The organism is Streptomyces sp. NPDC051578, from assembly GCF_044454045.1.
Taxonomy (GTDB): domain Bacteria; phylum Actinomycetota; class Actinomycetes; order Streptomycetales; family Streptomycetaceae; genus Streptomyces.
In genome coordinates, this window is the sequence record NZ_JBITDH010000005.1 from 27969 (window position 1) to 84316 (window position 56348).

The 56348-nt window shown below is 72.9% G+C and carries 49 protein-coding genes and 1 tRNA gene (1 of these 50 only partly in view); 28 read left to right on the forward strand and 22 right to left on the reverse strand.

The annotated features are described in order from the left end of the window. Positions 1-387 precede the first annotated feature (387 nt). The gene (locus ACIA6C_RS21790) at positions 388-1236 is read right to left on the reverse strand and encodes an aldo/keto reductase (RefSeq protein WP_399278076.1); all 849 of its coding nucleotides are present in this window, start codon (positions 1234-1236) and stop codon (positions 388-390) included. A gap of 154 nt (positions 1237-1390) precedes the next feature. Next, positions 1391-3214 carry an AMP-dependent synthetase/ligase gene (locus ACIA6C_RS21795; RefSeq protein ID WP_399278682.1) on the reverse strand — a complete coding sequence of 608 codons (1824 nt, stop codon included), beginning with the start codon at positions 3212-3214 and terminating at the stop codon, positions 1391-1393. A gap of 332 nt (positions 3215-3546) precedes the next feature. Here ACIA6C_RS21795 and ACIA6C_RS21800 point away from each other — a divergent pair, with 332 nt between their 5' ends. From ACIA6C_RS21800 to ACIA6C_RS21810, 3 genes are all read left to right on the forward strand, one after another. Then, positions 3547-3984: a (2Fe-2S) ferredoxin domain-containing protein gene (locus ACIA6C_RS21800; protein ID WP_366082444.1), complete on the forward strand. Its 438-nt coding sequence runs from the start codon at positions 3547-3549 to the stop codon at positions 3982-3984. Positions 3985-4053: 69 nt separating this feature from the next. Then, the gene (locus ACIA6C_RS21805) at positions 4054-4638 is read left to right on the forward strand and encodes a TetR/AcrR family transcriptional regulator (RefSeq protein ID WP_399278078.1); all 585 of its coding nucleotides are present in this window, start codon (positions 4054-4056) and stop codon (positions 4636-4638) included. Positions 4639-4724: 86 nt separating this feature from the next. Further along, positions 4725-5705, forward strand: coding sequence for a zinc-binding dehydrogenase (locus tag ACIA6C_RS21810; protein ID WP_399278080.1), 981 nt, complete (start codon positions 4725-4727; stop codon positions 5703-5705). A 41-nt stretch (positions 5706-5746) separates the two neighbouring features. Here the strand turns inward: ACIA6C_RS21810 and fdhD are convergent, their stop codons facing one another. Next, positions 5747-6574 (reverse strand): formate dehydrogenase accessory sulfurtransferase FdhD, encoded by an 828-nt coding sequence (fdhD, locus tag ACIA6C_RS21815; RefSeq protein ID WP_399278082.1) that lies wholly within the window; start codon positions 6572-6574, stop codon positions 5747-5749. Between the two features lie 221 nt (positions 6575-6795). On the opposite strand from fdhD, the gene ACIA6C_RS21820 reads away from it, so the two are divergent. Together ACIA6C_RS21820 and ACIA6C_RS21825 are read left to right on the forward strand one after the other, a co-directional pair. Further along, positions 6796-7737, forward strand: coding sequence for a beta-ketoacyl-ACP synthase III (locus ACIA6C_RS21820; RefSeq protein ID WP_361132848.1), 942 nt, complete (start codon positions 6796-6798; stop codon positions 7735-7737). A 123-nt stretch (positions 7738-7860) separates the two neighbouring features. Continuing rightward, positions 7861-7948, forward strand: a tRNA-Leu gene (locus ACIA6C_RS21825). Between the two features lie 58 nt (positions 7949-8006). On the opposite strand, the gene ACIA6C_RS21830 is transcribed toward ACIA6C_RS21825, so the two are convergent. Beyond that, positions 8007-9524 (reverse strand): FAD-dependent oxidoreductase, encoded by a 1518-nt coding sequence (locus ACIA6C_RS21830; protein WP_399278084.1) that lies wholly within the window; start codon positions 9522-9524, stop codon positions 8007-8009. A 184-nt stretch (positions 9525-9708) separates the two neighbouring features. On the opposite strand from ACIA6C_RS21830, the gene ACIA6C_RS21835 reads away from it, so the two are divergent. Beyond that, positions 9709-11430 carry a protein kinase gene (locus ACIA6C_RS21835; RefSeq protein ID WP_399278086.1) on the forward strand — a complete coding sequence of 574 codons (1722 nt, stop codon included), beginning with the start codon at positions 9709-9711 and terminating at the stop codon, positions 11428-11430. Positions 11431-11439: 9 nt separating this feature from the next. Here the strand turns inward: ACIA6C_RS21835 and ACIA6C_RS21840 are convergent, their stop codons facing one another. Then, positions 11440-13287, reverse strand: a complete 1848-nt coding sequence (locus tag ACIA6C_RS21840) for an IclR family transcriptional regulator C-terminal domain-containing protein (protein ID WP_399278088.1) — start codon at positions 13285-13287, stop codon at positions 11440-11442. Then, positions 13284-13736 carry an RNA polymerase sigma factor gene (locus ACIA6C_RS21845; protein WP_229873781.1) on the reverse strand — a complete coding sequence of 151 codons (453 nt, stop codon included), beginning with the start codon at positions 13734-13736 and terminating at the stop codon, positions 13284-13286. Before ACIA6C_RS21845 ends, ACIA6C_RS21840 begins: the two co-directional genes overlap by 4 nt. A gap of 702 nt (positions 13737-14438) precedes the next feature. Here ACIA6C_RS21845 and metG point away from each other — a divergent pair. From metG to ACIA6C_RS21860, 3 genes are all read left to right on the forward strand, one after another. Beyond that, a complete protein-coding gene (gene metG / locus ACIA6C_RS21850; protein ID WP_399278090.1) occupies positions 14439-16154 on the forward strand; it encodes a methionine--tRNA ligase in 1716 nt (571 codons plus the stop codon). 160 nt (positions 16155-16314) lie between these two features. Further along, positions 16315-16872, forward strand: coding sequence for a hypothetical protein (locus ACIA6C_RS21855; RefSeq protein ID WP_399278092.1), 558 nt, complete (start codon positions 16315-16317; stop codon positions 16870-16872). Positions 16873-16910: 38 nt separating this feature from the next. Beyond that, positions 16911-17687: a hypothetical protein gene (locus ACIA6C_RS21860; protein ID WP_399278094.1), complete on the forward strand. Its 777-nt coding sequence runs from the start codon at positions 16911-16913 to the stop codon at positions 17685-17687. A gap of 71 nt (positions 17688-17758) precedes the next feature. Here the strand turns inward: ACIA6C_RS21860 and ACIA6C_RS21865 are convergent, their stop codons facing one another. The 3 genes from ACIA6C_RS21865 to ACIA6C_RS21875 form a co-directional block, all read right to left on the reverse strand. Beyond that, positions 17759-18940 (reverse strand): MAB_1171c family putative transporter, encoded by a 1182-nt coding sequence (locus ACIA6C_RS21865; RefSeq protein ID WP_399278096.1) that lies wholly within the window; start codon positions 18938-18940, stop codon positions 17759-17761. Next, complete coding sequence (locus tag ACIA6C_RS21870; RefSeq protein WP_361132827.1) at positions 18937-19494, reverse strand: toxin-antitoxin system, toxin component; 558 nt, start codon at positions 19492-19494, stop codon at positions 18937-18939. The genes ACIA6C_RS21865 and ACIA6C_RS21870 overlap by 4 nt, the downstream gene beginning before the upstream one ends. 64 nt (positions 19495-19558) lie before the next feature. Beyond that, positions 19559-20227 carry a helix-turn-helix transcriptional regulator gene (locus tag ACIA6C_RS21875; protein ID WP_361132824.1) on the reverse strand — a complete coding sequence of 223 codons (669 nt, stop codon included), beginning with the start codon at positions 20225-20227 and terminating at the stop codon, positions 19559-19561. A 336-nt stretch (positions 20228-20563) separates the two neighbouring features. Here ACIA6C_RS21875 and ACIA6C_RS21880 point away from each other — a divergent pair, with 336 nt between their 5' ends. The 3 genes from ACIA6C_RS21880 to ACIA6C_RS21890 all read left to right on the forward strand — a co-directional run bounded on the left by ACIA6C_RS21880 (position 20564) and on the right by ACIA6C_RS21890 (position 25143). Further along, on the forward strand, positions 20564-21436 hold the full coding sequence (locus ACIA6C_RS21880) for a helix-turn-helix domain-containing protein (RefSeq protein ID WP_399278098.1): 873 nt from the start codon (positions 20564-20566) through the stop codon (positions 21434-21436). Positions 21437-21663: 227 nt separating this feature from the next. Next, the gene (locus ACIA6C_RS21885) at positions 21664-23013 is read left to right on the forward strand and encodes a 6-phospho-beta-glucosidase (protein ID WP_399278685.1); all 1350 of its coding nucleotides are present in this window, start codon (positions 21664-21666) and stop codon (positions 23011-23013) included. Positions 23014-23049: 36 nt separating this feature from the next. Beyond that, the gene (locus ACIA6C_RS21890; RefSeq protein WP_399278100.1) at positions 23050-25143 is read left to right on the forward strand and encodes an MDR family MFS transporter; all 2094 of its coding nucleotides are present in this window, start codon (positions 23050-23052) and stop codon (positions 25141-25143) included. On the opposite strand, the gene ACIA6C_RS21895 is transcribed toward ACIA6C_RS21890, so the two are convergent. Both ACIA6C_RS21895 and ACIA6C_RS21900 read right to left on the reverse strand, forming a co-directional pair. Then, positions 25140-25625 carry an NUDIX hydrolase gene (locus tag ACIA6C_RS21895; RefSeq protein ID WP_399278102.1) on the reverse strand — a complete coding sequence of 162 codons (486 nt, stop codon included), beginning with the start codon at positions 25623-25625 and terminating at the stop codon, positions 25140-25142. The genes ACIA6C_RS21890 and ACIA6C_RS21895 overlap by 4 nt on opposite strands. Further along, positions 25622-26248 carry a helix-turn-helix domain-containing protein gene (locus tag ACIA6C_RS21900; RefSeq protein ID WP_399278104.1) on the reverse strand — a complete coding sequence of 209 codons (627 nt, stop codon included), beginning with the start codon at positions 26246-26248 and terminating at the stop codon, positions 25622-25624. Before ACIA6C_RS21900 ends, ACIA6C_RS21895 begins: the two co-directional genes overlap by 4 nt. Before the next feature lie 66 nt (positions 26249-26314). On the opposite strand from ACIA6C_RS21900, the gene ACIA6C_RS21905 reads away from it, so the two are divergent. Together ACIA6C_RS21905 and ACIA6C_RS21910 are read left to right on the forward strand one after the other, a co-directional pair. Beyond that, positions 26315-27313 (forward strand): NAD(P)/FAD-dependent oxidoreductase, encoded by a 999-nt coding sequence (locus ACIA6C_RS21905; protein WP_399278106.1) that lies wholly within the window; start codon positions 26315-26317, stop codon positions 27311-27313. 237 nt (positions 27314-27550) lie between these two features. After that, positions 27551-28930 (forward strand): NAD(P)/FAD-dependent oxidoreductase, encoded by a 1380-nt coding sequence (locus tag ACIA6C_RS21910; RefSeq protein WP_399278108.1) that lies wholly within the window; start codon positions 27551-27553, stop codon positions 28928-28930. A 72-nt stretch (positions 28931-29002) separates the two neighbouring features. On the opposite strand, the gene ACIA6C_RS21915 is transcribed toward ACIA6C_RS21910, so the two are convergent. After that, complete coding sequence (locus tag ACIA6C_RS21915) at positions 29003-30103, reverse strand: ATP-dependent DNA ligase (RefSeq protein WP_399278111.1); 1101 nt, start codon at positions 30101-30103, stop codon at positions 29003-29005. Between the two features lie 102 nt (positions 30104-30205). Here ACIA6C_RS21915 and ligD point away from each other — a divergent pair, with 102 nt between their 5' ends. The 3 genes from ligD (at position 30206) to ACIA6C_RS21930 (ending at position 32942) form a co-directional block, all read left to right on the forward strand. Continuing rightward, on the forward strand, positions 30206-31228 hold the full coding sequence (gene ligD / locus ACIA6C_RS21920; protein ID WP_366082266.1) for a non-homologous end-joining DNA ligase: 1023 nt from the start codon (positions 30206-30208) through the stop codon (positions 31226-31228). Positions 31229-31254: 26 nt separating this feature from the next. Then, positions 31255-32625: a VOC family protein gene (locus ACIA6C_RS21925; RefSeq protein WP_399278113.1), complete on the forward strand. Its 1371-nt coding sequence runs from the start codon at positions 31255-31257 to the stop codon at positions 32623-32625. Positions 32626-32690: 65 nt separating this feature from the next. Continuing rightward, a complete protein-coding gene (locus ACIA6C_RS21930; RefSeq protein ID WP_366082270.1) occupies positions 32691-32942 on the forward strand; it encodes a WhiB family transcriptional regulator in 252 nt (83 codons plus the stop codon). 168 nt (positions 32943-33110) lie between these two features. Here ACIA6C_RS21930 and ACIA6C_RS21935 read toward each other — a convergent pair whose 3' ends face one another. The 4 genes from ACIA6C_RS21935 to ACIA6C_RS21950 all read right to left on the reverse strand — a co-directional run bounded on the left by ACIA6C_RS21935 (position 33111) and on the right by ACIA6C_RS21950 (position 37288). Further along, complete coding sequence (locus tag ACIA6C_RS21935; RefSeq protein WP_366082268.1) at positions 33111-34082, reverse strand: acyl-ACP desaturase; 972 nt, start codon at positions 34080-34082, stop codon at positions 33111-33113. Positions 34083-34398: 316 nt separating this feature from the next. Next, positions 34399-36051, reverse strand: coding sequence for an ABC-F family ATP-binding cassette domain-containing protein (locus ACIA6C_RS21940; RefSeq protein ID WP_399278116.1), 1653 nt, complete (start codon positions 36049-36051; stop codon positions 34399-34401). Between the two features lie 202 nt (positions 36052-36253). Then, positions 36254-36670 carry an SsgA family sporulation/cell division regulator gene (locus ACIA6C_RS21945; RefSeq protein WP_361132793.1) on the reverse strand — a complete coding sequence of 139 codons (417 nt, stop codon included), beginning with the start codon at positions 36668-36670 and terminating at the stop codon, positions 36254-36256. Positions 36671-36847: 177 nt separating this feature from the next. Beyond that, positions 36848-37288 carry a (4Fe-4S)-binding protein gene (locus ACIA6C_RS21950; protein WP_399278118.1) on the reverse strand — a complete coding sequence of 147 codons (441 nt, stop codon included), beginning with the start codon at positions 37286-37288 and terminating at the stop codon, positions 36848-36850. A gap of 239 nt (positions 37289-37527) precedes the next feature. On the opposite strand from ACIA6C_RS21950, the gene ACIA6C_RS21955 reads away from it, so the two are divergent. Beyond that, positions 37528-38619: a WD40/YVTN/BNR-like repeat-containing protein gene (locus ACIA6C_RS21955; RefSeq protein WP_399278120.1), complete on the forward strand. Its 1092-nt coding sequence runs from the start codon at positions 37528-37530 to the stop codon at positions 38617-38619. Between the two features lie 591 nt (positions 38620-39210). Here ACIA6C_RS21955 and ACIA6C_RS21960 read toward each other — a convergent pair. After that, complete coding sequence (locus ACIA6C_RS21960) at positions 39211-39513, reverse strand: YciI family protein (protein WP_399278688.1); 303 nt, start codon at positions 39511-39513, stop codon at positions 39211-39213. Positions 39514-39538: 25 nt separating this feature from the next. On the opposite strand from ACIA6C_RS21960, the gene ACIA6C_RS21965 reads away from it, so the two are divergent. Continuing rightward, positions 39539-40225: an endonuclease V gene (locus ACIA6C_RS21965; protein WP_399278122.1), complete on the forward strand. Its 687-nt coding sequence runs from the start codon at positions 39539-39541 to the stop codon at positions 40223-40225. A gap of 105 nt (positions 40226-40330) precedes the next feature. On the opposite strand, the gene ACIA6C_RS21970 is transcribed toward ACIA6C_RS21965, so the two are convergent. Further along, complete coding sequence (locus tag ACIA6C_RS21970) at positions 40331-41536, reverse strand: saccharopine dehydrogenase family protein (RefSeq protein WP_399278124.1); 1206 nt, start codon at positions 41534-41536, stop codon at positions 40331-40333. Between the two features lie 81 nt (positions 41537-41617). Between ACIA6C_RS21970 and ACIA6C_RS21975 the strand changes: the two genes are divergently transcribed. From ACIA6C_RS21975 to ACIA6C_RS22000, 6 genes are all read left to right on the forward strand, one after another. Then, positions 41618-42022, forward strand: coding sequence for an MmcQ/YjbR family DNA-binding protein (locus ACIA6C_RS21975; RefSeq protein ID WP_399278126.1), 405 nt, complete (start codon positions 41618-41620; stop codon positions 42020-42022). A gap of 218 nt (positions 42023-42240) precedes the next feature. After that, positions 42241-43371: a CaiB/BaiF CoA transferase family protein gene (locus ACIA6C_RS21980; RefSeq protein ID WP_399278128.1), complete on the forward strand. Its 1131-nt coding sequence runs from the start codon at positions 42241-42243 to the stop codon at positions 43369-43371. Further along, positions 43371-44396, forward strand: coding sequence for an LLM class F420-dependent oxidoreductase (locus ACIA6C_RS21985; RefSeq protein ID WP_399278130.1), 1026 nt, complete (start codon positions 43371-43373; stop codon positions 44394-44396). Before ACIA6C_RS21980 ends, ACIA6C_RS21985 begins: the two co-directional genes overlap by 1 nt. Before the next feature lie 8 nt (positions 44397-44404). Then, positions 44405-45547: an acyl-CoA dehydrogenase family protein gene (locus ACIA6C_RS21990; RefSeq protein WP_399278132.1), complete on the forward strand. Its 1143-nt coding sequence runs from the start codon at positions 44405-44407 to the stop codon at positions 45545-45547. 46 nt (positions 45548-45593) lie between these two features. Beyond that, positions 45594-46808 (forward strand): acetyl-CoA C-acetyltransferase, encoded by a 1215-nt coding sequence (locus tag ACIA6C_RS21995; RefSeq protein ID WP_399278134.1) that lies wholly within the window; start codon positions 45594-45596, stop codon positions 46806-46808. A 44-nt stretch (positions 46809-46852) separates the two neighbouring features. Next, the gene (locus ACIA6C_RS22000; RefSeq protein WP_399278136.1) at positions 46853-49024 is read left to right on the forward strand and encodes a 3-hydroxyacyl-CoA dehydrogenase NAD-binding domain-containing protein; all 2172 of its coding nucleotides are present in this window, start codon (positions 46853-46855) and stop codon (positions 49022-49024) included. 138 nt (positions 49025-49162) lie between these two features. On the opposite strand, the gene ACIA6C_RS22005 is transcribed toward ACIA6C_RS22000, so the two are convergent. Beyond that, positions 49163-49822 (reverse strand): 1,4-alpha-glucan branching protein, encoded by a 660-nt coding sequence (locus tag ACIA6C_RS22005; RefSeq protein WP_399278138.1) that lies wholly within the window; start codon positions 49820-49822, stop codon positions 49163-49165. 10 nt (positions 49823-49832) lie between these two features. Next, complete coding sequence (locus tag ACIA6C_RS22010) at positions 49833-50558, reverse strand: MerR family transcriptional regulator (protein WP_366082025.1); 726 nt, start codon at positions 50556-50558, stop codon at positions 49833-49835. Positions 50559-50643: 85 nt separating this feature from the next. Here ACIA6C_RS22010 and ACIA6C_RS22015 point away from each other — a divergent pair, with 85 nt between their 5' ends. Beyond that, positions 50644-52470: an AMP-dependent synthetase/ligase gene (locus ACIA6C_RS22015; RefSeq protein WP_399278141.1), complete on the forward strand. Its 1827-nt coding sequence runs from the start codon at positions 50644-50646 to the stop codon at positions 52468-52470. 45 nt (positions 52471-52515) lie between these two features. Here ACIA6C_RS22015 and sph read toward each other — a convergent pair whose 3' ends face one another. Continuing rightward, the gene (gene sph, locus ACIA6C_RS22020) at positions 52516-53505 is read right to left on the reverse strand and encodes a sphingomyelin phosphodiesterase (protein WP_399278143.1); all 990 of its coding nucleotides are present in this window, start codon (positions 53503-53505) and stop codon (positions 52516-52518) included. 128 nt (positions 53506-53633) lie between these two features. Here sph and ACIA6C_RS22025 point away from each other — a divergent pair, with 128 nt between their 5' ends. Next, positions 53634-54521: an oxygenase MpaB family protein gene (locus ACIA6C_RS22025; protein ID WP_399278146.1), complete on the forward strand. Its 888-nt coding sequence runs from the start codon at positions 53634-53636 to the stop codon at positions 54519-54521. Positions 54522-54559: 38 nt separating this feature from the next. Here the strand turns inward: ACIA6C_RS22025 and ACIA6C_RS22030 are convergent, their stop codons facing one another. Beyond that, positions 54560-56071: a M1 family metallopeptidase gene (locus ACIA6C_RS22030; protein WP_399278148.1), complete on the reverse strand. Its 1512-nt coding sequence runs from the start codon at positions 56069-56071 to the stop codon at positions 54560-54562. 262 nt (positions 56072-56333) lie between these two features. Between ACIA6C_RS22030 and ACIA6C_RS22035 the strand changes: the two genes are divergently transcribed. Further along, a protein-coding gene (locus tag ACIA6C_RS22035; protein WP_399278150.1) for a hypothetical protein crosses the window boundary here: on the forward strand, positions 56334-56348 show its 5' portion. Its footprint extends 849 nt past the window's final position; the window shows 15 of its 864 coding nt (coding positions 1-15); its start codon is at positions 56334-56336; the stop codon falls past the right edge of the window.

The following is a 56348-nucleotide window of genomic DNA, read 5'->3' on the forward strand; positions in this document are numbered from 1 at the left end:
GCGGTCCCCCCCCCGCCGCCCGCGGTGGCCCGCCACCACCCCGGGGGGCCCCCCCCCCCCCTGTCGCGGCGCCCCCCCGGGGGGGGGGGGGGGGGCCCCCCCGCCCGCCCCGCCGCGGCGGGCCTGCGCCCCTACGGGAACGTCCTGTTCGCGGGCCGTGGGCGGGGCCGCACCCCACGCCGCGCGCCCGCCGACCTGCCGGCCGGGCGCTACGCCTCCCGGATGAGCCCCCGCGGCGTCGCCGCGCGGAGCCCGCGGACCGCCCGGAGCGGCTGCCCGGCCAGGACACCCCGCGCCCGGAGCCGAGGTACCGCCTGCAGGAGTTCGTCAGCGGCTGCGGCACCGGCTGAGAGCGGCCCGTGAGCCGTCCGCCCGGGCCCGGGCCCCTCAGACGTCGAAGACGGCCGGGTCCGGGCCGATCCGGCGGGCCGAGGGGCCGGAGCCCAGCGCGTCCAGTACCGCCATGTCCTCGGCGTCGAGCTCGAAGCCGAAGACGTCAAGGTTCTCCCGGATCCGAGCCGGCGTGACGGACTTCGGGATCACGACGTGACCCGACTGGAGGTGCCAGCGCAGCACCACCTGCGCGGCGCTGCGCCCGTGCCTGGCCGCGACCGAGGCGACCGCCGGGAGGGTCAGCAGCTCCTTGCCCTGCCCCAGCGGCGACCACGCCTCCGTGGTGATGCCCAGCCGGGCGTGCAGGGCGCGCAGCCCGGTCTGCGGGAACAGCGGGTGCAGCTCGATCTGGTTCACCGCCGGGACCAGGGCGGACACCTCGCCGATCCGCTCCAGGTCTTCCGGGCGGAAGTTCGACACGCCGACCGCCTTCGCGCGGCCGCTCGCGGCGATCTCCTCGAAGGTCTCCCAGATGGCCAGGACGTCGTCGCGCATCGGCCGGGGCCAGTGGATCAGGTACAGGTCGACGTGGTCCAGTGCCAGCTTGGCCAGCGAGTCGTCGAACGCGCGCAGGACCTCGTCCCGGCCCCAGCGCTGCGACGGGCCGTTCCACAGCTTGGTGGTGACGAACAGCTCCTCGCGCGGCACACCGGACGCGGCGAGCGCCTTGCCGGTGCCCTTCTCGTTGCCGTAGATGGCGGCGGTGTCGACGCTGCGGTAGCCCGCCTCCAGCGCCGTGCCCACCGCCCGCTCCGCCTCGTCGTCCGGAACCTGCCAGACGCCGTAGCCGAGCTGGGGCATGAGGGTGCCGTTGTTGAGCTTGATGCCGGGGACCTGGTTCACGTCGGGTCGTTCCTCGCGATCGGGTGGGGTGGGGTGGGGCCGGTGTGCCTGCGGCGACGCGTCGGGCGACAACCGGCCATGTCTACGGCGTATTCCCGCCATCGGGGTGGTCTAACGGCTGGTCCGCGCGCTCCGGATCCGCGTGTGCGCGCCGTCAGCGTTCGTACAGGGCCGCGACCTCCGCCGCGTAGGCCTTCTCGATCGCCCTCCGCTTCAGCTTGAGCGAGGGAGTCAGCAGGCCGCCCTCCTCCGTGAACTGCCCGGCCAGCACCCGGAACGTGCGGATCGCCTCCGCCTGCGAGACCAGCGTGTTCGCGGCGACCACGGCCCTGCGCACCTCCGCCGTCAGCTCCTCGTCGTGCACCAGCTCGGCCGCCGCCCGCTGCGGCAGCCCGCGCATCGACAGCCAGTGCGCGACGCCCTCCACGTCCAGCGTCACCAGCGCCGCGATGTACGGGCGGTCGTTGCCCACCAGTACGCACTGCGACACCAGCGGATGCGACCGCACCCGTTCCTCCAGGGCCGTCGGCGAGACGCTCTTGCCGTTGGAGGTCACCAGGATCTCCTTCTTGCGCCCGGTGATGGTCAGATAGCCGTCGTCGTCCAGCCGGCCCAGGTCCCCGGTCGCCAGCCAGCCGCCGCGCAGCACCTCCTCCGTGCCGCGGGGGTCGTTCAGGTACCCGGAGAAGACGTGGCCGCCGTGCAGCCAGACCTCCCCGTCGTCGGCGATGTGCACCGTACAGCCGGGGATGGGCGGCCCCACCGTCCCGTACTTCGTCGCCCCCGGCGGGTTCGCGGTGGCCGCCGCGCTCGACTCCGTCAGGCCGTAGCCCTCGTACACGGTGATGCCCGCGCCGTCGAAGAACAGGCCGAGCCGGCGCGACATCGCCGATCCGCCCGACATCGCGTGCCGGACCCGGCCGCCCATGGCCTCGCGGACCTTGCCGTACACCAGCCTCTCGAAGAGCTGGTGCTCCATGCGCAGCCCGGCGGAGGGTCCCGGACCCGTACCGAAGGCCTTCTGCTCACGCGCCTCCGCGTACCGCACGGCGGTTTCCACCGCCCGGTCGAAGGGGCCGGTGCGCCCCTCGGCCTCCGCCTTGCGGCGGGCCGCGGCGAACACCTTCTCGAAGACGTAGGGGACCCCCAGCACGAACGTCGGCCGGAAGGCGGCGAGGTCGGGCAGCAGCTCGGCCGCCGCCAGCACCGGCTGGTGCCCGAGCTTGACCCGGGCGCGGACGGCCGCCACCTCGACCATCCGCCCGAAGACGTGCGCCAGCGGGAGGAAGAGCAGCGTGGACGGCTGTTCACCCGCCCCGGCCTGGAAGACCGACTCCCAGCGGGCCACCATCGTGTCGGCCTCGAACATGAAGTTGGCGTGGGTGAGGACACAGCCCTTGGGGCGGCCCGTGGTGCCGGAGGTGTAGATGACGGTGGCGACCGCGTCCGGCGTCACCGCCCGGCGGTGCCGGTGCACCACGTCGGGCGCCACCCCCGCCCCGTCCGCGACCAGCTCCGCCACGGCCCCGGCGTCGAGCTGCCACAGCCTGCGCAGGCCCGGGAGGTGCTCGATGACCGAACCGACGGTCATGGCCTGGTCCTCGTTCTCGACGACGCAGCCCGTGCAAACCGAGTCGTGCAGGATCCAGTGCACCTGTTCGGCGGAGGACGTGGGGTACACGGGTACGGGCTGGGCGCCGATGGCCCACAGGGCGAAGTCGAACAGGGTCCACTCGTAGCGGGTCCGCGACATCACCGCGACCCGGTCGCCGAAGCCGATGCCCTGGGCCAGCAGCCCCTTCGCGAGCGCCAGTACCTCCTCGGCCAGCTCGCCGGAGGTCACGTCGCCCCAGACCCCGTCCGTCTTGCGCCCGAGCACGACCCGGTCCGGGTCCTCGCGGGCATGCTGGAAGACGATGTCGGCGAGGCCGCCGGACGGCGTGCCTGCGACCACGGGTGGGACGGTGAACTCGCGCAACATCCCGCTCCTCTCCGTGCGGCGCCGCGACGCTATCCCACGCGACCGGCCGACCGGCACCCCCCGGGAAACCTCCACAAGATCCCCCCTGACCGTCCGGAGTACGTGTGACCTGCACGGAGGGCGGCCCGGGGCCTCGGCGCGCAGGCCGGTCCGGCGGTGCTGCCGTTGACGGTGTCGCACCAGATGCAGCTGATGGTCCGTGCGGTGCCGGCCCGCCGCCGGGCCCGGGACCCCGAGCCGTCGACGGCGCCGAACTGCCCGCCCGCCATGTGGCGGAGGTCTCCCGGAGGGGCCAACACCCCGCCGCGCAGGCCCGGTAACGTGCGTCGGTGACCTGGATACGCCCGCTCTCCGCCCACGCCGAACGCCCGTGCACCCTGGTGGTCTGCCGGGGCTGCTGCTGCGGAGACCCCCGCAAGAACCCCGGCACCGACCACGACGGCCAGCTGGCCCGGCTGCGGGAGGCCGCCGCCGCGTCCGGGGGGCGCCTGGCGGTCCGTACGAGCGAGTGCCTCGGCCCCTGCGCCCAGGCCAACGTGATCGTCGTCCAGCCCACCAGCGAGGCGCGGCGCCGGGGCGCCCGGGCGACGTGGTTCGGCTGGGCCCTCGACGACACCGCGACCGACGAGATCATCGCCTGGGCGCAGGCGGGCGGCCCGGGCGCCGGCCCCCTTCCCGCGACCTTGGAGCTGCACCGCATCGACCCGCCGGCCCCGGACCCGGCGCCGGCGCGCGGCAACGACCGCCGGGGGCGCAAGAGGAGATGACGCGGGCCTGCCCTTGCCGGTGCGGGGGAGGGCCTTGTTCTTGAATGCCCATTCATGTATTTTCCTGTCATGCCCCGCCCCCGCGAGTTCGAACCCGACGCCGTGCTGGACCAGGCCATGCTGCGATTTTGGTGGCAGGGCTACCGGGCCACCTCGATCGAGGACCTGGTGAAGGCGACCGGGGTGAAGCCCGGCAGTCTCTACAGCGCCTTTCCCGGCGGCAAGCGCACGCTGTTCCTGAGGTCGCTGGAGCGGTATTCCAAGCTGGTCGTCCCGCAGAAGCTGGGCGAGCTGGCAGCGCCCGGCGCCTCGCTGGGCGCGCTCCGCGGGTACTTCGACGGCCTGGTGAGCGACCTGCTCAGCCCGGAGGGCCGGCAGGGGTGCCTGCTGGTGAACACCGCGATCGAGAACGCGGCCGAGGACGACGAGGCCGCCGCCGTCGTGCGCGGCCATCTGGCCCGCCTGGAGCAGTGCATGGCCACGGCCCTGCGCAACGCCCGCGACACCGGGGAGGTCCGGGCCTCGGTGGACCCGGCCGGCAGTGCCAAGCTGCTGGTGGCGGCGTGTCAGGGCCTGATGGTCGTGGGGAAGGCGAATCCCGACGGGACGGTCCTGCGCGCCATCGTCGACAACGCCTTCGCCGTCCTCGCCTGACGGGCCCTCCCTCTGGGCCACCGCACGCGGTGGCTCTTTTTTCAGCCCTTGTAATTGAATAACCATTCAAGAATGGAGCCCGCCCCATGAAGGCCATCGTCATATCCGCCTACGGCCCTCCCGAGGTACTGCACGTCACCGAACTGCCCGACCCCGTGCCCGGGCGGGGAGAGGTGCTGATCCGGGTCAAGGCGTTCGGCCTCAACCACGCCGAGGCGTACATGCGCGCCGGCGCCTGGGGCGACGTCGCGGCCGTCCCCGGGATCGAGTGCGCGGGATCGGTCGAGGCCGACCCCTCGGGCCGCCTCGCCCCCGGGACCCCGGTCGTGGCGGTCCTCGGCGGCATGGGCCGCACCCGCAACGGCAGCTACGCCGAGCTGGTCACGGTGCCGGCCACCAACGTGACCGCAGTGGACTCGTCACTGGGATGGGCCGAGCTGGCGGCCGTACCCGAGGTCTACGCGACAGCGTGGAACGGGCTGTTCGGCAACCTCGGCCTGCGCCCGGGCGAGCGGGTACTGGTGCGCGGAGCGACGTCCTCCCTCGGCCAGGCCGCGGTCAACCTCGCCGTCGACCACGGCGCGAAGGTCCTCGCGACCACCCGCGACCGCGCACACGCGCCGCTCCTGGAAGGACTCGGCGCCGAAGAGGTCCTCATCGACGACGGTCGCCTTGCGGCCCAGGTCGACCGGAGCGGCCACACCGTCGACGCGGTGTTCGACCTCGTCGGCAACAACGCCCTGCGCGACTCCCTGGCCACGGTGCGCCCGCGCGGTCGGGTCTGCCAACTCGGCTTCCTCGGCGGTTTCGAACCCGTACACGACTTTGACCCGATCGCCGACCTCCCGTCCGGCGTGCAACTGAGCTTCTTCGGCAGCGCCTTCGTCCTGGGCGGCCCCGACTACCCGCTCGCCGACGTCCCTCTGGACGCGATCTACGCCAAGGTCGAAGCCGGAGTCCTGCCGGCAAGGCCGGTGCGGACCTTCCGCTTCGACGAGATCGTCGAAGCCCACCGGGTCATGGAAGCGGGCGGGGCGCTGGGCAAGATGACCGTGACCGTCGACTGAGACGCCCGCCCCCCGCTCGCCGGCGCGGTCGGGGCCGGGTCCTACAGCGTCACGCGCTCCTCGCCCGCGTAGATGTTCATGTCGTGCCCGCGCAGGAAGCCGACCAGGGTCAGCCCCGACTCCAGTGCGAGGTCCACCGCCAGGGAGGACGGGGCCGAGACGGCGGCCAGCACGGGTACCCCGGCCATCACCGCCTTCTGCGCCAGCTCGAAGGACGCCCGGCCCGACACCAGGAGCACCGCGCCGCCCAGCGGGAGACGGCCGGACTGCAACGCCCGGCCGATGATCTTGTCGACGGCGTTGTGCCGGCCCACGTCCTCCCGTACGTCCAGCAGCTCGCCCTCGGCCGAGAACAGCGCCGCCGCGTGCAGGCCGCCGGTACGGTCGAAGACCTTCTGCGCCGCACGCAGCCGGTCCGGCAGCTGCGCCAGGACCGCCGCGCTCACGCGCACCGCGTCCGCCGCGAGCCCGGGGAAGCGGGTCGCCGTACGGACGGCGTCCAGGCTGGCCTTGCCGCACAGACCGCAGGAGGAGGTGGTGTAGACGTTCCGCTCCAGGGAGATGTCGGGCAGCGGAACCCCGGGAGCGAGCCGCACGTTCACCACGTTGTAGGTGTTCGACCCGTCCTCCGTCGCCCCCTCGCAGTAGGTGACGGCCTGGAGGTCGGCGGCGTGCGCGAGCACGCCCTCGCTCACCAGGAAGCCGGCCGCGAGCGCGAAGTCGTCGCCCGGGGTGCGCATCGTGATGGCCAGCGGCTTGCCGTTCAGTCGGATCTCCAGCGGCTCCTCGGCCACGAGCGTGTCCGGCCGGGTCCCGGCGACGCCGCCGCGGATCCGGACGACGCGACGGCGTTCGGTGACCCGTCCCATGTGATCAGTCCGCCGTTCTGTCGCTCTGACGTGCGTACGGTCCGTCGCGCACCTGTCCGCCCCATTCTCGCGGATGCGCCGTTCCCGACGTCCCCGGCAGGAAGATCCTCTGAATTCTCCAAAGTAGGCCCCCATATTCCTGTCGGGTCACACGCACCCGTACCCGCCGGTAGCAGGCAAAGCTGGGTGAACCTGACACTCGTACGAGAGGGATCCCGCCCATGACCGGTTCACGCGTGGTGGCGCTAGGGCACTACCAGCCCGCGAGAGTGCTCACCAACGAGGACCTCGAGGCGATGGTCGACACCAACGACGCGTGGATCCGCTCGCGGGTCGGCATCAGGACCCGCCACATCGCAGGCCCCGACGAGCCGGTCGACGAGCTGGCCTTCCAGGCGGCGGGCAAGGCCCTCGCCCACGCAGGGCTGCTCCCGGACGACATCGACCTGGTCCTGGTGGCCACCTCCACCGCGATCGACCGCTCGCCCAACATGGCCGCCCGCGTCGCCGCCAAGCTGGGCATGAGCGCCGGACCCGCCGTTATGGACATCAACGTGGTCTGCTCGGGCTTCACCCACGCCCTGGCCACCGCCGACCACGCGATCCGGGCCGGCTCCGCGACCCGCGCCCTGGTCATCGGCGCCGACAAGATGACCGAGATCACCGACTGGACGGACCGCACCACCTGCGTGCTCACCGGCGACGGAGCGGGCGCGGCCGTCGTAGAGGCCTGCGCGGAGCCCGGAATCGGCCCCGTGCTCTGGGGCTCGGTGCCGGAGATGGGCCACGCGGTCCGGATCGAGGGCACGCCCCCGGTCTTCGCCCAAGAGGGCCAGGCCGTCTACCGCTGGACCACGAGCCAGCTCCCGCCGCTGGCCCGCAAGGTCTGCGAGAAGGCCGGGATCACCCCGGAGGAGCTGGCGGGCGTCGTCCTGCACCAGGCGAACCTGCGCATCATCGAGCCGCTCGCCACGAAGATCGGCGCCGTCAACGCGGTCGTCGCCCGGGACGTCGTCGACTCGGGCAACACCTCCGCCGCGAGCATCCCGATGGCCCTGTCGAAGCTGGTCGAGCGCGGCGAGATCCCCTCCGGTGCCCCCGTCCTGCTGTTCGGCTTCGGCGGCAACCTCTCGTACGCGGGACAGGTCATCCACTGCCCCTGACCGCCGGGCCGCGCCATGCCCGCAGGTCAGCGCCGCCCCCGCGCCGAATACCCGGTCGGAACCACCCCCGATCCCCTGCTATTGTTGTCCATGTCGCCGCGGGAAACCGGGGCCGACCACCTGGTCCGGGTGGCGGAATGGCAGACGCGCTAGCTTGAGGTGCTAGTGCCCTTTATCGGGCGTGGGGGTTCAAGTCCCCCCTCGGACACCAGCAGGAACCCCACCCTCCGGTGGGGTTCCTTCGCGTTTCCGGGTGTGATCCGGGCGGCTCAGCGGATGGCCGGAGCGGCGAACCAGTGGGCGGCCGCCCGGTCGAACGCTTCGGGGTCGGGGTGGTGGTCGCCGGCCCAGGCGACTATGCCGTCGGGGCGGACGAGGACGGCTCCCACTCCGAGGTCGTCCCCCGCCGGCCCGGCCGCGTACCGTATCCGGCTCGCCCAGCCCGTCGCCGCACCGTGCAGGCACCGGCCGGCGCTGAAATCGAGCAGCAGGCCGCGTCCGTCCTCCATCAGGTCGCCGAGGCGGGTGCCGTCCCCGAGGCGGAGGTCCGGGGCGTTCCGGCCGACGAGCGGGTGCTCGCCGCCGAGGTCGTAGCGGAGCGACGTTCCCGAGATCCTGTCCAGCACGTAGGTCGTTCCGTCGACGGTCGAGAGCAGGTCGCGCACCACCGCTTGGATCGCCTGGGCGTGCGGGTCCGGATTCATGATCGCCACCTGGGCGCGGGACCAGTCGAGCACCTTCGCGCCGATCGGGTGGCGCTCGCGGGTGTAGGTGTCGAGAAGCCCGTCGGGGGCCTGCCCGAGCACGGTGGCCGCGAGCTTCCAGCCGAGGTTCACGGCGTCGCCGATGCCGGTGTTGAGTCCCTGGCCGCCGAGGGGGGAGTGGATGTGGGCGGCGTCGCCCGCGAGCAGGACGCGGCCGCGCCGGTAGGTCGTCGTCTGCATCGCCCGGTCGGTGAAGGTCGAGGCGAGATGGACCTCGCCCAGCGTCACGTCGGTGCCCGACACCCGGCGCAGAACCGCCTGGAGGTGCTCGCGGGTCGGCTCCTGCGAGCGGTCGAACGCGCCGCCGTCGAAGTCCATCATGCCGAGGTTGCCCTCCGCGAGCTGGAGGTACATGCCCGTCGGCGTCAGGTTGAACCCGTAGTGCAGCTTCTCGGGATCGACGACGGTGGCGTGCATCCTGTAGCCGGTGAACCGCGGCTCGGTACCGACGAAGTCGAAACCGGCGAGCCTGCGCACCGTACTGCGTCCGCCGTCACAGCCGACGAGCCAGCGCGCCGGGTACTCGTCCGCGCCTGCTCGGGCGACCACGCCCTCGTCGTCCTGGGTGACGGCGCCGACCGTGACGCCGCGCCGGATTTCCACGCCGAGCTTGGAAGCCTGCTCGGACAGCAGCGCCTCGACGGCTTCGAGGCTCGTCAGCAGGCCCTCCGCCGCCGGGCCGGCAAGCCGGAACGGCAGGGCGGTGTCGTCGAACTTGGCCCCGTCCAGCATCATCCCGGCGAAGTGGCCGCCGCGACGCGGGGGTGACGGTGCCTCGCCGGGGTCCGCGCCGGCCCAGTCCGGGACGCCCGCGGCCGCCAACAGGCGGTCCAGCATGCCGCGTCGGTAGAACGCCTCGACCGAGGCGGCGCTCAGGCCCCGCAATCCGAGCGGCTCCGCCTTGAACGGGGAGCCGGGCTCCGGCTCCCGCTCCAGCACGAGGACGGAGCAGCCGGCCAGACCGAGCTCGCAGGCCAGGAACAGACCGACCGGGCCGCCGCCCACGATCACCACGTCATGCATGGGAAATCCCCCTCTTGAACCGCCTGCCGGATGGTCACCCGGCCGGTCCTCCAAAAGGTCCCAGACCGGACCGACAACCGGCCTACATCCACTGACAGATGACCGACACGGCGGCTGCGCAGCCCGATCCCCCTGATGGTTGCCGGTGCGGCATCATGGCCGTGAACGGGTCTAGGGGGAGAACGTGTCGCAGGGCGAGTCGCGCAACAGTGCTGTGATCGGCGGGCGTTACCGCCTGGAGAAGCCGCTGGGCCGGGGTGGGATGGGCACCGTGTGGCGGGCCGAGGACGAACTGCTCGGGCGGGCCGTCGCGGTCAAGGAACTGCACCTCGACGGCGGCCGCGAGGCCGGGGGCGCCCTGCGGGAAGCCCGTACGGTCGCGCAGGTCAGGCATCCGCACGTCGTCGTGGTCCACGACGTGGTGGAACACGAGGGCCGCCCGCACATCGTGATGGAACTCGTCGACGGCGGCTCGCTCGCCGACCGGCTCTCCAGCGGCGGTCCCCTGAGCGTGGAGGAGACGGCGCGGACCGGTCTGGCGCTGCTCGGAGCGCTGGGTGCGGCGCACGCGCGCGGGGTGCTCCACCGGGACGTCAAACCGGCGAACGTCCTGATGGAGGCGGGCACGGGACGGGTGGTGCTCACGGACTTCGGCATCGCCCACCTCGCCGGGGCCACCACGATCAGCGAGACCGGCGCGTTCGTCGGCTCGCCCGAATACACCTCGCCCGAGCGGATGCAGGGCGCGGCGGCCGGTCCGGCCTCCGACCTGTGGTCGCTCGGCGTGCTGCTGTGCGCGGCGCTGACCGGGGAGTCGCCGTTCCACCGGGACTCGCTCGGCGGGGTCCTGCACGCCGTCGTCTATGCCGAGATCCGGCCGCCGGCACAGGCGGGCCCGCTGCTGCCGGTCGTACGGGGACTGCTGGAGCGCGATCCGGAGCGCCGGCTGGGGGCGGCCGAGGCGGAGCGGATGCTGTCCTCGTACGTGGCCACGGGACGGGCTCCGCTGGTACCCCCCGCTGTTCCGCCCTCTGGGCCGGGGCCGGTCGACGCGCCCCCGCCCGGGCCGGTCGACGCGCCCCCGCCCGGGCCCGCCTGCCCAGTGCCGCCCGGGCCCGTCGACGCCGCTCCGACGGGGCCGGTCGACGCCGCTCCGACGGGGCCGGTCGACGCCGCCCCGGCGCGGGCGATGGGGGCGGGGCTGCGGGCCGGGCTGGTGGCCGCGCTCGTCGTCGCGGCCGTGGTGGCCACCTTGGCCGTGACGTCGCTGCTCCGGGGCGGGACGGCGGAACCCGCCGGTCGGGCGGCGCCGGGCCCCTCCGCCGGCACGGTCGTCTCCCCGGTTCCCGCGAACGCGGGCCCCTCCTCTCCCCAGGCCCCGGCTCCCGCCCCCTCGGCCCCGACCGCCTCCGCCCCGACCGCGCCACCGACCTCCAGGCCGGCCGCTGCGAGCGCCAAGCGGGCACCCGCCGGTTACCGCACCGTGGCCGACCCGCGGGGTTTCGCCCTGGCCGTTCCCCAGGGCTACCAGCGCACCACCGATGACCAGCGGGTCATCTACGTGTCCCCGGACGGGGCCTTCCGCATCGGCATCAAGGTGACGCCGGCTGCCTCCGGCGGCCCGCTCGCCGTCATGAGGGCCTCCGACGCGGGCGGCCCCGACAGCAACCCGGGCTACCGCGACGGCACGGTCGTCGCCACCACCCACAACGGACTGCCCGCCGCCCTCTGGGAGTTCACCTGGAACGGCTTCACCACGGCCGAGGGCGCCCGGCACACCTTCGACCTCTGCTGGGACGAGAACGGCCTCATGTACGACGTCTGGGTCTCCGCTCCCGTCGGCCGGCTCGGCGAGGCCCGCAGCCACTTCGACGCCGCCCTGGACTCCTTCACCCCGGGCGGCTGACGGCAGGGCCTACGCCCTGTCCCAGGCCCGCAGCACCACCAGCCCCCCCGGCGCGGACAGGGTGCCGGGGCTGACGGGGCCGAAGGTCCGCGGCAGGGCCAGGCGCGGCTGCCCGCCGTCCGAGGCGGCGTCGAAGAGGTACGCTGCCGCCGAAGCCGGGTCGCTGACCAGGTGCGGGCCCTCGGGGGCGGCCGCGCTCCCCACGCCGGTCAGCGGCGTACGGAACAGGTTCCGCAGGTGGCGCAGGACCTCCGGGGTGATCCCCGCCGCGCCCGCCTGCTGCGCCTCGGGCCCGCCCACCGGCTCCGCCTGGGTCCCGGCCTCGGGGGCGTCCGGGGGGATCGCCCCCGTTAGGAGCAGGGCCAGGAGCACCGGGACCGCCTTGCGGCGCAGCGCCTCGGTGGCGGGCCGCAGCCGGTGCGCGTGGGTGGCCGGGAGCGAGAGGGCGAGGCTGCCGGCGGCGTCGCCCGCCGCGATCGGGACGGCCGCGCAGACGACCCCGGGGGAGTACTCGCGCAGGTCGAAGACGGGGGCTCCCGGGGCCACCGCGTCCAGGGCGCTGAACAGGACCCGGCTGTCGGTGATGGTCTGCGGGGTGAGCCGGGCCGGGCGGTGCCGGGCCACGTGATCGGCCCGCCGGTCGTGGTCGAGCTGGGTCAGCAGGCACTTGCCGACGGCGCTGGCGTGCGCGGCGGCCCGGAAGTCCACCCACTCCCGCACCGGCGGGGCACCGGGCCCGTCCGCCATCTGCGTGATCCGGACCTCGCCCTCGGCGTACCGGCTGAGGTAGACGGCGGCGCCCGCGCTGTCCCGCGCCAGCGCCAGGGTCCGCTGCAACTGCTCCGCGAGGCCCGTGCGGCCCGGGCCGGCGAGCCGGTCGAGGGCGGGCCCCCGGCCGTAGACCCCGGCGGCCGCGCGGTACGCGTACTCCTCCTCGCACAGCATCGACAGGAGGGGCCGCAGCGCCGCATCCGCCAGCCCCGCCTCCCGCGCGAGCCGGCCTGCCCGTACGCCCAGCGGGTGCCGCTCCAGTACCCGTACGACGGCGAGGGCGCGGCGGGCCTCGGCAAGGGCCTCGCCGGGGCCGGCGGAGCGGCCGCCGAGGCGGGCCGCCGCGGTCAGGGCCGGGTGGCGCAGCGGGCCCGCGCCGATCCCGGTGGGCTCCGCGGGCACCGCCGGGGGCCGGAACGCGGTGATCACCGACGCCAGGCCCGGCTTCGGCAGCGGCACCGGGCCCAGGTCGGGGTCGTCGTGCTGGTCGACGTAGCGCAGGACGGCCGCCTGCGCGCACAGCCGCACGTCGCGCAGGTCGCGGCGGCCGCCCGGCCGGAACCCGCGGCGGCCGAGTTCGACCGCCCAGACCCGGGCGTCGTGGTGCTCGCCCCGCCGCGAGTGGTCGAGGAAGAGGCAGTACGCGGCGGGCGCGGTGCGCGCGCGGCCCGAGCCGGCCGCGAACTGCCACCAGAAGCGGGCGCCTTCGCGCATCCCGGCCAGGTGCAGCAGACAGCCGAAGACCACGGCTCCGACGAGGTCGGTGCGGCCGCGGTCGGTGAAGGAGCGGAGCCGGGCCTCGGCCTTCGGGTCGCAGACGACGGCCAGGCAGACGGCCTTGAGGTCGCGCCGGGCCCGTTCGGCGTCGAGCGGGACGTCCCGCGCCGGGTCGCTCCAGCCGTATCCGGAACGGCGGCGCGAGCGGCCGTGGGCGTGCCCCATGCCGGTGCGCGGCAGGCGCAGCAGCCGGGCCTCCGCCGCTCCGAGGTCGTAGTGCGGGTAGCGGTCGCGCACGCTCGCCCGGCTCAGGAACTCGGTCAGGGAGCGGGGGGTGCCGTCGCAGTCCCGGCCCTCTCGCGGCCTCATGATTCGGCGGACGCGTCGAGCAGGCGGGCGAGGCGACGGTGGGCCTGCCCGAGCTGCGAACGGACCGTGGCCTCGTCGACGCCCATCACGGCGGCCGCCTCACCGGGACTGCACTGGAGCCCGTAGCGCAGCAGCACCGCGTCCCGCTGCCGCTCGGCGAGCCGGGAGACGGCCGAGTAGAAGCGGATGGTGTCGGTCAGTACCTCGTACTGGTCGGTGTGGACCTCCTTGAGGGCCGCCTCGAAGGCGCTGATGTCCATCGGTTCGGGGCAGGGCGTGCGGCGGTGCTGGCGGTCGACGATCCGTTGCTTGAGGACGGTCCAGGCGTAGGCGTCGAGGCGGTCCATGTGAAGCATCCGGAGCCACTCGTTCATGATCGAGTCGAAGGTGGCGTCCACCGCGTCCTCGGCGGCCGCGTCGGAGCCGAGCTGAAGGTACGCGAAACGCATGTACGCCGGGCGCCGATTGGTATGGAAAGCCCAATAGGACAGGCGTGCGGGCGGGTCCCACTGCGTCATGGGAGTCGGCTGCCGTCGCCGGCTCGGCAGTCCCACGGCACCCCCGGACTCCTCGGGTCCGCCATCGCTCACCGCTCCACCTCGTCCCCTGAACCCGCTGAAAATCCGCCGGAGGCCCTGAACCCACTTCGCCGTGCCGTGCCGTGCCCTGCCCTGCCCCGCCCTCGTACGCCGAACGCCCCTCGCGGCTCTCGTCTGCCCGGCGTCATCGCCGTCAGCCTGTCAGCGCGGGCGCATTCGGTGGGCGCAGAGAGGAAACCTGGAAGCAAAGCGTTCGGTGACGACCGACTCGTGATCTCCTTCGATCGGGTGACGGCTCAACCAGCGCACACGCATATGCCCCCCGGCAGGTGCTCCCACCCGGCAAAACGGTGCCGGCCCCCTGGGACGGACCGGTCGTCCGCACGCGTCCCACGCTCCGGTCACCGGTCCGGGGCCGCGCCGTCCCGCTGTAACATGAAACCGGTGCGAGGGCCGTGACGCAGAGGTCACTTCCCTCGCTTTTGCGTTACGTCCACCCGTGGAAAACGGGGCGCCGGGCCTTTCGGCGGTTCGATACGATGAACAGCATCACAGTCCGTCACGGCCCGTAGTCACCGCACATACCGCACATATGAAATGGAGCATCCGAGGATGGCTCGACACCTGATCACCAGCGCGCTTCCCTACATCAACGGGATCAAGCACCTGGGCAACATGGTCGGGTCGATGCTTCCGGCGGATGTGTACTCCCGGTACCTCCGCCAGCGCGGCCACGACGTCCTCTACATCTGCGCCACCGACGAGCACGGCACCCCGGCCGAACTCGCGGCCAAGGCGGCCGGCCTGTCGGTCGCCGAATTCTGTGCGCAGGCGCACGACGCCCAGAAGGCGGTCTACGACGGCTTCGAGCTGTCCTTCGACTACTTCGGCCGCAGCTCCTCGCAGCAGAACGCCGAGATCACCCAGCACTTCGCGCGCCGCCTCCAGGAGAACGGCTTCATCGAGGAGCGCGCGATCCGCCAGGTGTACTCCCCGGTCGACGGGCGCTTCCTGCCGGACCGCTACGTCGAGGGCACCTGCCCGCACTGCGGTTACGACAAGGCCCGCGGCGACCAGTGCGAGAACTGCACCCGCGTCCTGGACCCCACGGACCTGATCGAGCCGCGCTCGGCCATCTCCGGCTCCACGGACCTGGAGGTCCGCGAGACCAAGCACCTCTTCCTCCTCCAGTCCAAGCTCCAGCACGAGGTCGAGGCCTGGGTCGCGGAGCACGAGGAGGAGTGGCCGCAGCTGGCCTCCTCCATCGCCCGCAAGTGGCTGACCGAGGGCCTGCACGACCGCGCGATCACCCGCGACCTCGACTGGGGCGTCCCCGTCCCGGCCGACACCTGGCCGGAGCTCGCCGCCGAGGGCAAGGTCTTCTACGTCTGGTTCGACGCGCCGATCGAGTACATCGCCTCCACCAAGGAGTGGGCGGACGCCGACCCGGCGAACCGCGACTACAAGTCCTGGTGGTACGAGGCCGAGGACGTGCGCTACACGCAGTTCATGGCCAAGGACAACGTCCCGTTCCACACGGTGATGTTCCCCGCCACCGAGCTCGGCACCCGCGAGCCGTGGAAGAAGGTCGACTACGTCAAGGCCTTCAACTGGCTGACGTACTACGGCGGCAAGTTCTCCACCTCCCAGAAGCGCGGCGTCTTCACCGACCAGGCGCTGGAGGTCCTGCCGGCCGACTTCTGGCGCTACTTCCTCATCGCCAACGCCCCCGAGTCCGACGACTCGTCCTTCACGTGGGAGCACTTCGCCGCCACCGTCAACAAGGACCTCGGCGGCACGCTCGGCAACTTCGTCAACCGCGTGCTGACCTTCTCCCGCAAGAAGTTCGGCGACGAGGTCCCGGCGGGCAGCCCGGCCGGCGAGGTCGAGGCCAAGCTGGGCGAGCAGATCGCCGAACTGCTGGCCGAGTACGAGGGCCACATGGAGTCCCTCCAGTACCGCAAGGCCGCGGCCGCGCTGCGCGCCCTGTGGTCGGCCGGCAACGCCTATCTGGACGAGAAGGCCCCCTGGCTGGAGGTCAAGACCGACCTGGAGGGCGCGGCGCTCACGCTGCGCACCGCGATGAACCTGATCCACCTCTACTCGGTGGTCTCCGAGCCGTTCATCCCGGCCTCGGCGCGCGCCATGCGCTCCGCGTTCGCGCTCGCCGACGACACGGCCACGTGGGTCACCCCGGAGCAGGCCAGGTCGCTGGACGCGGTCCCGGCGGGCACGCCGTTCACCGTGCCGCCGGTGCTCTTCGCCCGGGTCACCGAGGAGGACCTGGAGTCCTACCGCGAGCGCTTCGGCGGCTCCCCGGAGGCCTGAGGCCGCCGGACGCAGGCATGACAGGGGCGCAACCCACCGGGTCGCGCCCCTTTCGCGTACCCGCCACGCGTGTCGAAGCCGGGCCGTGATCGTTTCTTCAAGAGCAGCCCCCTGAATCCACTGCGGGCTGCCGCCGAAACGGATCGGGAGGACCAGTCGCGTGGTGACCGCTTGGCAGTACGTCGCCGGGGCCGGGATGGTGGGCGCGCTGTGCCCGCTGCACGGCCATGTGGCGGTCGCCGACGACGGCGCGGGCCACGGCGCCCGGGTCGACATCTGCGTGCCCGCCGGGCATCCGCGACACCCCGCCGCGCCGCACACGCCGGCCGTCACCCCGGAACCTTCCGTACGCGTGACCGCGCCCGGTGAGCGGCGGCCGACCGTGCACCACCCCGGGCAGGCCCCCGGCCTCCCGGCCCGGCCGGGGTCCCCGGCACCCGAGGAGCCGGGGGAGGGGGCGCAGCCGCCGCCGGTCCGGGCGGCTGCCGGGCCACCGGCGCAGGCGGCGCAGGCGGCGCAGGCCAAGGCTCCCGCCCCGCCCGCGCGCAGGGCCGCCGCCGCGCCCGTGACCGCCTTCCACGTGCCGGCGTACCACTCATCGGCCCTTGAGCGCAGGGGCCCGAACGGCATGTCCACCATGATGCTGATGGTCGTCGTCACGACCCCGGCCGTGCTCGCCGCCGCCGCGCTGCGCCCCCGCTCCAAGAGCGCCCGGTAGCCCTTCCACTTCTGCGACCCTCGAACGGGAGAACCCTCGTGTCCGAATGGCTGGTCCTGGCCATCGCCATGGCGCTCGTCTGCGCCCTCGTCCTCGCCTGCACCCTGCTCCGGCACCGCCGGGTCGCGGAGGACGAGGACACCAGCGAAACCCCCGACGTCATCGAGTACATGACGATGATGGTCGGTGTGGTCTACGCGATCGTGCTGGGCCTGGCCATCGCCGGCGTCTGGGAGGCGCGCGGCTCCGCCGAGGACAGCGTGCGGCGCGAGGCGCAGTCGCTGTACGAGGTCACCCAGCGCGCCGACGTCTATCCGGCCCCGGTGCGCGACCGGATCCGCGGGGAGGTGGACGCGTACGTCTCCCACACCGTGAGCGTGGACTGGCCGCGGCTGACCTCCGGCCAGGCCGCCTCCACGGAGGGCGCGAAGCTGCTCGGCACGCTGCGCACCGACGTCACCCACCAGAGCCCGACCACCGAACTCCAGGCGCAGGCCTACCAGCCGCTGCTCGACCACATCGCGGCGGCCGACGACGCCCGGCACTCGCGGATGCAGAGCGACGAGTCCACGCTCCCGGGGGTGGTGTGGTTCGGACTGCTGGTGGGCGGGGTGGTCACGGTCGGACTGATCTTCACGCTCCAGATCCGGCGTTCGGGCCGGGAACTGCTGCTGGCGGGGCTGTTCAGCGCGCTGATCGTGTTCCTGCTGTTCATGGTGTGGAGCTTCGACGCGCCGTACGGTCGCGACGGCTCCGATTCGGCGGCGCCGTTCGAGGACCTCTTCCCTGCGGTGTCGATCGCCGCGGCGCGGTAGGCCGCCGGGCGGTAGGCGGTGGGCGGTAGGCGGTAGGCGGTAGGCGGTAGGCGGTGGGGCGGGCCCCGGCGTCAGAGTCCCGGCACGGCGGCGGCCTGCCGTCGTGCCGCCGCCACCAGGGGCGAGTGGCGCAGGGCGTGGGAGATGCGTACGAGGTCGCGCGGACCGTCGGAGGTGACGTGGACCCGCTCCGCCCCCTCCGCGCCGCCGGTCCCCTCGGGGGCGGTGGCGCTCGTGCGCACGGCCGCCGCCACCATCGCGGCGTCGGCCACGGCGCGGGCCGTGGCCTCGTCGGCGCCGTCCGCGCGGGCCTGTGCGTAGGCCAGGTCCCGGCGGCGGCGGTCGAAGCAGGGGCCCAGGCGCAGGAAGCCGTCGTGGATGTCCGACTCCCGCTGGATCATCCGGATCTCGGCGGGCGACCACCAGGACATGCGGACCGAAGGGGTCCCGGCGGGCGCCGTGCTCTGCATCTCGTGCCACAGGGTGCCCAGGCGCCGGTACGTGGACCAGGTGCGCCAGCTGTCGGAGAGGTGCTGGCACAGCAGGGGCAGCACGAAGCCGGTGGCGCTGACGAGCGCGCCCATGGAGGCGAGCGGCGGGGCGACGAGGGTGCTCAGGTCGTCCAGGTCGTGGCCGCTCCAGCGGGCCACGACGGCCGACATCTTGGCGGCGTCGTAGGCGAGGCTGAACACATAGCCGCCGACGATGATGAACAGGCCGGTACGCAGCCAGCCGCGGACCTGGAGGGCCCAGCGCCAGCACATGGCGGTCATCGTGATCGCTGCCACGTTGTGGGCCAGCAGGTAGGCGGCGATCATCAGCCGGATGTACGGGGTGTTGGCGTAGTACGTGTCGAAGTCCCGCAGCCGCTCCACCGGGGCGGAACCGAGCGCGTACACGACGATGATCGTGCCGATCACCACGGAGTAGCCGGAGATCCAACGGCGGGAGGTGCGCCGGATCTCCTCGGGCTCGCCGCCGCGCCAGTTGAAGATCAGCACCAGGCAGGAGGCGCTGAACGCGGTGATGAGGCAGTACACCAGCGGGGCGGAGAAGTTGGGGACACCGGTCCAGCGGTTGACGGCCGCGATGGTCGGCGGTGCGGCGAAGGTGAACACCGCCCCGGCCAGCGTCAGCAGGGCGCAGACGGAGCGCAGCAGCGGATCGCGCCAGTCGGCCCGCAGGGCCGGCACCTTGAACGCGACGGAGACCGCCATGGCCGCCGCCGGGATGTAGTAGTCCTGTCCGTTCAAAGTTCGTTCCTGTGCCCCCGGTAGCCGAGGGACGTTTCGATCCTGCCCGCGAGCTGGTCCCGCTGTGCCGGCGCGCGGTGCCCGCCGGACCCGGCCAGCCAGTTCCGGCACCGGCTGCCGAGCAGCAGCCCGAAGGTCTCCGCCTCCGTCTCCTCCCGGACGTCGGCCCGGGTGCGGGCGGCGACGCGGCGGACCGTCTCGCCGAGGTCGGCCTCGTCGGCCAGCAGCCGGGCCGCGACGGCGGCGCCGTCGACGTGGTGGCTGCAGTGGCCGGCCTTCATGTGCCACAGTTCGTGACCCAGGATCACCAACTGGTGATCGGGAGCGGTGCGTTCCTCGATGACGATCAGGTCGCGGTGCGCCAGGTCGAGCCACAGCCCGCTGGCCGTCCCCTCGGGGAACGCGGCCATCCGGAACTCCACCGACCGGCCCCGTTGTCTGCTCATGCCCTCGCAGAGCGCGGCGTAGAGGTCCACGGGCTCCACGGGGGCGGTCAGCTTGATGCCGGCCACCAGCTCCGCGCACAACCGCCGCTGCTCTCTGCCTATGCTCACCGTTCTCCCCGTCGGCGCGGATCCGGATCAGGACTCAAGGATCAGATCCAGGCTTTCGACTGGGTCATGATTCGTTCGGTTTGACGCTTTCGAGGAGCATGTCCAGCCATTCGGTCACCTTGTCCCGGTGCTTGTCGCTGGGCAGTTGGGCGGCGCGCCAGGCGATGCCCCGCACACCGTGGTTCTGCAGGAGTCTTGCCAGCGGATCGCCTGCCGACGCGTCCTCGGCGGGTACGGTTTCGCGCTCGCGTCCGGCGAAGTCCTGGAGCAGCTGCTGCTCGGTGCGCTGGAGGGCGTCGGTGAGGGCGTCGGCGTCGTGGGCGGTGAGGAAGCCGGCGTGCACGCCGAAGAAGCGCTGGATCGCGTCGCAGTGCTCCATCGTGGGCCGTCGGTCGCCGTTGATGAGGGCGCCCGCCTGCTGCCGGGACATGCCGGCTCCGTCCGCGATCTCCTGCTGGGTGTAGCGGCGGCCGTTGGGTTTGACCCGGGTCCGCCGGAGCAGGTCCAGACGCTGGAGGAAGCGGGTCTGCAGATCGGGTTCGCCGGCCCGCCGGCCGTCGAGCAGGGTTTTGATCACGTCGGTCGGGACACCCGAGGCCTCGGAGAGCCGACGGAGGTCGAAGACCTGGTTCACGTCGCGGCCCATCTTGCCCGCGAGTTCGGCGACCCTCGTGACGGTGGCTGCCAGAGACGCGTTGGCCACCGCGACGGGAGCCGGGAAGCCGTCTGTCACCAGTGGTTCTCCTAGATCGCGCGGGGTCAATACGGGCACGGGGTCGGCCCCAGGGAATCTATCCGGTCTCCCCCTGGAGGGCCAGAACTTGCCACAGCTGTGGCGGGAATGAGCTGTCTCCAGGCTGGAATTGCCACAATAGTTGACACTCGAATGAAGTCGGTAGCAGGATCGCCACACGGAAATGAAGATCCAGACCGTGAGGAGGGGGAGCTCTCGGTGCCACATCTCGCAGCGGTGGGCCCGTCCGATGGCCTTGCCCGAGCCGGCGAGGAACGCCTGACGGGCGACGACTCGGCCCGTGGCGCAGTGCGGTCGGAGCGACGCAAGGAGCTTTTGCGCCAGCGCCGCGAGGAACTGGGCCTGAGCCAGGAGGACCTCGCCGCACGCCTGCGCATCAGCGTGCGCGCGTACGGTAATTGGGAACGCGGCCTGGTCAAGGAGTGGACGGACCGCAAACTGCTCGCCCTGGCCGAGGCCTTGGAGATGAGCGAGCGGCAGTGCTTCTGGCTGTTCCGGGTCATGGTCGACCGGGATCCGCCGCCCACCTGGCGGGCCGCCGAGGAGAACCGGCTGCCCGAGGACCCCGCCCAGCGCGACTACCTGTGCGACTACGCGGCCCTGATGGAAGCCGTGCCGTACCCGAGCTTCCTGGTGGACCACCGCTGGGACGTGGCCCTGACCAACTCGGCCTTCGACAAGCTCTTCCAGACGGTGCGCCCGCACCCCACCGCCCTGCCGGACGACAACTTCCTGCGCTTCGTGCTGTTCCACCCGGACGCCGCCGCCGTGCTGGAGGACCACGAACCGGCCTGGTGCGTCCCGCTGCTGGCCCGCTTCGCGACCGCGCTGGCCGCCTCCCCGGACGACGAGGGGCTGCGGAGCATCCGTCAGGAGGTGGCCCGCGACCCGTTCATGGAGGCCGCCTACCGCTATGGCGTCCCGCACTGGCTCAGCACCCACGGCGCCGACGCCGCCGAACAGGACGGCGCGGTGCGCACGGTGCGCCACCCGGATCCCGGCTGGGGACTGGTGCGCTGCCGGATGGTGGCGGAGTCCAGCCGGATGCTGGACGCGATGGGGCTCACCCGGATCACCCTGATCCTCTCGACGCCGCAGGGCCGGCCGGCCGGACCCGTCGGCCCGGGCCGGGGGCCCGCGCACCAGCAGGGTGCGCGGCTGCGCGCGGTGCCGTCGCTCGGGGACTGATACCGGCCGCGGCCGCTCGGGCACTGACATCGGCCGAGGCCGTTCGGGACTGATGCCGGCCGACGCCGCTCGGACTGATGCCGGCCAGGGCCGTCGGCCGGGATGCCCCCGAGGGCACTCCCGGCGGGGGACACTGGAAGCCTTGATCGTGTGCCGCGCCGCGCCGCCCCAGCGGGGTCCCGCCCGCGGTGTCACCGATCGTGGCACTGGCGAAGGGCGGTAAGGACGTGCGGCTGACCATCCTCGGCGGGGGCGGCTTCCGCGTACCGCTCGTCTACGGGGCACTCCTCGGCGACCGCGCCGAGGGCAGGGTGACCCGGGTGACCCTCTACGACCAGGACCCGGCCCGGCTCACCGCCATGGCCCGGGTCCTCGCCGACCAGGCCGCCGGAGTACCGGACGCCCCGGCCGTCGCCGCCACCGCCGACCTCGACGAGGCCCTGCGCGGAGCCGACTTCGTCTTCTCCGCCATCCGCGTCGGCGGCCTGGAGGGACGCGCCGCCGACGAGCGGATCGCCCTCGCCGAGGGCGTCCTCGGCCAGGAGACGGTGGGCGCGGGCGGGGTGGCGTACGGCCTGCGCACCGTGCCGGTGGTCCGGGAGATCGCCCGCAGGATCGCCCGCGTCGCCCCCGACGCCTGGGTCATCAACTTCACCAACCCGGCCGGGCTGGTCACCGAGGCGATGGCCGAGGTGCTCGGACACCGGGTCATCGGCATCTGCGACTCGCCGGTGGGCCTCGGCCGGCGCATCGCCCGCCTGCTGGGGGTCCGGCCCGAGGAAGCGTGGATCGACTACGTCGGCCTGAACCACCTGGGCTGGATCCGGGGCCTGCGCGTGGCGGGCCGCGACGAACTGCCCCGGTTGCTGGCCGACACCGAGGCGCTGGAGTCCTTCGAGGAGGGCCGGCTCTTCGGGGCGCAGTGGCTGCGCTCGCTCGGCGCGATCCCGAACGAGTACCTGCACTACTACTACTTCAACCGCGAGACCGTACGCGGCTACCTCCAGGCCCCGCAGACCCGCGGCGCCTTCCTGCGCGATCAGCAGCGCGAGTTCTACGCCCGGGCCGGGCAGGACGGGCAGCCGCCCGGCTCGGCCCTGGCGGCCTGGGACCTGACCCGGGCCGAGCGGGAGGCCACGTACATGGCCGAGAACCGGGAGGCGGCCGGCGCCGGCGAGCGCGAGGAGAGCGACCTGGAGTCGGGCGGCTACGAGAAGGTGGCGCTCGCCCTGATGCGGGCCATCGCTCGCAACGAGCGGGCCACCTTGATCCTCAACGTGCCCAACGGCCCCACCCTTGCGGTGCTCGACGCGGAGGCGGTCATCGAGGTGCCCTGCCTGGTGGACGCGGGCGGCGCCCACCCGGTGTCCGTCGACCCGCTGCCGCTGCACGCCGTGGGACTGGTGACCTCGGTCAAGGCGGTCGAGCGCGAGGTCCTGGCCGCCGCGTCGAGCGGCTCGCGCGCGGACGCGGTCAAGGCCTTCGCCCTGCACCCGCTGGTGGACTCGGTGACCGTCGCCCGCCGGCTCCTCGACGGGTACGCGGCGGAGCACCCGGGCCTGGCCTACCTGCGCTGATCCGGGTTCCGCGTCACCCGCACGGCCCTGTGCCGCATGCGGCCGGGCGGGGGCGCTGTGAGAGTGCGAGATGTGACCACTGCCCCCGCCACAGCCGCCGCACCACCCGTGCTCGACCGGCGGCGGCGCAACGTCGTCTTCGGCACGATCATGCTGGGCGTCCTGCTGGCGGCGCTGGACCAGACCATCGTGGGCACCGCGCTGCCGACGATCGTGGCGGACCTCGGCGGCGCGGCCCACATGTCGTGGGTGGTGACCGCCTACCTGCTGGCCGAGACCGTGGCGACGGTCCTCGTCGGCAAGTTCGGCGACCTCTTCGGGCGCAAACTCATCTTCCAGGTCTCGGCCGTCGTCTTCATCACCGGATCGTTCCTGTGCGGACTGTCCGCAAACATGACGATGCTGATCCTTTGGCGCGGGCTCCAGGGCATCGGCGCAGGCGGTCTGATGGTCACCTCGATGGCCCTGATCGCCGATGTGGTGCCGCTGCGCGAACGCGGCAAGTACCAGGGGGCGATCGGCGCCGTCTTCGGCGTCGCCACCGTCATCGGGCCGCTGCTCGGCGGGCTGTTCACCGATCACCTGAGCTGGCGCTGGGCCTTCTACGTCAACGTCCCGATCGCGGTCCTGGTGGTGATCGCCGCGGCCCGGACGATCCCCTCGGTACGGGCGGCGGGCAGGCCCCGCATCGACTACCCGGGCATCGCGCTGGTCGCGGTCGGCGCGAGCGCCCTGATCCTCGCCACGAGTTGGGGCGGCAACGAGTACGCCTGGGGCTCGGCGGTGATCCTCGGCCTCTTCGTGGGCGGCGCCGTGGCCCTCGCGCTGTTCTGCCTGGTCGAGACGCGGGCCTCCGAACCGATGCTGCCGATGCGGCTGTTCCGCAACCCGGTCTTCGCGGTCTGCTCGGTGCTCAGCTTCGTCGTCGGGTTCGCCATGCTCGGCGCGATGACGTTCCTCCCCACCTACTTGCAGTACGTGGACGGGGATTCGGCCACGGTGTCGGGCGTCCGGACCCTGCCGCTGGTCATCGGGCTGTTGATCGCCTCCGTGTTCAGCGGCAACGTCACCTCGAAGACCGGGCACTACCGGATCTTCCCCATCGTGGGCTCCGCGGTGATGGGTGTCGGGCTGTACCTGCTGTCCCTGATGGGACCCGGCACCGGTGCCTGGCTGGAATCGCTGTACATGTGCGTCCTCGGAGCCGGCATCGGGCTGTGCATGCAGGTCCTGACGATCGCCGTGCAGAACACCGTCGACTACGCAGACCTCGGCACCGCCACGTCCGGGGTCACGTTCTTCCGCACGCTCGGCAGCTCCTTCGGCACGGCGGTCTTCGGCACCATCTACGCGAACACCCTCGCGCCCCGCCTCACGACGGGCATCGCACAGGCGGCGCAGGCCACCGGCCTGGACCCGGCGCGACTGGGCGAGGCCGCCCGCAGCCCGCACGGGGTGCACGGGCTGGACCCGGCCGCCGCCGGGCCGGTCATCGACGCGTACGCGCAGACGCTGCACTCGGTGTTCCTGTGGACGGTGCCGGTGGCGGCGCTGGGCTTCGTCGTCGCCCTGTTCCTCAAGCAGGTCCGGCTGCGCGACAGCGTCCGGGCTTCGTCCACGGACATGGGCGAGGGCTTCGCCTCACCCGTCACCGCCTCCGGGGACTCGGCGAAGCTGCTGGAGCTGGCGGTGGGCAAACTCGTACGCGCAATGGACCCCGACACGGCGCGCGCGATCGTGAACGGCTGCGACACCCGGCTGGACATCGCCGGGGCGTGGACGGTGATGCAGGTCGACCTGCTGACCCGGACGGTCGGGTACGCGAGCCTCGGCCTCGTCGCGGCCCGCCGGTCGCTGCCGCCCGAGGTGCTGCTGCCGGTCTTCGACCGGATGGTGGAGGAGGGCTACCTGAGCCGCGAGGGCGTCTTCTTCTCGCTCACCCCGGCGGGGGAGCGGGAGGCCGGGGTGATCTCCCTGGCATGGGCGGACTGGCTCGGCGACCGGCTGGAGCGCGACGGCGGCCGCCCCCGCAGCGCGGCGCTGCGCGCGGCGGCCGACGCCATCGCCAAGCGCCTCCTGGCGGAGGACCTGGCGGAGGGCAACTTCGCCCCCCGCCCGGCCCGTGCCTAACCGGCCCGGCGCGGGGTGGCGAGGTAGTCGTGCGAAGGGACGTCGGGGAGCGCGGGGGTGAGGTCGGGGCGCCAGGTGCGCAGGACCGCCGCCGAGGGGGCGTACAGGGCGGAGGGGATCTCGGCCGGGGCGAACCAGGACCAGCGGGCGATCTTGTGGGGCTCGGTCACGGCGGGGGTGCCCTCGGCGGCGCGGGTGACGGCGGAGGCCGTCAGACGGGTCAGGCCGGAGTGCGCGTCGATCTGGACACCCAGCACCTCGATGTCCGCCGGAGCCGCCCGCAGCGCCGTTTCCTCGGCGAGTTCCCGGGCCGCGGCCTGCTCGAACCCCTCCCCGGGGTCCACTTTGCCGCCGGGCAGCTCCCAGCGGCCGTCGTGGGCCTGCCCGAGCAGGATCCGGCCGTCCGCGGCGACCACGACGAGGCCGACGCCGACCACCGCGTTGGGCTGCGGGACGGCGCGTTCGGGGCGCTGGGTGCTCATGGGCGTCCTTCCGGGGAGGCGGTGGTAGGGCGCGCCCGGACGTGGATCCGCTCGCCCTGGGGGCCGAACAGGCTGAGGAACTCGGCGGGTTGCGGGCCCGCGTTGCAGAAGGCGTGCGGCGTGCGCGTGTCGAACTCGGCGGCCTCGCCCGCCGTGAGGACGAGGTCGTGCTCGCCCAGCAGCAGCCGGACCCGGCCCGAGAGCACGTACAGCCACTCGTAGCCCTCGTGGACCTTCGGCTCGGGCAGGGGCTGCGACGGGTCGCTCGGCGGCAGGATCTGCTTGAAGGCGTGCACCCCGCCGAAGTCGCGGGACAGTGGTACGTAGGTGCAGCCGTGCCGGACGAAGGGGCGCGGGCGGATCCGGGGGTCGCCCGTGTCCGGCGCGCCGACGAGGTCGTCCAGCGCCACCCGGTGGGCCCTGGCCAGCGGGAGCAGCAGCTCCAGCGTGGGCCGGCGCTGCCCCGACTCCAGCCGCGACAGCGTGGACAGCGAAATGCCGGTGGCCTCGCTGAGCTGCGCCAGGGTCGTGCCGCGTCGGCGGCGCAGCGCGCGCAGCCGGGGGCCGACGGCGGTGATGACACCGGCGAGGTCCTCGGCCGGCTCCTGATCAGCGGGGGGCATGCCACCATTTGCCGCTTCGGCAACCCCGTTTGTCAAGAGGACCGGGTCCGGCGCACGCTCGGCCCCATGGACAAGGTGATCGCGGGACGGTTCGACGTGGTGGTCGTGGGCGGCGGGACCGCCGGACTGGCGGGGGCGCTGACCCTGGCGCGGGCCCGGCGCTCTGTCCTGGTGCTCGACGCGGGCAGCCCGCGCAACGCCCCCGCCGCCAGGCTGCACGGCTACCTCGGGCACGACGGCGAGAGCCCCGCCGGGCTGCTGGAGCGGGGGCGGGCGGAGGCGGCCGGGTACGGAGCGCAGATCCGGACCGGCGCGGCCGGGACCGCGATCGCCGCCGACCGGGAGCCCGACGGGGGGTTCCTGATCCGCTGCGGTGACGGCTCGGTGGTCCGGGCCCGGCGGCTGCTGGTGGCCACCGGGCTGGTGGACGAGCTGCCGCCGGTGCCGGGACTGCGGGCCCGATGGGGCCTGGACGTGCTGCACTGCCCTTACTGCCACGGCTGGGAGGTACGGGACCTGCCGCTGGCGGTGCTCGCCGCTTCCCGGACCGGGCCGGTCGCCGTGCGCCAGGCGCTGCTGTGGCGGCAGTGGAGCGACCGGGTGACGCTGCTGGCCCACACCTGGCGGCCGGACGCGCCCGAACGGGAGCTGCTCGCCGCGCGGGGGATCGCGGTCGTCGAGGGGGAGGTCACGGGGCTGGCCGTCGACGCGGACGACCGGCTGAGCGGCGTGGTCCTGGGGGAGGGGGCGGCCGCAGCGCCCTGCCGGGCCCTGGTGGTCGCGCCGGGCTTCACCGCCCGCGCCGGGGTGCTGACCGGCCTCGGGCTGCCCCTCACCACCGTCGAGCGGGACGGCGCGGTGCTCGGCACGTGCGTGGCCTCGGACCCGCAGACCGGGGCGACGGCGCTGGCCGGGGTGTGGGTGGCCGGCAACGTCACCGCCCCGATGGAACAGCTGGCGGGCGCCGCCGCGCAGGGCGCGCGGGCCGCGGCGGCGTTGAACGCCGACCTGGTCGAGGCGGAGACCCGCAGGGCGCTGCGGGCGTACCGGGGGGACTCGGGCTGAGCGCAGCCCCCGGCGCACGGCCCCGACCCTTCGCAAAGTCCAGGCAGGACCCGGGGGCCGGTGTGGGGTTCGGGGTCGCGGTCGGTGTCGGTGTCGGGTTCGGGTTCGCGGTCGGGTTCGGGTCGGGGTCGGGTTCGGGTTCGGGTTCGGACAACCGTGCGGGTTTCGGTCAGGGGCGGCCCGCGCAGGCTCTGGGCGGTCCGATCGTCGTACGGTTCGTCGGCTCAGGGGGGCTCAATGGCACACGTACTGGTCATCGGCGGCGGGATCGGCGGGCAGGCGACCGCGCTGCTCGCGGCCCGGCGGGGACACACCGTCGAGCTCTTCGAACGCGACTCCCGCGCCCCGGGCACCGCCCTCGACCGCGACTTCTTCGGCTGGCGCCGCCCCACCGTCCCCCAGGCCACCCAGCCCCACGCCCTGCTCGGCGCCGCGCGCACCGTACTGCGCGGCGAACTGCCGGACGTCCACGCCGAGATGCTCCGGCTGGGGGCGCGCGAGCGCAGCGAGCTGGACTGGTTCGACGAACGCCCGCCGACGCGGCCCGGCGACGACGACCTTGTCATGATCCAGGCGCGGCGCATCCTGCTGGAGAGCGCCGTGGCCACCGCCCTGCGCGCCGAGCCGGGCGTCGTCGCGCGCTACGGGGAGCCGGTCACCGGACTCCGGTTCGAGGGGAACCGGGTCCGGGGCGTCACCTCCGTGGCCGGAAGGTACGAGGGCGACCTGGTCGTCGACGCGGGCGGGCGGCGCGGCGCCACCGAGCGGTGGCTGGCCGCGGCGGGCTGCCGGCCGCCGGTGGTGGAGCGGCACCGCACCGGACTGGCCTACTTCTGCCGCTGGTACCGGCTGCCCGGCGCTCTGGCGGAAGGGCCGCGCCGTCCCTGGGCGGTCACCGGAGGCACCTTCGCCGGCTGCGCCGTCTTCCCCGCCGACAACCGGGTCTTCGCCGTGACCCTGTTCGTGCACACCGAGGACCCCACGCGCTCGGCGCTGCGCGACCCGGCCGTCTTCGAGGCCGCGGCGCGGGCCTTCCCACCGGGGGAGGCGTGGCTGCGGCTGGGCGCGGAGCCGCTCTCGGAGGTACTGGCCACCGCGAGCCTCGACAACCGGTGGAGCGCGCTGAACGACGAGCGGGGACCGGTGGTGAGCGGGCTGGTGCCGGTCGGGGACGCCATCACCCACACCAACCCGACGCTGGGGCAGGGCACTTCGCTGGCGTTGTGGGCCGCGAGCCGGGTGGCGCGCACGCTGCATCTGGAGCCCGGGTCGCCCGCGTTCGCCGCCGGGTACCACGCGTGGGCGGTGCGGACCTTGAAGCCCTGGTTCGACTTCCCGGTGGTCGCGGACGCCGCCATCGGGGAGCGGTTCGCGACGAGGGCGGGGCGTACGGGGACGGCGCGGGAGGTGGCCGCGCTCTTCGACTGCGCGCTGGAGGACCCCGAGGTGATGCGGGCGCGGGCGAGGGTGCGGCACCTGGTCGAGCCGCCGGAACGGGCGTACGCGGATCCGGAGGTCCGGGCGCGGGTGGCGCGGTGGCTGGCGGACCGGCCGGACTTCACGCCGAACGCGGTGGGGCCGGACCGGGGGGAGTGGGAGAAGCTGACGATGGGCTGAGGGGGTCGTTCGGTTCCGGGGCGGGGCCTCGGCTCTCTGGGTCTTCGCTTTCTGGGTCTCGGCTCCGGGGTCTCAGCTTTCTGGGTCTCGGCTCCCGGGGTCTCGGCTCCCGGGAGTGCCGAGCACTTCGGCGAGGTCGTAGCGGACGACCTCCTCCAGCTGGGCGTACGTACAGCTCTCCGGCAGCCGGTCGGGGCGCCAGCGGCGGAACTGCGCGGTGTGCCGGAAGCGGTCGCCCTCCATGTGGTCGTAGGCCACCTCGCAGACCCGCTCGGGACGGAGCGGGACCCATGACAGGTCCTTCTTGCCGGTCCATCGGCTCTGCGCGCCGGGCAGCCGGGCGCTCTCGTGGGCGGCCTCCTCGGCCCAGGCGGCCCAGGGGTGGCCCCCGGGATCGGGCATCCGCAGCGGTTCGAGTTCGGTCAGCAGCTCGGCGCGGCGCTTCATGGGGAAGGCGGCGCACACGCCGACGTGCTGGAGGGTGCCGCGGGCGTCGTAGAGGCCCAGGAGCAGCGATCCGACAATCGGACCGCTCTTGTGGAAACGGAAACCGGCGATGATGACGTCGGCCGTACGCTCGTGCTTGATTTTGAACATCAGGCGGGCATCGGGCCGGTACGGGAGATCGAGGGGCTTGGCGATCACCCCGTCCAGCCCGGCGCCTTCGAACCGCTCGAACCAGTCGTGCGCGAGTGCGGGGTCGGTGGTGGCGGGCGCGAGGTGGACGGGGGGCCGGGCGGTGGAAAGGGCACGGGTCAGGGCGCTGCGGCGGTCGGCCAGCGGGGTGTCGAGGAGCGATTCGTCGCCGAGCGCGAGCAGATCGAAGGCCACGAAACTGGCCGGGGCCGTCTCGGCGAGCATCTTGACCCGGGAGGCGGCCGGGTGGATCCGCTCGGTGAGGCGGTCGAAGTCGAGACGGCGGTCGTGGACGATCACGATCTCGCCGTCCACGACGCAGCGGTCGGGCAGATTGTCCTTGAAGGCCGTCACGAGCTCGGGGAAGTACCTGTTCAGGGGCTTGCCGGTGCGGCTGCCGATCTCGACCTCGGCGCCGTCGCGGTGGACGATGGCCCGGAAGCCGTCCCACTTCGCCTCGTATTGCATGCCCGGCGGAATGGAGGTCACGGACTTCGCGAGCATCGGTTTCACGGGGGGCATCACCGGCAGATCCATGCCTTCGATTCTGCGGCGGCCCCGCCGGGGCCGCGCGGTGTGCGCGCCCGGCGGGATCCGTCCGGTGTGCGGGGCGGGCCGGGGCCGCCTACCGTGGCGGACATGGGTGCTGCGCGTGATGCGATCGAGCTGGACGCGGGCGGGCGGACGGTTCGGCTGTCCAGCCCGGACAAGGTGTACTTCCCGGAGCGCGGCCTCACCAAGCGGGACGTCGCCGAGTACTACCTGGCGGTCGCTCCCGGGATCACCCGGGCCCTGCGCAACCGACCGACGACGCTGGAGCGGTACCCGGAAGGGGTGGAGGGGGAGTCCTTCTTCCAGAAGCGGGCCCCGAAGAACCTGCCCGACTGGATCCCGACCGCCCACATCGCCTTCCCCAGCGGGCGGACGGCCGATGAGATCTGCCCGACCGAGCCGGCCGCCGTCCTGTGGGCCGCCAACCTGGGCTGCCTGACCTTCCACCCCTGGCCGGTGCGCCGCGAGGACACCGACCGGCCCGACGAACTGCGCATCGACCTGGACCCGCAGCCGGGCACCGACTACCACCACGCGGTCGCCGCCGCCCACGAACTGCGGGCGCTGCTGGACGAGGTGGGGCTGCGCGGCTGGCCGAAGACCTCGGGCGGCCGCGGGCTGCACGTGTTCGTGCCGATCGCTCCGCGGTGGACGTTCACCGAGGTCAGGCGGTGTGCGATCGCCCTCGGCCGGGAGCTGGAACGGCGGATGCCGGGCAAGGTCACGACGGCCTGGTGGAAGGAGGAGCGCGGCGAGCGGATCTTCGTGGACTACAACCAGACGGCGCGCGACCGCACCATCGCCTCCGCCTACTCCGTCCGCCCCCGCCCCCACGCCCCGGTGTCCGCGCCGCTGCGCTGGGACGAGGTGGACGACGCGGAGCCGCGGGACTTCGACATCGTCACGATGCCGGGGCGCTTCGCGGAACTCGGTGACCTGCACGCCGACATGGACGAGCACGCGTTCTCCCTGGACACCGTCCTGGACCTCGCGGACCGCCAGGAGCACGACCACGGCCTGGGCGACATGCCGTATCCCCCGGACTACCCCAAGATGCCGGGCGAACCCAAGCGCGTCCAACCCAGCCGCGCCAAACCCGCGGACCACTGACGCCCCGCGTTGCCTAGGGTGCGACGATGATCCGCTCCTACCGCAGCCCGCTGCTGTTCCTGGACATCGACGGCCCCCTCATCCCCTTCGGTGGCGCCGGCTACCCGGCCTACCCCGACCCGGCGGGCACCGGCGGGAACCCCCTGCTGGAGCGCCTCGATCCCGCGCTCGGCCCGCGGCTGGCGTCACTGCGGTGCGAGCTGGTGTGGGCGACGACGTGGACGGCGGACGCGAACCCGCTCGTGGGGCGGCGTCTCGGCCTGCCGGAGCTCCCCGTGCTGGACCTGCCGGAACCTTCCGGGCCCGAGCCGGAAGGGCTCCACTGGAAGACCCGGTCCGTCGTCGCGTGGGCGGACGGGCGGCCGTTCGTCTGGGTCGATGACGAGATCACGTCCGAGGACCGCGCCTGGGTGGCTGCGCACCACCCGGGCCGGGCGCTCCTGCACCGCGTCGACCCGCGTGCGGGCCTGACCGGCGAGGACTTCGGGGTGCTCGGGGGGTGGCTGCGCCGGGTGGAGCAGGGGCGTGGGGCGGCCGTTGTCAGTGGGGGGTGCCATGCTCGAAGGAGGCATCAGTCGCCGGTGCAGGGAAGGGGTACTGCCATGCTCAGTACGGACTACAGGGACGGTTCCCCCAACTGGCTGGACCTCGGGACGCCCGACATCGATGGCGCGGCCGGGTTCTACCGGGGCCTGTTCGGGTGGGATTACGAGCCGGGCGGCCAGGAGGTCGGCGGGTACGGGATGTTCCGGCTCGGCGGGAAGACCGTCGCGGGCGGGATGACCGTCACCCCCGAGCAGGGGCCCTCCGCGTGGACGGTGTACTTCCGCACGTCCGACCTGGACGCGACGGCGGCAGCCGTGCGGGAGGCGGGCGGCGCGGTCGCGTTCGAACCGATGGACGTGCTGGACCTCGGCCGCATGGCGGTCTTCACCGACCCGGCGGGCGTCGCGTTCGCGGCCTGGCAGCCCGGCCGGCACAAGGGCCTGGACGAGGTGACGGCCGTCGGCACCCTGTGCTGGACGGAGCTGTACACACCCGATGTCGCAGCGGCCGCCGCCTTCTACCGGGCCGTCTTCGGCTGGGAGGTCGCCGAGATGCCCTTCGAGGGCGGCACCTACACCATGGTCAAGCCGGCCGGCGCGCCCGACGAGGAGGCCTTCGGCGGTCTCGTGCCGATCGCGGCGGACCCGGTGGAGGACACCGAACGCCCCTACTGGACCCCGTACTTCGAGGTCGCCGACTGTGACGCGACGGCGGCCCGGGTGGAGGAGTCGGGCGGCAAGGTCCGTCTCACCCCCGTCTCCATGGACGGCGTCGGCCGCTTCGCGAAGGCCGCGGACCCCTTCGGCGCCCGGTTCGCGGTCATCACCAGCGCCCCGGCCCCCGGCGCGTAGGAAACCGTGTTGATGAGGCGTTGATCGGACGTCCATCGGCGGCGGTGAGGATCTCCGTCATGTCGATGAACACGAGCGACCGCCCGACCACTGCCGCTGCCGCACCCGCCTGGTACGACCTCGCCCTGTGCGCGCAGACGGGCCCCGCCTTCTTCTTCCCCGAGCCCGGCTCCTCGCTGCGCGACGCGAAGCGGCTGTGCGGGGCGTGCGAGGGCCGGACCGCGTGCCTGGAGTACGCCCTGGCCAACGACGAGCGCTTCGGCGTCTGGGGCGGCCTCTCGGAGTCCGAGCGCCTCGCCCTGCGCCCCCGGGCCTGACCGGCGCGGCATGAGCGGGCGCGCCGGAGGCCCGGCCAGAGGCCGAAGCCCCGCCGAGGCGAAGGCCCGGCAGCGGTCGATGCCCCGGCAAGGCCGAAGCCCTGGCAAGACCGAAGCCCCGGCAGAGCGCGCGGCGCGCGGCCCTGCCGGGGCTGTGGGTGCCGGAGGTCAGCCCTTGCGCGCGGCGAGCCGCGCCGCGCGGGCGGCCAGCCGCTCGTCGAACTTGCGGGCCTCGGAGTCCAGGCCGTCCATGAACATGCCGAGCTCCTCCTGGGCCTGCTGCCCCTCGGGGCCGAGACCGTCGATGTCCATGATCTTCAAGAACCGGATCACGGGGCTCAGTACGTCGTCGTGGTGGATCCGCAGGTTGTACACCCCGCCGATCGCCATCTGCGCAGCCATCCGCTCGAAGCCCGGCATGCCGTGCCCGGGCATCCGGAAGTTGACCACGACGTCCCGCACGGCCTGCATCGTCAGGTCCGGGGCCAGCTCGAAGGCGGCGCCCAGCAGGTTCCGGTAGAAGATCATGTGCAGGTTCTCGTCCTGCGCGATGCGGGCCAGCATCCGGTCGCAGACCGGGTCACCGGACTGGTGGCCGGTGTTGCGGTGCGAGATGCGGGTCGCGAGCTCCTGGAAGGCCACGTAGGCCACCGAGTGCAGCATCGAGTGCCTGTTGTCGGACTCGAACCCCTCCGACATGTGCTGCATCCGGAACGCTTCCAGCTTGTCCGGGTCCACGGCGCGCGAGGCCAGGAGGTAGTCGCGCATCACGATGCCGTGGCGGCCCTCCTCGGCCGTCCAGCGGTGCACCCAGGTGCCCCAGGCGCCGTTGCGCCCGAAGAGCGAGGCGATCTCGTGGTGGTAGCTGGGCAGGTTGTCCTCGGTCAGCAGGTTGACGACGAGGGCGATCTTGCCGATGTCGGTGACCTTGGACTGCTGCGGGTCCCAGGCCTCCCCGTCCTCGAAGAAGCCCGGGAAGTTCCGGCCGTCGCTCCACGGGACGTACTCGTGGGGCATCCAGTCCTTGGTGACCTTCAGATGGCGGTTGAGTTCCTTCTCGACCACCTCTTCCAGCGCGAACAGCAACTTGGCGTCGGTCCACGCCTCCGAGCTGCCGAGGTGGGGGGAGGTGATCGTCACGGGTACTCCAGGGGGAACAAGCGAATTACCTACGGTTCCGTAGCCTACGGAGTCGTAGGTTAAGCACGGCATCAAGGACCAGCCAAGCCCCACCCCTCCCTATGAGCGGTTACGTCCGGTTATCTGTGCAGTTTGAGGCCCTGTATGAGGGCGCGCGGAAGGGCAAATCGGAACCGAAATCACGCACGCAGGTGGTCCCGGCCCGCGTCTTGACGCTCGGGGCGGGGGCCGGAGGGCCGGCCCCCGCCCCCCGACGCCCGCCTCCGCCGGCGCCCGGACCTCCCGGCTCTCCGGCCGCTCCCGCGACCGCTCCCGCTCATCCGAGCCAGAGCGACTCGCGGACCTCCTCGGCCGTCGTCGGCCGAAGCCCCGCCTGCCCGTCCAGCAGCAGCCAGCGCGTGATGCCGAGCGACTCCAGGAACGGCACGTCGTGGCTCGCCACCAGCAGCGCCCCCTCGTACGACTCCAGGGCGCCGGTCAGCTGCCGCACGCTCGCCAGGTCCAGGTTGTTCGTCGGTTCGTCCAGCATCAGCAGCTGCGGTGCCGGCTCCGCCAGCAGCAGCGCCGCCAGCGCCGCCCGGAACCGCTCGCCGCCCGACAGCGTCCCGGCCGGCCGGTCCGCCCGGGCCCCGCGGAACAGGAAGTGCGCGAGCCGCGCCCGGATCACGTTGTTCGTGGCATGCGGGGCGAACCGCGCCACGTTCTCCACGACCGAGCGCTCGTCGTCCAGGACGTCGGCGTCCAGCCGCTGCGGCAGGAACCGCGTCGGCACGTGCGTCGACACCTCACCCGAGGCGGGGGCGAGCCGGCCGGCGATCGTCCGCAACAGGGTCGTCTTCCCCGAGCCGTTGCCTCCCACCAGGGCGATCCGCTCCGGTCCCCGCAGCTCCCACTCACCCGCGATCGCGGGCCCGTGGGCCGGGCGCAGGTCGCCGAGGGTCAGGACGCGCCGCCCCGGCGGCACCCGGGTCGCGGGCAGCTCGATGCGGATCTCGTCGTCGTCGCGCACCGCCTCCACCGCCTGGTCGAGCCGCTCGCGGGCGTCCGCGAGTTTCTCGGTGTGCATGATGCGGTGCTTGCCGGCCGACTCCTGGGCGGCCCGCTTGCGGGCCCCCATCACGATCTTCGGCTCGCGCTTGCTGTCCCACATCTTCTGGCCGTAGCGCTTGCGCCGGGCCAGTTTCATCTGGGCGTCAAAGAGTTCGCGCTTCTGCCGCTGCACGTCGGCTTCCGCGACCCGGACCATCCGTTCGGCGGCCTCCTGTTCGGCGGCGAGCACCTCCTCGTAGTCGGTGAAATTCCCTCCGTACCAGCGGACTTCGCCGTCGCGCAGATCGGCGATCTGATCGACCCGCTCCAGCAGCTCGCGGTCGTGGCTGACCACCACCAGCACGCCGGACCAGGACTCGACGGCCGCGTAGAGCCGGCGCCGGGCCCGCAGGTCCAGGTTGTTGGTGGGTTCGTCCAGGAGCAGGACGTCGGGGCGGGCGATCAACAGGGCCGCCAGCCGCAGCAGTACGCACTCGCCGCCCGACAGCTCGCCGACGGTCCGGTCCAGGCCGATCCGGGCGAGGCCGAGCGAGTCGAGCGTGGCCAGAGCCCGTTCCTCCACGTCCCAGTCGTCACCCACCGCGGCGAAGTTGGCCTCGGTGGCCTCGCCCGCCTCGATGGCGTGCAGGGCGGCGCGGGTGGCGTGGATGCCGAGCGCCTCGTCCACGCGCAGGGCCGTGTCGAGGATGAGGTTCTGGGGGAGGTAGCCGATCGTGCCGGCGATGGAGACCTGTCCGGCGGACGGGGTCAGTTCGCCCGCGATGAGCTTCAACAGGGTTGACTTCCCCGACCCGTTGAGGCCGATCAGGCCGGTCCGGCCGGGGCCGACGGTCAGTTGGAAGTCGTTGAGGACGGGAGTTCCGTCAGGCCAGTCGAAGCAGAGGGCGGAGCAGGTGACGAAGGTGGGAGCAAGACTCATGGAGGCCTCCAGGTTGCGTGAAGTGGTACGAGCAACGTGGGGAGACAGCCGACGGGTGGTGATGGACGGTCGTGGTCGGTGTCTCGAACCTCAGAAGAGCAATGTCCTACTCCGTTTCGACGGCAATGGGTCGCCTACGACGGTACGGACGGCCGCAGCCGCCCGCAACGGATTAATCGCGAGGGGCAGCCGGCCGGAGCGCTCAGCGGCGGCCGCGCATCAACTCGGCCAGACCGTGGTCCAGGTCGAGGTAGAGGTGCTCCAGCCCCGGCGGCGCGACCGTCGCCGCCCGCTCCAGGAACCGGTGGAGGTCAGGGGTCCCCATGAGCACGATCGCGACGCCCTCGGGCGCGTGGAACTCGATGCTGGTGCGCTCCCGGTCGTACGGGCGCACGCGCACGTCACCCGAGCCGGCGGGGCGGCGCAGCCCGGCCTCCAGCAGCTCGCGCGCGAAGGTCCAGGACACCTCGACGCCCTCCAGCGTCGCGGGGCCCGGGAACGCCATCCGGACGGCGAAGGGATCCGAACGGTCGTAGCACAGCGTGACGGGTACGGTCTCGACCTTCGGCGCGGTGGCGACCAGTCGGGCCTGCACGGCCTGCTCGATGACAGTGATCAAGGCTCGCTCCCTTGCGGCGGATCTCCTGCCGGGCTTGGGGTGGGACCCGGCAACCGGATAGACGCCCGAAAGGGCAAATCCGTGCAGGCGCATTCGAGTGAGCTGTGTCACCGGCTGGCTTGATCGCGACCGTTCGATCGCACAGAGTGACCGAACGGTATCGGTGCGGCAAGGTGTTCAGGCGTGGCCACAGGGGCCGGAGTGGTCGCAGTACGGCTGATTACCGCTCATCCCACAGGCGCAAAGCATCACCCTGGTCTCCTGCCGGACGGTGCCGTCCGGCCCGGTCACGCTCAGTTCGCCGCGCAGCACCAACTGGCCGGCCGGTGGCCGCACGACGCTCGTCGGCCGGTCCGGTTCCTCGGCCGGACCCTCGGCGAGCCGGTACAGGAGCGCTCCCGAGGGGCAGCGGCGGATCACCTCCGCCACCCGCTCGGGGTCGGCACCGTCGGGCCGCACCCAGGGGCGCTGCCCGGAGTCGAACACCTCGGGCAGCCCGCCGACGCACTCGGCGGCGTGCAGACAGCGACCGGCCTCGTACGTGACCGTGATGTGCTCGCCCGCGTAGGGCTTCGGGTCCTGCGCCGTGTGCCGCGGATGCTCATCCTCAGGAGCCATGCCGCCAGCCTCAGGGCTGTCCCGCAGTCCCCGGCGGGCGCGCGGCGCCGGCTACGGCACCTCGCCGCGTTGTCGGGATCGCCCGAATACGCCCAGTATGAGGACGACCCTCCGCCTCGCGATGCGCCGCATCTGACGCCGCGCGCTGATCCGCCGCGGATTACGGGACAGCCCTGGGAAACCCGGGCGCCCCGACGCACCCTGGACGCGGAATCCGGCGTGCGTTAGTTTCCCGCGCCATGAGACTTCTGGGAGTCGGCGTGTGCCTGGCGGTGCTGGCGGTGGCGGCGCCGGCGGTGTCCGCGCAGGCGGACACGGGTGGTCCGGGCGACTCGCGCGACCTGCGCGGCGCGGGCTGGGCGCTCAAGGCCACGGGCAGGGACGCGGTCCGCTTCCGCGGGCTCGCGGCGGTCAGCCGCTCCGCGGCCTGGGTGGCCGGCTCCAAGGGGACGGTACTGCGCACCTCGGACGGCGGACGCAGCTGGCGCGACGTCTCGCCGCCGGAAGCGGTGGCGCAGGGGCTGGAACTGCGCGACATCGAGGCCTTCGACGAGCGCCGGGCGGTCGCGCTGTCCATCGGAGAGGGCGAGGCCTCGCGGGTCCTGCGGACCGAGGACGGCGGCGCGACATGGACCGAGAGCTTCCGCAACACCGACCCGCGGGCCTTCTACGACTGCCTGACCTTCTTCGACGCCCGCCACGGGCTCGCGCTCAGCGACCCGGTGGACGGCAGGTTCCGGCTCCTCGCCACGGACGACGGCGGGCGGAGCTGGCAGGTGCTCCCGGCCGCCGGGATGCCCGAGGCGCAGGCGGGCGAGGCCGGCTTCGCCGCGAGCGGGCAGTGCCTGGTGGCCGCAGGGCCGCGCGACGTCCTGATCGCCACCGGAGGGGGCGCGGTGTCACGCGTACTGCGTTCCGGGGACCGCGGACGCAGCTGGAGCGCCACCGCATCGCCCGTTCCGGCGGGGGACCCGGCCAAGGGGGTCTTCGCGCTCGCCTTCCGCGACCGCACGACGGGCCTCGCGGTCGGCGGTGACTACCGCGCCGGCGAGGCCTCGCCCCTGGCCGCGGCCGTGTCCTCGGACGGGGGCCGCACCTGGCGGGCCTCCGACGTGCCGCCGCCCGCCTACCGCTCCGGCGCGGCCTGGTACCCGCACTCCCGGGGCGCGGCGCTGGCCGTGGGCCCGACGGGCACGGACGTGACGTCGGACGGGGGCCGGACCTGGCGGGCGCTGGACGCGGGCTCCTACGACTCCGTCGACTGCGCGCCCCACGGGGGCTGTTGGGCGGCGGGGGAGAAGGGGCGGGTGGGCAGGCTGGAGCGGCACTGAACGCAGCCTGCCGGGGCGCCCGCCGCGAAAGGCCCCGCTTCCCACGGGCCCGTTCCGGCCGACCCGTCCCGAGCGGACGGGCGGAAGGCGGCCAGGCAGGCGATGTCCCCGGGCGACGACGGCGCCCGGCCGGCCGAATGCCGGCGGGCCGAGGAGTTCCGGCGGCACGCCGCCGGGGGCGGGAGTGCATCGGCCGCTCCAACGCGCTGCCCCACGTCGTGACGGACCTGGAGGCGATGCGGGCCGTCCTCCAGGCCTACGCCGACAAGACGGCCGCCGGCACCGGACGGCTCTGCGGTCCCCGGACAGGCGGCACACCGGTCGGCGCGGTGCCCGTGCGTTGCCCGGAGAGCGGCCGCGCATCGCCGGGGCGCGCTGCCGGCCGGAGGCGTCGGCGGGGGGCCGCCGACCGGGGGTGCCCAGGGAGGGAGTGCTGCGCGAAAGCCACCCCTACCGGGGCGAGCGGCACGACGAGGAGATCCGGTCGGCGCTGACCCGCAGTGCCGCGCCCGGCGTGCCCGTGGCGAGCAGTGCCGCGCCCGGCGTGCCCGTGGCAAGCAGTGCCGCGCCCCGCGTCGGCCCGTCGGCCCGTCAGGACGCCGGGAGTACCTCCCGTACGGCAGCGAGTTCCGCCGAGGTCTTCGTCGCGATGAACTCGGTGATGCGGTAGGCGCAGACGCCGGCCACGACGAACGGGTCCTCGGCGGTGATCTTCTCGGCCTCCGCGCGGGAGATGCCGGCGGCCAGGATGACGCCGCCCTCGCGCGGTACCTTCCGCCCCGAGGCGAGGAAGACGCCGGACGCGTAGTAGCGGTCCAGCCAGGCGACGTGGGCGTCCATCTGCGCGTCGACGGCTTCCAGGGGCGCTGTGTAGGTGAGCTCCATGACGAACATGATCGCCAGGCTACTCTCGCACCTCATGACGACCTCCAAGACCCCCGCCGACGAGACCGAAGCCCGAGCGATACAGGACGAACTGCGCCGCGGCGTGGTGCTGGACGAGCCCGGGCCGCCGCCCGGTGCGGGGCTCGTCGCCGGAGTGGACGTCGCCTACGACGACGAACGCGACCTGGTCGCCGCCGCGGCCGTGGTCCTCGACGCGGCCACCCTGGAAGTGGTCGAGGAGCGCACCGCCGTCGGGCGCGTCAGCTTCCCCTACGTACCGGGACTGCTCGCCTTCCGCGAGCTGCCCACCGTGCTGGCCGCGCTCGACGCCCTGACCGTCGCGCCGGACCTCGTCGTCTGCGACGGCTACGGGCTCGCCCACCCGCGCGGCTTCGGCCTTGCCTGCCACCTGGGGGTGGTGACCGGGCTGCCGAGCATCGGCGTCGCGAAGAACCCGTTCACCTTCACCTACGAGGAACCCGGCGCCCGGCGCGGCGACGCCGCCCCGCTCCTCGCGACCGACGGCGCCGTCGTGGGACGGGCGCTGCGCACCCAGGACGGGGTCAAGCCGGTCTACGTCTCCGTCGGCCACCGCGTCTCGCTCGACAACGCCTGCGCCCACACCCTTGCCCTCAGCCCCCGCTACCGCCTCCCGGAAACCACCCGCCGCGCCGACTCCCTGTGCCGGCGCGCCCTGCGCGAGGCGACGCGCACCGGCTAGCCGGCGGTGGCGAGGCGGAGGCGGTGGCGGTGGCGGTGGCGGAGGCGGTGGCGGAGGCCGTCCGGCCGGCGGCCGGGCCGGAGCCGGGAGGGGGGCCCGTCGGTCTCAGCCCGCCGTCTCGGCCGCCACGCGGAAGCGGATGCCGGCCTTCTGGAGGCGGTCCAGCAGGGCGTCGCCCATGGCCACCGCCGTGGTGAGCTGGCCGGAGGTCTCCGGGAGGGCGTCGTAGGCCAGGCACAGGGCCGACTCCGCCAGCATCTTCGCCGTCTCGCCGTAGCCGGGGTCGCCGCCCGAGACCTCCGTGAAGATCCGCCGGCCCCCACCCGTCCCCACGAAACGGACGGTGAACCAGCTGCGCGCGCGCCGCTCCGCGTCCGGGCCCCGGCCCGGCTCCCAGCGGCTCATCAACCACCGCCGGGCGGCGGGCACCTGGGCCAGCGCCACCGTCGCCCCCACCGCCGCCGTCGCGCCCACCGCGACCGGGAGGTGCTCCACGGCCGCGTAGTGCCGGTAACGGAAGTCGGGGCCGTACCGCTCGAGGGCGGCGGCCGATCGGGCCACGACGCGCGGGTCCAGCGTCGGCAGCGGCAGTGCCCAGGCGCCGGTCTCGGGGCTGAACCTCGGCGCGCCCCCCGAGCCCCGTACGCGGCGGCCCGGCAGTCGCGGCTCGTACAGCCGGCGCTCCCGGGCGGCGGCCAGGGTCTGGGGGCCGCGGCTCATCGCGGTGAGGCCGGAGGCCAGGGTCCCGCCGGAGAGCAGGGCGTTGGAGCGCATGTAGCCGTCGACCCGCAGCGGCACCCCGGCCGGCAGCCGGTTCACCGTGAAGTACGTCCCGAGGTCGGCCGGGATCGAGTCGAACCCGCAGGCGTGCACCAACCGCGCGCCGGTTTCCCGGGCCCGCGCGTCGTGGGCGACGTACATCCGGTCGATGAACTCCGGCTCGCCCGTCAGGTCCACGTAGTCCGTGCCCGCCTCCGCGCACGCCGCGACCAGTTCCGCGCCGTACCAGATGTAGGGCCCGACGGTCGTGGCCAGCACCCGCGTGGAGGCGGCCAGTTCCCGTACGGCCCGCGCGTCGGAGGCGTCCGCGCGGACCAGCGGCAGGTCCGCGCACGCCGGGTCCAGGGCGGCGAGCCGCTCGCGCAGCCGCTCCAGCTTGCCGAGGTCCCGGCCCGCGAGGGCCCACCGGCAGCCCGCCGGGGCGTGTGCGGCGAGGTATTCGGCGGTCAGCGTGCCCACGAATCCGGTCGCACCGAAAAGCACGAGGTCGTAGGCGCGTTGCCGTTCTGTGCGGTGAACCTGCTCGTTCATGACGCTCCTCCCAGCTGGTGTCGGTGGCTGAGGCTAGCGTGAGGGTCGACTGTCCGTACGAGCAGGTGTGACCTGCGGTAAGTGGAGGCGTCGGTGAAGGCTGCGGTGCGCAAGTGGGAGAAGGTGCGCGCGTTCGCACTGGGGCTGCCCGAGGCGGTCGAGGAGTTCCCCTGGGGGCCCGAGGACTGCGTGGTCAAGGTCAACAAGAAGATCTTCGTGTTCCTCGGCAACTCCGACGGCCCGCAGCCGCCCGGACTCTCCGTGAAGCTCAAGGACGAGGCGCTGCACGGCCACGCCATGGCCTTTCCCGGCGCCGAGCCCTCGGGGTACGGCCTCGGCCGGGCCGGGTGGGTCTCCGTGCCGCTGGGCGGGACGGGGGCGCCACCGGCCGAGGTCGTGTGCGAATGGGTCGAGGAGAGCTACCGCACCGTCGCACTCAAACGTCACGTCAGGGAACTCGACGCGCGGATCGCGGCAGATGGCTAAGCGCCCGCTCTTGTGCTGAGTGGAACACGTTCCTAGCATCACTGGTGTTACATCGGTTGTGTCACACGTGCCTGCGCAGAACACACCTGCTCAGGACACACCTGCTCAGACACGCACCTGCTCAGGCACACAGTTCCCCACACCCACCCACTCACAGACCCACCCGCTCATCCGCTTGCACACCCACCCGACTCACACGGGGAAACGCTGGGGGCTCGATGGCAGTGTCCGGTACCGGCCCGCTCGCCGGAGTACGCGTCGTCGAACTGGCCGGGATCGGTCCGGGCCCGTTCGCGGCGATGCTCCTCGCCGACCTCGGCGCGGACGTGGTCCGCGTGGACCGTCCCGGGGGCGGCGGGCTCGCGGTCAACCCGGCGTACGACGTCACCAACCGCAACAAGCGCTCCGTCCTGATCGACCTGAAGGCCCCCGAGGGACCGGGCCGGGTACTGGAGCTCGTGGAACGGGCCGACGTACTCATCGAGGGGTTCCGCCCCGGGGTGGCAGAGCGGCTCGGCGTCGGCCCGGCCGACTGCCACGCCCGCAACCCGAAGCTCGTCTACGGCCGGATGACGGGCTGGGGCCAGGAGGGCCCCCTCGCCCACACCGCGGGCCACGACATCGCGTACATCGCCGTCACCGGCGCCCTCGGCATGATCGGCGCCCCGGACGGGCCCCCGGCCGTCCCCGCGAACCTGGTCGGCGACTACGCGGGCGGATCGCTCTACCTCGTGATCGGCGTCCTCGCCGCCCTCGGGCACGCCCGCACCCCCGAGGGGAGCGGTCAGGTCGTGGACGCCGCCATCGTCGACGGGACGGCCCACCTCACCGCCATGATCCACGGCATGATGGCGGCCGGCGGCTGGCAGGACCGGCGCGGCGCCAACCTGCTCGACGGAGGCTGCCCCTTCTACGGCACCTACGAGACCTCCGACGGCGGGTACATGGCGGTCGGCGCACTGGAGCAGCAGTTCTACGACACCTTCGTGGAGCTGCTCGGCATCAAGGAGCAGGCTCCCGCGCGCAAGGACCTCGCCCGCTGGGCCGAGCTCCGCGAGGCCGTCGCCGCCCGCTTCAAGTCCCGTACCCGCGCCGAGTGGACGGCCGTCTTCGAGGGCTCCGACGCCTGCGTGGCGCCCGTGCTGTCCCTGGCCGAGGCGCCGCACCACCCGCACCTCGCGGCCCGGGGCACCTTCACCGACTTCGGCGGGATCACCCAGCCCGCCCCCGCGCCCCGCTTCTCCGCAACCCCGGCCACCGTCACCAGCGGCCCCGCGCAACCGGGGGCCGACGCGGAATCCGTGGCGCGGGACTGGGACGTACCGAACCTGTTGGAGAAGGGCGCCTGATGGAACTGTCCATGATGCTGGACTACTCGGGCGATCCGCGCCGGGCCGCGGACGGGGCGGCCGCGCTGGAGGGTGCCGGGCTCGACGCGGTGTGGGTCGCCGAGGCCTGGGGCTTCGACTCCCCGACGATCATGGGCTACCTGGCGGCCCGCACCGAGCGGATGCGCATCGGCTCCGCCATCTTGAACGTCTACTCGCGCACCCCCGCCCTCATCGCCCAGACCGCCGCCGGCCTCGACGCGATCTCCGGCGGCCGGGCCATGCTCGGCCTCGGCGCGTCCGGCCCCCAGGTGGTCGAGGGCTGGCACGGCAGGCCGTACGACAAGCCCATCGGCCGCACCCGCGAGACGGTGGAGCTGTGCCGCCGGATCTGGCGGCGCGAGACCATCGACCACCACGGCATCACCGACATGCCCCTGCCGCCCCAGAAGGGCGGCCGGCACGGCAAGCCGCTGAAGATGCTGACCCGGCCCGTGCGCCCGGCCGTCCCGGTCTACGTCGCCTCCCTCGGCCCGGCGAACGTGGCGATGACCGCGGAGATCGCAGACGGCTGGCTGCCCACCCTCTTCCTCCCCGAGAAGGCGGACGCCGTGTGGGGCGGCCCCCTCGCCGAGGGCGCCGCCCGCCGGGACCCCGGGCTCGGCCCGCTCCAGCTCGTCGCGGGCGGGCTGCTCGCGATCGGTGAGGACGCCGCCGCCGTACGGGAACGCGCGCGCCCGCAGATCGCCCTGTACGTCGGCGGCATGGGCGCGGCCGGCAAGAACTTCTACAACGACCTCGCCGTCGCCTACGGGTACGAGGAGGAGGCCCGCAAGATCCAGGAGCTCTACCTCTCCGGCCGCAAGCGCGACGCGGCGGCCGCCGTCCCGGACGAGTTCTGCGAGCTCATGACGCTGTGCGGACCCGCCGGCTACGTGCGCGAGCGCGTCGAGGCGTTCCGCGCCGCGGGCGTCACCATGCTCAACGTCACGCCCGTCGGCCCCGAGCCGGCCCGGCTGATCGAAACCGTCAAGAGCTGGCTTTAGGGGGCCCGATGCAACGCCGCATCTTCGACGCCGACCACGAGGCGTTCCGCGAGACCGTACGCACCTTCCTCGCCAAGGAGGTGCTGCCGCACTACGAGCAGTGGGAGAAGGACGGCATCGTCAGCCGCGACGCCTGGCGGGCCGCCGGCCGGCAGGGCCTGCTGGGGCTCGCCGTACCCGAGGAGTACGGAGGTGGCGGGAACACCGACTTCCGCTACGCCGCCGTGATCGCCGAGGAGTTCACCCGGGCCGGCGCGCCCGGGCTCGCGATCGGCCTGCACAACGACATCATCGGGCCGTACCTCACCTCCCTGGCCACCGAGGAGCAAAAGCGCCGCTGGCTCCCCGGTTTCTGCTCCGGCGAGACCATCACGGCGATCGCGATGACGGAACCGGGCGCCGGCTCCGACCTCCAGGGGATCCGTACGAGCGCCGAGGACCGGGGCGACCACTGGCTGCTCAACGGCTCCAAGACCTTCATCTCCAACGGCATCCTGGCCGACCTGGTGATCGTGGTCGCGAAGACGACCCCGGAGGGTGGGGCGCACGGCCTGTCCCTGCTGGTCGTCGAGCGCGGCGCGGAGGGCTTCGAGCGCGGCCGCAACCTCGACAAGATCGGCCAGAAGGCGCAGGACACCGCCGAGCTGTTCTTCCACGACGTACGGGTCCCCAAGGAGAACCTGCTCGGCGAACAGAACGGCGCCTTCCTCCACCTCATGACCAATCTGGCCCAGGAGCGGATGGGCATCGCGATGGCGGGCATCGCCGCCGCGGAGCACCTGCTGGAGATCACGACCGCGTACGTGAAGGAGCGCGAGGCCTTCGGCCGGCCGCTCTCCAAGCTCCAGCACATCCGGTTCGAGATAGCGGAGATGGCCACCGAGTGCGCCGTCACCCGGGCGTTCCTGGACCGGTGCATCGTGGACCACTCCAACGGCGAGCTGGACCACGTCCACGCCTCGATGGCCAAGTGGTGGGCCACCGAACTGCAGAAGCGGGTCGCGGACCGCTGCCTGCAACTGCACGGCGGCTACGGGTACATGAGCGAGTACCGGGTCGCGCGGGCCTTCACCGACGGCCGCATCCAGACCATCTACGGCGGCACGACCGAGATCATGAAAGAGATCATCGGCCGCTCCCTCCTCGGCTAGGTCCCGGAAAGGACCTGACCACAGACCTCCCGAAAGGCTTGACCCAGTGAGCACCGAAGCGTACGTATACGACGCGATCCGCACGCCGCGCGGCCGCGGCAAGGCCAACGGCGCCCTGCACGGCACGAAGCCGATCGACCTGGTCGTCGGCCTCATCCACGCCCTGCGCGAGCGCAACCCGGGCCTCGACCCGGCCACCATCGACGACATCGTGCTCGGTGTCGTGGGCCCCGTGGGTGACCAGGGCTCCGACATCGCCCGTATCGCGGCGATCGCCGCCGGTCTCCCGGACACGGTCGCCGGAGTACAGGAGAACCGCTTCTGTGCCTCCGGCCTGGAGGCCGTCAACATGGCCGCCGCCAAGGTCCGCTCCGGCTGGGAGGACCTCGTCCTCGCGGGCGGCGTCGAGTCCATGTCGCGGGTGCCGATGGCCTCCGACGGCGGTGCCTGGTTCGCCGACCCGATGACCAACTGGGACACCGGCTTCGTTCCGCAGGGCATCGGCGCCGACCTGATCGCCACGATCGAGGGATTCTCGCGGCGCGACGTGGACGAGTACGCGGCCCTGTCCCAGGAGCGCGCCGCGAACGCCGTCAAGGACGGCCGCTTCGCGAAGTCCGTCGTCCCCGTCACCGACCGCAACGGCCTGGTGGTCCTGGACCACGACGAGTTCATCCGCCCGGGCACCACCGCCGACACCCTCGCCAAGCTCAAGCCGTCCTTCGCGGACATCGGCGACCTCGGCGGCTTCGACGCCGTCGCGCTCCAGAAGTACCACTGGATCGAGAAGATCGACCACGTCCACCACGCGGGCAACTCCTCCGGCATCGTCGACGGCGCCTCGCTCGTCGCCATCGGCTCCCGCGAGGCGGGGGAGCGGGGCGGCCTGACGCCGCGCGCCCGGATCGTCTCGGCCGCCGTCTCCGGCTCCGAGCCCACCATCATGCTCACCGGACCGGCCCCGGCCACCCGCAAGGCCCTCGCCAAGGCCGGCCTGACCATCGACGACATCGACCTGGTGGAGATCAACGAGGCGTTCGCGGGCGTCGTGCTGCGCTTCGTCAAGGACATGGGGCTGTCCCTCGACAAGGTCAACGTCAACGGCGGCGCCATCGCGCTCGGCCACCCGCTCGGCGCCACCGGCGCGATGATCCTCGGCACGGTCATCGACGAACTGGAGCGCCAGGACAAGCGCTACGGGCTCGTCACCCTGTGCGTCGGCGGCGGCATGGGCGTCGCGACCATCGTCGAGCGTCTCTGAATCGTCCTGTGACCACCGACCCCTCCGACACGGAAGTAGCGAACATGAGCGAGTCCACCACGATCCGCTGGGAACAGGACGAGACCGGCGTCGTCACCCTCGTCCTCGACGACCCCGGCCAGTCCGCCAACACGATGAACCAGGCCTTCAAGGACTCCATCGCGGCGATCGCCGACCGCGCCGAGGCCGAGAAGGACTCCATCCGCGGCATCATCTACACCTCCGCGAAGAAGACCTTCTTCGCCGGCGGCGACCTCAAGGACATGATCCGGCTGCGTCCCGAGGACGCGGCCCTGGCCTTCGAGACCGGGACCGCGATCAAGCGCTCGCTGCGCCGCATCGAGACCCTGGGCAAACCCGTCGTCGCCGCCATCAACGGTGCGGCCCTCGGCGGCGGTTACGAGATCTGCCTCGCCTCCCACCACCGGATCGCCCTCGACGCGCCCGGCTCCAAGATCGGCCTGCCCGAGGTCACGCTCGGCCTGCTCCCGGCCGGCGGCGGCGTGACCCGCACCGTGCGCCTGATGGGCATCGCGGACGCGCTGCTCAAGGTCCTGCTCCAGGGCACCCAGTACGACCCGCGGCGCGCGCTGGACAACGGCCTGGTCCACGAACTGGCGGCCACCCCCGAGGAGATGCTGGCCAAGGCCCGGGCCTTCATCGACGCCAACCCGGAGTCGAAGCAGCCGTGGGACGTCCCCGGCTACAAGATCCCGGGCGGCACGCCGTCCAACCCGCGGTTCGCCGCCAACCTCCCGGCGTTCCCCGCGAACCTCAAGAAGCAGCTGAACGGGGCCCCGTACCCGGCGCCGCGCAACATCCTGGCCTGCGCCGTGGAGGGCTCGCAGGTCGACTTCGAGACCGCGCTGACCATCGAGGCCCGGTACTTCACCGAGCTGGTCACCGGCCAGACCGCCAAGAACATGATCCAGGCGTTCTTCTTCGACCTCCAGGCCGTCAACGCCGGCCGCAGCCGCCCCCAGGGCGTCGCCCCCCGCCAGGTGCGGAAGGTCGCCGTCCTCGGCGCCGGGATGATGGGTGCGGGCATCGCGTACTCCTGCGCCCGCGCCGGCATCGAGGTGGTGCTCAAGGACGTCACGCCCGAGGCCGCGGCGAAGGGCAAGGCGTACTCGGAGAAGCTGCTCGACAAGGCCCTCTCGCGCGGCCGCACCACCGAGGCCAAGCGCGCCGAGCTGCTCGCCCGGATCACGCCCACGGCGGACGCCGCCGACCTGGCGGGCTGTGACGCCGTCATCGAGGCCGTCTTCGAGGACACCGCCCTCAAGCACAAGGTGTTCCAGGAGGTCCAGGACGTCATCGCCCCCGACGCCCTGCTCTGCTCCAACACCTCCACCCTGCCCATCACCGGGCTCGCCGAGGGCGTGAAGCGGCCCGCCGACTTCATCGGGCTGCACTTCTTCTCGCCCGTCGACAAGATGCCGCTGGTGGAGATCATCAAGGGCGCGCGCACCGGGGACGAGGCGATCGCCCGGGCCTTCGACCTGGTCCGCCAGATCAACAAGACCCCGATCGTGGTCAACGACTCGCGCGGCTTCTTCACCTCGCGGGTCATCGGCCAGTTCATCAACGAGGGCGTCGCCATGGTCGGCGAGGGCATCGAGCCCGCCTCGGTCGAACAGGCCGCGGCCCAGGCCGGTTACCCGGCGAAGGTCCTGTCCCTGATGGACGAGCTCACCCTGACCCTGCCGCGCAAGATCCGCAACGAGACCCGCAAGGCCTTCGAGGCCGAGGGCCGCGCGTGGACCGAGCACCCGGCGGACGCGGTCATCGACCGGATGGTGGACGACTTCGACCGCCCCGGCCGCAGCGGCGGCGCGGGGTTCTACGAGTACGACGAGGCGGGCAAGCGGACCCGGATCTGGCCGGGCCTGCGCGAGCACTTCGCCAAGCCCGACGCCGAGATCCCGTTCGAGGACATGAAGGAGCGGATGCTCTTCTCCGAGGCGCTGGACACCGTCCGTTGTCTCGACGAGGGTGTGCTGACCTCCATCGCCGACGCCAACATCGGCTCGATCATGGGCATCGGCTTCCCGGCCTGGACCGGCGGCGTGATCCAGTACATCAACGGCTACGAGGGCGGCCTGGCGGGCTTCGTCGCCCGCGCGCGCGAGCTGGCCGCCCAGTACGGCGAGCGGTTCACCCCGCCGGCGTCGCTGGTGGCCAAGGCGGAACGCGGCGAGACGTACTCCGACTGACGGCAGGGGCCGGCTCCGGGACGTGGCTCCCGGAGCCGGACGCCCGACCGGCCCGCGGCCCGGCCCACGGCGCGGTGGGGCTCGGACCGGAGCGGGCCGGAGCGCGGACGACGCGGTGAGGGCCGGGCCGGGGCGGCCCTAACCCGCGTAGAGCGCCGCGAAGATCCCCCGGTGCGCGGTCCCGTCCGGGGTGCTCCAGCCCGCCGTGACCCGGCCGACGGCCCCGTGCGGTGCACCGGCACGGTCCAGCGGCCGCAGTACGCGTGACACGGCGAGCCTCGGGCCGTCGCCCAGCGCGATCTCCGTGTCCTGCGCGGTGTGCGCGACCTGCGGCCGCACCGGGGGCAGGAGGGGGACGGGGAGGGTCCGCCCGTCGAAATCGGTGGTGACGGACGGGTCCCGCGTGTCCGACAGGCCCTGCGCCTGGGCCGCCGCCCGGCCCTGGAGCAGCGACAGCAACTGCCCGACGAGCACCGGGTCACGGGTGCCGTCGTACACCCAGCGCCGGCCGAGGACACCGTGCTCCGAGGTGCCGATGAGAGCCGCCTCGGCGCCCTCCAGCGGCGCCCCGCGATAGGTGAGCGGAACGTGGTACGCGACCGGTCCGCCGCCCGACTTTTCGCTGAGCACCATGAATTCGAGACCCACCTCGCCCTGCGGGTCGTCGAGCCGGAAGCCGCCGGCACGGGCCGGCGCGGGGGCGCGCCCGGTGGGCACGTACCAGGGCTGCGCCGGGAGCCAGCCCGCGAGCAGCTCCATCTTGCCCGGTGTCATCGTGGTCTTGTGAATGATCGCCATGTCCGCGAACCTACCCCTCCGAGACGAAGGCGGCCCGCAGCTCTTCCTTCAACGACCGCTGGAACGCCGTCACCAGCGCCTGCACGACCATCGGCTGCATGTGCGCGGACAGCGCCTTCATCGACTCCACCCGCTCCGGATCGCTCTCGCCCTCGGTGAACGGCCCCCAGACCTCGTCCCGGAACAGCGCCGTCAACTCGTGCGCGGCCGTGCGGGCGTGGTCCAGCAGGACGCTGCGGGCCGCCAGGATCGTCTCGTAGGCGATCGGCACGTCGAGCAGCGCGACCCCCAGCCGCAGCAGTCCCACGTCGACCCGGAAGCCCTCGCCGGCCGGCGTCACCACGTTCATCGCCGTCAGCCGCCGCAGGTCGCCCTCCGTCAGCTCCCGCCCGGCCCGCTTCTGCAGTTCCTCCCGCGAGGACTCCTCGGCCGAGTCCGGGGCCCAGGCCGCCACCAGCGCCCGGTGGATCGCCAGGTCGTGCGCGCTCAGGTCGTCGGGCAGCGCGTCCAGGTAGCGCTCGATGGCGGACAAGGTCATGCCCTGGTGCTGCAGTTCCTCGATCAGGGCGAGGCGCGAGAGGTGTTCGGGGCCGTAATGGCCCACCCGGCGGGGTCCGATCACGGGAGGGGGCAAAAGCCCGCGCGTGCTGTAGAACCGTACGGTGCGGACGGTGACACCCGCCCGGGCGGCCAGCTCGTCGACGGTGAGCATCGGCTCGGGTGCCCGGTCGGCCATCGTCTGCGCCTCGCTCTCTGCTCCACAGCTTGGGTTCAACAGTATTGCTGTCGCACCAACGATGTGAAACGGCCAGGAGCTGCCCATGACCACGACACTCCCACTGCCCGGACCGCCCGGGGAGCTCGTCCTCCCCGCTCTGCTCGCCCGCAATGCCGCAGAACACGGGGACCTCCCCGCCCTCTCCTGGCGCGAGGGGCGCGAGGGGGCCGGCTGGAGGACCCTCTCCTGGCGCAAGGTCCGCCAGGAGGTCGCCGCGCTCGCCCGCGGCTACGCGGCCCTCGGCGTCGAACGTGGCGAACACGTGCTGCTGATGATGGGCAACCGGCCCGAGCACTGGCTCACCGACCTCGCCCTCGTCCACCTCGGCGCCGTCCCCGTCACCGTGTACGCGACCTCCGCGCCCGAGCAGGTCGCCCACATAGCCCGCCACAGCAGGGCCCGGTTCGCCGTCGTGGAGGGCGCGCGCGAACTCGGCCGGTGGGAACCGCTGCTGGCCGACCCCGGCGTGGCCCTGGAGGCCCTGGTCGTCGCCGAGGAGGCCGACGCGGGCCCGCACCGCAGCTACGCCTCCCTGAGCGCCGCCGGCGTCCCGCCGCGGTGGGTCGAGGACTTCGAGAAGGCCTGGCAGCAGACGCGGCCCGAGGACCCGCTGACCGTCGTGTACACCTCCGGAACCACCGGCGACCCCAAGGGCGTCCGGCTCACCCACCGCAACATCATGCTCCAGGCGGTCCGCCTCGACCGGCGCACGGCCCTGCCCGAACACGCCGAGCACATCTGCTACCTGCCCTTCGCGCACATCGCGGAGCGGATCCTCGGCATCTACCTGCCCCTGCTGCGGGCCGCGCACGTCCGGCTGGTCGCCGACCCCGCCGCCGTCGCGGGCGCCGTCCGCGAGCTGCGCCCCGTGCAGTTCTTCGGTGTGCCCCGGGTCTGGGAGAAGCTGGCGGCGGCCGTACGGGCCGTCCTGGCCGCTCTCCCCGAGGATCAGCGGGCCGCCATCGAAGCGGCGGGCGGCGTGGCGCGCGCCGTCGCCGGGCACCGCGAGCGCGGTGAGCCGGTCCCGGCCGCGCTCGAAGCCTCGTACGCCCGGGCCAGGGAGCGGGTGCTGGACCCACTGCTGAGCCGGGCGGGGATGGACCGGCTGGTGTGGACGGCCAGCGCCACGGCGCCGATGCCGATCGACGTGGTGCGGTTCTGGGCGGGCTGGGGCATCACGATCATGGACGCCTGGGGGCTGACCGAGACGGCCGGGGTGTGCACGGTCAACAGCCCGGACGGCTTCCGGCTGGGTTCGGTGGGCCGTCCCATCGACGGCGTCGAGCTCAAGATCGCCGAGGACGGCGAGATCCTCGCCCGCGGCGAGACCGTCTTCGGCGGCTACCTGCGCCCCGACGGCTCGGTGGAGCGGGCGAGCGACACGGACGGCTGGTTCCCCACCGGGGACGTAGGCCGGCTCGACGACGACGGTTTCCTCTGGCTGACCGACCGCAAGAAGGAACTGATCATCACCTCGAACGGCAAGAACGTCTCGCCCGCCCTGGTGGAGAACACCGTCAAGGAGCACCCGCTGATCGGCCAGGCCCTCGTCCACGGCGACGGCCACTCCTACCTCGTCGCCCTGCTCGTCCTGGACCCCGAGGTGGTCCCGGCCTGGGCCGCGGCCCGCGGCATCACGGCCGCCTCGCCCGCCGCGCTCGCCGAGCACCCGCAGGTGCTGGAGGAGGTCGCCCGCGCGGTGGAGGCGGCCAACGCCCGGCTCAACCGCACCGAGCGGATCAAGAGGTACCGGCTGCTGAGCGAGGAGTGGGGCCCGGAGTCCGGAGAACTCACCCCGTCGCTCAAACTGCGCCGCCGGGTGGTGCGCGAGAAGTACGCCGGCCTGATCGAGGGGCTGTACGAGGCGTAGCGGAGCGCGGGTGCCCACCGGTGGGGCGGGCACCCGCGAGCCGGGTCAGCGCCCGATCACCGGGTAGTGGTCGGAGAGGTCGGTGTACGTGTAGGAGGTGCCCCAGCTGGAGACCGTCCAGGGGGCGGACTGCTCCTTGACCACCGTGTTCTCCCAGCCCGCCGGGCGGGCGTTGCCCTTGCGGTACAGGACGTAGTCCAGGTCCTCGCGCGGGTCGGTCGGGTAGCGGTAGTTGGCCACCGAGTTGAGTGCCGTGTCGAAGGAGTACGGGTGCCCCGTACGGGAGTCGGCGGGGGCCAGGTCGGCGTCGGCCAGCATGGAGGGGTACTCGGCGCCGTGCGAGTCGACGTTCATGTCGCCCGCGACGATGACCTCTTCGCCCGGGGGGATGTTCTTGGCGTCCAGGAAGGCGTCTATCGCGCGGAACTGGCGGCCGCGGATGTCCGCCGCCTCACCGGTGCCGCAGCCGGAGTCGGTGGACTGGGAGTGCGTGCCGACCACGTGCACCTTGGTGCCGTTCACGTTCAGCACGACGTAGGCGAAGCCCTTGTTGGACCACCAGTCCGAGCCGCAGGCGTCCTTGTAGACCACCTGTTCCTTGCGCAGGATCGGCCACTTGCTGAGGATCGTGACCCCGCCGTCCTCCGGGGTGGTGGAGGAGTAGGAGCCGCCGGTGGCGTCCCAGCCGCTCTTCGAGCGGCCGACGACCGGCGTCTGGTACGGGTACTGCGCCGAGGCACCGGACTTCAGCGCGTCCGAGGCGGTGTTGTCGAAGGCCTCCTGGAGCACCACCACGTCGTGCCCCTGGAAGAACGAGGCCTTGGGGATCTCCGCGGCCCGGTGCGCCTGGCCCCAGTTGGGGTAGAGGTTCGTCGACATGAGGAACGTGTTGTACGTCAGGACGCTGAGGCGCGGGACGGCGGCGCTGTCCGCGGCCGTGGCGGCCGGGGCGGTGGTGAGGGCCAGCGCGCCGGCGGCGACCGCCGCGACGGCGGTGGCGGCGGCGCGACCGTGGCGGTTCAGGGTGTGCGTCATGGGGGCTCCGTCATTCCTGCGGGGGAAGATCGACGCCGTCATCCAAGCAGCCGCGGTTACCTCTGGGTAACACCTGTGCAGAGACTTTCTGTCCGCAGCACGACCGTATGGACTCGCATACTTGAACCATGAGCGACACGGAGTCCGCCACCCGGACACCCACCCACCGCCGCGACCCCGAGCCGCCCCCGCCCGGTGGTGTGCTGTGGACCATCGCGGGGGACGTCCGGGCGCTGCTGATGCTCCCCGCGGCCTTCACCATGCAGGTCGCCCATCCCGCGATCGGCGCAGGCGTCGACGAGCACTCCGTCTTCCGGACCGACCCCTGGGGGCGCGGCGAGCGCTCGCTGCGCTCCGTCCAGCTGTGGGTGTACGGGGGCGAGCGGGCCGCCGAGGAGGGGCGCCGGGTGCGCCGCCTGCACAAGGCGATCCAGGGCACCGACACCCGCGGGCGCCGCTACCACTCCCTCGACCCCGCCTGTTACTCCTGGGTCCACGCCACCGGCTTCCCGGTCTACCTCTACGCCGGCCGGTACCTGCTGCGCCGCTTCACCCCGGCCCAGGAGCGGCAGCTGTACCGGGAGTGGCTCCAGGTGGGCCGGATCCTCGGCATCCACGACCGGGACATGCCGCAGACCATCGAGGAGTACTGGGTCTACTACCGCCGGATGCTGGCCGAGGAGATCGAGCCCACCCCGGTCGCCCGGGAACTGGTCGCCACCGACGTGGCGCTGCCCCGGCCCGAGGGCGGCCCGCTACCGGTACGGCTGCTGCTGCGGCTCACCTGGCCGGTGCTGCGGGCCGCGTTCCTGAGGCTGCGGGCCTTCGTCACCGTCGGCTACATGCCGCCCGACGCGCGGGCCGCGATCGGACTGGAGTGGACCCCCGCGCAGGAGCGCAGGCTCCGGTGGTTCAGCGCGGTCGTACGGGTCCTCGTACCGCTGCTCCCCGAACGGCTGCGCTACCTGCCGATCGCCCGCGCGGCGCGGGCACGCGAACGCGCCGCCGCCCGCTGAGGGGCGACGGCGCGCGGCGTCCGGGCGCGGGGGCGCCGTCAGTGCTCGTGGATCGAGTTCGTCTCGGCGATCTTCTTCCAGGACTTCGGCTCCACCGGCTCGGCGGCGGGGGCCTTCGAGGACCGGGCGGTCGGGGACTGTCCCGCGGCCGGCGGGTTGAAGGCGGGCTTGCCCGGGGTGTACAGCCAGGTCTCGAACAGCTGGGCCAGCGGCTTGCCGGAGACCTTCTCCGCGTACCGCACGAAGTCCCCGACCTTGGCGTTGCCGTAGGCGTGCTCGGTCGGCCAGCCCTTGAGGATCCGGAAGAACTTCTCGTCGCCGATCTCATTGCGCAGCGCCTGGAGGGCGATCGCGCCGCGGTCGTAGACGGCGCCGTGGAACTGGTTGTCCGGGCCCGGGTCACCCGGCTTGACCTGCCAGAACGGGTCGTCCGCCGCCGGAAGCGTCCGGTACGTCCAGTCGGCGAGTTCCTGCGCCGTGCCCTCGCCCTCCTTCTCCGACCACAGCCACTGGCTGTAGCGCGCGAACCCCTCGTTGATCCAGATGTCCTTCCAGTTGTCGACGGAGACGCTGTCGCCGTACCACTGGTGCGCCAGCTCGTGCACGACCACCGAGACGTTCGCGCCGTTCGCGAACTGGCGCGGGCTGTAGAACGGCCGGCTCTGGGTCTCCAGGGCGAAGCCGGACGGCACGTTCGGCACGTACCCGCCCAGCGCGTTGAAGGGGTACGGGCCGAAGACGCTCTCCAGCCACTCCGCGACCTCACCGGTCCGCTCCACGCTCGCGCGCGCCGCGCCCGCGTTGTCGCCCAGGTCCTTGCTGTACGCGTTGAGGATCGGCAGCCCGTTCGCGGTCTTGCCGGTGGTGATGTCGAACTTGCCGACGGCGAGGGTGGCCAGGTACGTGGCCTGCGGCTTGTTCGAGCGCCAGTTGTAGCGGGTCCAGCCGAGCTTGGAAGTCTGAGACTGGAGCACGCCGTTGCTGATCGCCTGGGTGCCGTCGGGGACGTTGACCGAGATGTCGAAAGTGGCCTTGTCGAGCGGGTGGTCGTTGCTCGGGAACCACCAGACGGCCGAGTCGGGCTCCTGCGCCGCGACACCGCCGTCCGGGGTGCGCTGCCAGGCGGACCAGCCGTCGACCTTGAACTCCGAGGGCTTGCCCGCGTACTTGACGACGACCGAGGCCTGCTTGCCCTTCTCCAGCGCCTGCGCCGGGGTGACTTCCAGCTCGTGCGCGCCGGAGGTCGCGAACGTGGCCTTCGCGCCGTTGACCCGGATCTCGCTGACCTTGAGGCCGAAGTCCAGGTTGAAGCGGGACAGGTCCTGCGTGGCGGTGGCCAGGAGGGTGGCGGTGCCCTCCAGCAGGTCCGTCTTCGGCTCGTACTTGAGGCGCAGGTCGTAGTGGGAGACGTCGTATCCGCCGTTGCCGCTGGTCGGGTAATAGGAGTCGCCGATGCCCGGGGCGCCCGGGACGGAAGCGGCCGCCGACGCCGGGATCACCAGCAGCAGGGAAGCGGCGAGCACGCTCGGGGCGATGGCTTTGCGGTGCACGAAGAGCTCCAAGGGGTAGGGGAGACAGTTCCGTTCGCGGATGCGTGTTCCGACCGTATTCACGCGCGACGCCCCGGGTCATGTCCATGGCGCCTGTTGTCACATGATCGCCATTCGGCCGTCACAGGCCGGGGCGCAGCGCCGCGAACAGCCGCGTCCGCGCCACCGGGGGGTCGAAGATCGGCCGGAAACGGCGGCTTCCGACCGGCCGGGGCGGGAACGGGTCTGGTCCGCATACTAAGCAGTCGGTAATCTGCACCGCATGACTCTTCCCCCG

Coding starts and splice junctions, on each gene's coding strand:
- ACIA6C_RS21840 (WP_399278088.1), bottom strand. CDS start 13,287: ATGAGGCCGCGAGAGGGCCGGGACTGCGACGGCACCCCCCGCTCCCTG.
- ligD (WP_366082266.1), top strand. CDS start 30,206: ATGGGTGCTGCGCGTGATGCGATCGAGCTGGACGCGGGCGGGCGGACG.
- ACIA6C_RS21910 (WP_399278108.1), top strand. CDS start 27,551: ATGGCACACGTACTGGTCATCGGCGGCGGGATCGGCGGGCAGGCGACC.
- ACIA6C_RS21970 (WP_399278124.1), bottom strand. CDS start 41,536: ATGAACGAGCAGGTTCACCGCACAGAACGGCAACGCGCCTACGACCTC.
- ACIA6C_RS21820 (WP_361132848.1), top strand. CDS start 6,796: ATGACCGGTTCACGCGTGGTGGCGCTAGGGCACTACCAGCCCGCGAGA.
- ACIA6C_RS21990 (WP_399278132.1), top strand. CDS start 44,405: ATGCAACGCCGCATCTTCGACGCCGACCACGAGGCGTTCCGCGAGACC.
- ACIA6C_RS22015 (WP_399278141.1), top strand. CDS start 50,644: ATGACCACGACACTCCCACTGCCCGGACCGCCCGGGGAGCTCGTCCTC.
- ACIA6C_RS21925 (WP_399278113.1), top strand. CDS start 31,255: ATGATCCGCTCCTACCGCAGCCCGCTGCTGTTCCTGGACATCGACGGC.
- ACIA6C_RS22000 (WP_399278136.1), top strand. CDS start 46,853: ATGAGCGAGTCCACCACGATCCGCTGGGAACAGGACGAGACCGGCGTC.
- ACIA6C_RS22025 (WP_399278146.1), top strand. CDS start 53,634: ATGAGCGACACGGAGTCCGCCACCCGGACACCCACCCACCGCCGCGAC.
- fdhD (WP_399278082.1), bottom strand. CDS start 6,574: ATGGGACGGGTCACCGAACGCCGTCGCGTCGTCCGGATCCGCGGCGGC.
- ACIA6C_RS21900 (WP_399278104.1), bottom strand. CDS start 26,248: ATGCCCCCCGCTGATCAGGAGCCGGCCGAGGACCTCGCCGGTGTCATC.
- ACIA6C_RS21890 (WP_399278100.1), top strand. CDS start 23,050: ATGCGGCCGGGCGGGGGCGCTGTGAGAGTGCGAGATGTGACCACTGCC.
- ACIA6C_RS21980 (WP_399278128.1), top strand. CDS start 42,241: ATGGCAGTGTCCGGTACCGGCCCGCTCGCCGGAGTACGCGTCGTCGAA.
- ACIA6C_RS21830 (WP_399278084.1), bottom strand. CDS start 9,524: ATGCATGACGTGGTGATCGTGGGCGGCGGCCCGGTCGGTCTGTTCCTG.
- ACIA6C_RS21895 (WP_399278102.1), bottom strand. CDS start 25,625: ATGAGCACCCAGCGCCCCGAACGCGCCGTCCCGCAGCCCAACGCGGTG.
- ACIA6C_RS22005 (WP_399278138.1), bottom strand. CDS start 49,822: ATGGCGATCATTCACAAGACCACGATGACACCGGGCAAGATGGAGCTG.
- ACIA6C_RS21810 (WP_399278080.1), top strand. CDS start 4,725: ATGAAGGCCATCGTCATATCCGCCTACGGCCCTCCCGAGGTACTGCAC.
- ACIA6C_RS21950 (WP_399278118.1), bottom strand. CDS start 37,288: ATGGCTCCTGAGGATGAGCATCCGCGGCACACGGCGCAGGACCCGAAG.
- ACIA6C_RS21805 (WP_399278078.1), top strand. CDS start 4,054: ATGCCCCGCCCCCGCGAGTTCGAACCCGACGCCGTGCTGGACCAGGCC.
- ACIA6C_RS21915 (WP_399278111.1), bottom strand. CDS start 30,103: ATGGATCTGCCGGTGATGCCCCCCGTGAAACCGATGCTCGCGAAGTCC.
- ACIA6C_RS21930 (WP_366082270.1), top strand. CDS start 32,691: ATGAACACGAGCGACCGCCCGACCACTGCCGCTGCCGCACCCGCCTGG.
- ACIA6C_RS21985 (WP_399278130.1), top strand. CDS start 43,371: ATGGAACTGTCCATGATGCTGGACTACTCGGGCGATCCGCGCCGGGCC.
- ACIA6C_RS21905 (WP_399278106.1), top strand. CDS start 26,315: ATGGACAAGGTGATCGCGGGACGGTTCGACGTGGTGGTCGTGGGCGGC.
- ACIA6C_RS22010 (WP_366082025.1), bottom strand. CDS start 50,558: ATGGCCGACCGGGCACCCGAGCCGATGCTCACCGTCGACGAGCTGGCC.
- ACIA6C_RS21965 (WP_399278122.1), top strand. CDS start 39,539: ATGACGACCTCCAAGACCCCCGCCGACGAGACCGAAGCCCGAGCGATA.
- sph (WP_399278143.1), bottom strand. CDS start 53,505: ATGACGCACACCCTGAACCGCCACGGTCGCGCCGCCGCCACCGCCGTC.
- ACIA6C_RS21955 (WP_399278120.1), top strand. CDS start 37,528: ATGAGACTTCTGGGAGTCGGCGTGTGCCTGGCGGTGCTGGCGGTGGCG.
- ACIA6C_RS21940 (WP_399278116.1), bottom strand. CDS start 36,051: ATGAGTCTTGCTCCCACCTTCGTCACCTGCTCCGCCCTCTGCTTCGAC.
- metG (WP_399278090.1), top strand. CDS start 14,439: ATGGCTCGACACCTGATCACCAGCGCGCTTCCCTACATCAACGGGATC.
- ACIA6C_RS21960 (WP_399278688.1), bottom strand. CDS start 39,513: ATGTTCGTCATGGAGCTCACCTACACAGCGCCCCTGGAAGCCGTCGAC.
- ACIA6C_RS21845 (WP_229873781.1), bottom strand. CDS start 13,736: ATGCGTTTCGCGTACCTTCAGCTCGGCTCCGACGCGGCCGCCGAGGAC.